Source organism: Nostoc favosum CHAB5714 (genome assembly GCF_020829495.1).
GTDB classification, from domain to species: Bacteria; Cyanobacteriota; Cyanobacteriia; order Cyanobacteriales; family Nostocaceae; genus Nostoc; species Nostoc favosum.
Map to the genome: position 1 here is coordinate 57,672 of NZ_JAIVFQ010000006.1, position 56,537 is coordinate 114,208.

Annotated in this window: 62 protein-coding genes and 1 pseudogene (1 of these 63 only partly in view); 29 read left to right on the plus strand and 34 right to left on the minus strand. The window is 42.7% G+C overall.

Annotated elements, in window-relative coordinates; genetic code table 11:
- From LC586_RS06555 to LC586_RS06580, 6 genes are all read right to left on the minus strand, one after another.
- Positions 1-1,125, minus strand: the 5' portion of a protein-coding gene (locus LC586_RS06555; RefSeq protein WP_229483787.1) for a zinc-dependent alcohol dehydrogenase. 45 nt of this gene lie to the left of the window's left edge; only the first 1,125 of its 1,170 coding nucleotides appear in the window; its start codon is at positions 1,123-1,125; its stop codon lies beyond the left edge, outside the window.
- A 180-nt stretch (positions 1,126-1,305) separates the two neighbouring features.
- Positions 1,306-1,686, minus strand: a complete 381-nt coding sequence (locus LC586_RS06560; protein WP_229483788.1) for a hypothetical protein — start codon at positions 1,684-1,686, stop codon at positions 1,306-1,308.
- Positions 1,687-1,907: 221 nt separating this feature from the next.
- Complete coding sequence (locus tag LC586_RS06565; RefSeq protein ID WP_229483789.1) at positions 1,908-3,077, minus strand: zinc-dependent alcohol dehydrogenase; 1,170 nt, start codon at positions 3,075-3,077, stop codon at positions 1,908-1,910.
- A gap of 127 nt (positions 3,078-3,204) precedes the next feature.
- Entirely contained in the window at positions 3,205-3,903 is a 699-nt protein-coding gene (locus tag LC586_RS06570) for an SRPBCC family protein (protein ID WP_229483790.1), read from the minus strand.
- Between the two features lie 106 nt (positions 3,904-4,009).
- On the minus strand, positions 4,010-5,107 hold the full coding sequence (locus LC586_RS06575; protein ID WP_229483791.1) for a DJ-1/PfpI/YhbO family deglycase/protease: 1,098 nt from the start codon (positions 5,105-5,107) through the stop codon (positions 4,010-4,012).
- Positions 5,108-5,238: 131 nt separating this feature from the next.
- Positions 5,239-5,616, minus strand: coding sequence for a DUF2267 domain-containing protein (locus tag LC586_RS06580; RefSeq protein WP_229483792.1), 378 nt, complete (start codon positions 5,614-5,616; stop codon positions 5,239-5,241).
- Between the two features lie 337 nt (positions 5,617-5,953).
- Here LC586_RS06580 and LC586_RS06585 point away from each other — a divergent pair, with 337 nt between their 5' ends.
- The 4 genes from LC586_RS06585 to LC586_RS06600 all read left to right on the plus strand — a co-directional run bounded on the left by LC586_RS06585 (position 5,954) and on the right by LC586_RS06600 (position 11,474).
- Entirely contained in the window at positions 5,954-6,352 is a 399-nt protein-coding gene (locus LC586_RS06585; protein WP_229483793.1) for a DUF6335 family protein, read from the plus strand.
- 387 nt (positions 6,353-6,739) lie between these two features.
- On the plus strand, positions 6,740-7,231 hold the full coding sequence (locus LC586_RS06590) for an orange carotenoid protein N-terminal domain-containing protein (protein ID WP_229483794.1): 492 nt from the start codon (positions 6,740-6,742) through the stop codon (positions 7,229-7,231).
- Positions 7,232-8,875: 1,644 nt separating this feature from the next.
- Positions 8,876-9,325, plus strand: coding sequence for an orange carotenoid protein N-terminal domain-containing protein (locus LC586_RS06595; protein ID WP_229483795.1), 450 nt, complete (start codon positions 8,876-8,878; stop codon positions 9,323-9,325).
- 76 nt (positions 9,326-9,401) lie between these two features.
- The gene (locus LC586_RS06600; RefSeq protein WP_229483796.1) at positions 9,402-11,474 is read left to right on the plus strand and encodes a di-heme oxidoredictase family protein; all 2,073 of its coding nucleotides are present in this window, start codon (positions 9,402-9,404) and stop codon (positions 11,472-11,474) included.
- A gap of 85 nt (positions 11,475-11,559) precedes the next feature.
- On the opposite strand, the gene shc is transcribed toward LC586_RS06600, so the two are convergent.
- Positions 11,560-13,470, minus strand: a complete 1,911-nt coding sequence (gene shc, locus LC586_RS06605) for a squalene--hopene cyclase (protein WP_229483902.1) — start codon at positions 13,468-13,470, stop codon at positions 11,560-11,562.
- A gap of 123 nt (positions 13,471-13,593) precedes the next feature.
- Here shc and LC586_RS06610 point away from each other — a divergent pair, with 123 nt between their 5' ends.
- From LC586_RS06610 to LC586_RS06620, 3 genes are all read left to right on the plus strand, one after another.
- Entirely contained in the window at positions 13,594-14,814 is a 1,221-nt protein-coding gene (locus tag LC586_RS06610) for a glycosyltransferase (protein ID WP_229483797.1), read from the plus strand.
- Positions 14,815-14,941: 127 nt separating this feature from the next.
- Complete coding sequence (locus LC586_RS06615) at positions 14,942-15,178, plus strand: hypothetical protein (RefSeq protein WP_229483798.1); 237 nt, start codon at positions 14,942-14,944, stop codon at positions 15,176-15,178.
- Positions 15,175-15,954, plus strand: coding sequence for a nucleotidyl transferase AbiEii/AbiGii toxin family protein (locus LC586_RS06620; protein ID WP_229483799.1), 780 nt, complete (start codon positions 15,175-15,177; stop codon positions 15,952-15,954). Before LC586_RS06615 ends, LC586_RS06620 begins: the two co-directional genes overlap by 4 nt.
- Before the next feature lie 22 nt (positions 15,955-15,976).
- Here the strand turns inward: LC586_RS06620 and LC586_RS06625 are convergent, their stop codons facing one another.
- Positions 15,977-16,327, minus strand: coding sequence for an ArsR/SmtB family transcription factor (locus LC586_RS06625; protein ID WP_229483800.1), 351 nt, complete (start codon positions 16,325-16,327; stop codon positions 15,977-15,979).
- 81 nt (positions 16,328-16,408) lie between these two features.
- Here LC586_RS06625 and trxA point away from each other — a divergent pair, with 81 nt between their 5' ends.
- From trxA to LC586_RS06665, 8 genes are all read left to right on the plus strand, one after another.
- Positions 16,409-16,732, plus strand: coding sequence for a thioredoxin (trxA, locus tag LC586_RS06630; RefSeq protein ID WP_012412473.1), 324 nt, complete (start codon positions 16,409-16,411; stop codon positions 16,730-16,732).
- 221 nt (positions 16,733-16,953) lie between these two features.
- The gene (locus LC586_RS06635) at positions 16,954-17,748 is read left to right on the plus strand and encodes an SDR family NAD(P)-dependent oxidoreductase (RefSeq protein ID WP_229483801.1); all 795 of its coding nucleotides are present in this window, start codon (positions 16,954-16,956) and stop codon (positions 17,746-17,748) included.
- Positions 17,749-18,037: 289 nt separating this feature from the next.
- Positions 18,038-19,150, plus strand: a complete 1,113-nt coding sequence (locus LC586_RS06640) for an alkene reductase (protein WP_229483903.1) — start codon at positions 18,038-18,040, stop codon at positions 19,148-19,150.
- A gap of 273 nt (positions 19,151-19,423) precedes the next feature.
- The gene (locus LC586_RS06645; protein WP_229483802.1) at positions 19,424-20,089 is read left to right on the plus strand and encodes a nitroreductase family protein; all 666 of its coding nucleotides are present in this window, start codon (positions 19,424-19,426) and stop codon (positions 20,087-20,089) included.
- A gap of 10 nt (positions 20,090-20,099) precedes the next feature.
- Positions 20,100-20,549, plus strand: coding sequence for a hypothetical protein (locus LC586_RS06650; RefSeq protein ID WP_229483803.1), 450 nt, complete (start codon positions 20,100-20,102; stop codon positions 20,547-20,549).
- A gap of 99 nt (positions 20,550-20,648) precedes the next feature.
- Positions 20,649-20,801: a helix-turn-helix domain-containing protein gene (locus LC586_RS06655; RefSeq protein WP_229483904.1), complete on the plus strand. Its 153-nt coding sequence runs from the start codon at positions 20,649-20,651 to the stop codon at positions 20,799-20,801.
- 221 nt (positions 20,802-21,022) lie between these two features.
- Positions 21,023-21,790 carry a class I SAM-dependent methyltransferase gene (locus LC586_RS06660; RefSeq protein WP_229483804.1) on the plus strand — a complete coding sequence of 256 codons (768 nt, stop codon included), beginning with the start codon at positions 21,023-21,025 and terminating at the stop codon, positions 21,788-21,790.
- The gene (locus LC586_RS06665) at positions 21,787-21,936 is read left to right on the plus strand and encodes a hypothetical protein (protein ID WP_229483805.1); all 150 of its coding nucleotides are present in this window, start codon (positions 21,787-21,789) and stop codon (positions 21,934-21,936) included. The genes LC586_RS06660 and LC586_RS06665 overlap by 4 nt, the downstream gene beginning before the upstream one ends.
- On the opposite strand, the gene LC586_RS06670 is transcribed toward LC586_RS06665, so the two are convergent.
- Positions 21,895-22,860: a class I SAM-dependent methyltransferase gene (locus LC586_RS06670; RefSeq protein WP_229483806.1), complete on the minus strand. Its 966-nt coding sequence runs from the start codon at positions 22,858-22,860 to the stop codon at positions 21,895-21,897. The genes LC586_RS06665 and LC586_RS06670 overlap by 42 nt on opposite strands.
- A 912-nt stretch (positions 22,861-23,772) precedes the next feature.
- On the opposite strand from LC586_RS06670, the gene LC586_RS06675 reads away from it, so the two are divergent.
- Positions 23,773-24,471, plus strand: coding sequence for a glutathione binding-like protein (locus LC586_RS06675; protein WP_229483807.1), 699 nt, complete (start codon positions 23,773-23,775; stop codon positions 24,469-24,471).
- 397 nt (positions 24,472-24,868) lie between these two features.
- Here the strand turns inward: LC586_RS06675 and LC586_RS06680 are convergent, their stop codons facing one another.
- Positions 24,869-26,242: a cytochrome P450 gene (locus tag LC586_RS06680; protein ID WP_229483808.1), complete on the minus strand. Its 1,374-nt coding sequence runs from the start codon at positions 26,240-26,242 to the stop codon at positions 24,869-24,871.
- 352 nt (positions 26,243-26,594) lie between these two features.
- A complete protein-coding gene (locus LC586_RS06685; protein WP_229483809.1) occupies positions 26,595-27,491 on the minus strand; it encodes a helix-turn-helix transcriptional regulator in 897 nt (298 codons plus the stop codon).
- A gap of 153 nt (positions 27,492-27,644) precedes the next feature.
- Between LC586_RS06685 and LC586_RS06690 the strand changes: the two genes are divergently transcribed.
- The 3 genes from LC586_RS06690 to LC586_RS06700 all read left to right on the plus strand — a co-directional run bounded on the left by LC586_RS06690 (position 27,645) and on the right by LC586_RS06700 (position 30,154).
- Positions 27,645-28,838: an MFS transporter gene (locus LC586_RS06690; RefSeq protein WP_229483810.1), complete on the plus strand. Its 1,194-nt coding sequence runs from the start codon at positions 27,645-27,647 to the stop codon at positions 28,836-28,838.
- A gap of 215 nt (positions 28,839-29,053) precedes the next feature.
- Positions 29,054-29,287 carry a hypothetical protein gene (locus tag LC586_RS06695; RefSeq protein WP_229483811.1) on the plus strand — a complete coding sequence of 78 codons (234 nt, stop codon included), beginning with the start codon at positions 29,054-29,056 and terminating at the stop codon, positions 29,285-29,287.
- Between the two features lie 9 nt (positions 29,288-29,296).
- On the plus strand, positions 29,297-30,154 hold the full coding sequence (locus LC586_RS06700; RefSeq protein WP_229483812.1) for a lysophospholipid acyltransferase family protein: 858 nt from the start codon (positions 29,297-29,299) through the stop codon (positions 30,152-30,154).
- 373 nt (positions 30,155-30,527) lie between these two features.
- On the opposite strand, the gene LC586_RS06705 is transcribed toward LC586_RS06700, so the two are convergent.
- From LC586_RS06705 to acs, 6 genes are all read right to left on the minus strand, one after another.
- Positions 30,528-30,788, minus strand: a complete 261-nt coding sequence (locus tag LC586_RS06705; protein WP_229483813.1) for a MoaD/ThiS family protein — start codon at positions 30,786-30,788, stop codon at positions 30,528-30,530.
- Positions 30,789-30,908: 120 nt separating this feature from the next.
- Positions 30,909-31,667: a Uma2 family endonuclease gene (locus LC586_RS06710; protein ID WP_229483814.1), complete on the minus strand. Its 759-nt coding sequence runs from the start codon at positions 31,665-31,667 to the stop codon at positions 30,909-30,911.
- A gap of 572 nt (positions 31,668-32,239) precedes the next feature.
- The gene (locus LC586_RS06715; RefSeq protein ID WP_229483815.1) at positions 32,240-32,920 is read right to left on the minus strand and encodes a tetratricopeptide repeat protein; all 681 of its coding nucleotides are present in this window, start codon (positions 32,918-32,920) and stop codon (positions 32,240-32,242) included.
- Positions 32,921-33,086: 166 nt separating this feature from the next.
- Entirely contained in the window at positions 33,087-33,563 is a 477-nt protein-coding gene (locus LC586_RS06720) for a DUF4365 domain-containing protein (protein WP_229483816.1), read from the minus strand.
- Positions 33,564-33,567: 4 nt separating this feature from the next.
- A complete protein-coding gene (locus LC586_RS06725; RefSeq protein ID WP_229483817.1) occupies positions 33,568-34,053 on the minus strand; it encodes a DUF4365 domain-containing protein in 486 nt (161 codons plus the stop codon).
- Positions 34,054-34,179: 126 nt separating this feature from the next.
- Positions 34,180-36,153 carry an acetate--CoA ligase gene (gene acs, locus LC586_RS06730; RefSeq protein WP_229483818.1) on the minus strand — a complete coding sequence of 658 codons (1,974 nt, stop codon included), beginning with the start codon at positions 36,151-36,153 and terminating at the stop codon, positions 34,180-34,182.
- Between the two features lie 444 nt (positions 36,154-36,597).
- Here acs and LC586_RS06735 point away from each other — a divergent pair, with 444 nt between their 5' ends.
- From LC586_RS06735 to LC586_RS06750, 4 genes are all read left to right on the plus strand, one after another.
- On the plus strand, positions 36,598-37,242 hold the full coding sequence (locus tag LC586_RS06735) for a restriction endonuclease subunit R (RefSeq protein ID WP_229483819.1): 645 nt from the start codon (positions 36,598-36,600) through the stop codon (positions 37,240-37,242).
- 30 nt (positions 37,243-37,272) lie between these two features.
- On the plus strand, positions 37,273-38,022 hold the full coding sequence (locus LC586_RS06740; protein ID WP_229483820.1) for a Uma2 family endonuclease: 750 nt from the start codon (positions 37,273-37,275) through the stop codon (positions 38,020-38,022).
- A 92-nt stretch (positions 38,023-38,114) separates the two neighbouring features.
- A complete protein-coding gene (locus LC586_RS06745) occupies positions 38,115-38,804 on the plus strand; it encodes a hypothetical protein (protein WP_229483821.1) in 690 nt (229 codons plus the stop codon).
- 68 nt (positions 38,805-38,872) lie between these two features.
- Positions 38,873-39,313, plus strand: a complete 441-nt coding sequence (locus LC586_RS06750) for a hypothetical protein (protein WP_229483822.1) — start codon at positions 38,873-38,875, stop codon at positions 39,311-39,313.
- A 103-nt stretch (positions 39,314-39,416) separates the two neighbouring features.
- Here the strand turns inward: LC586_RS06750 and LC586_RS06755 are convergent, their stop codons facing one another.
- The 5 genes and pseudogenes from LC586_RS06755 to LC586_RS06770 all read right to left on the minus strand — a co-directional run bounded on the left by LC586_RS06755 (position 39,417) and on the right by LC586_RS06770 (position 41,877).
- Positions 39,417-39,668 carry a type II toxin-antitoxin system RelE family toxin gene (locus LC586_RS06755; RefSeq protein WP_229483823.1) on the minus strand — a complete coding sequence of 84 codons (252 nt, stop codon included), beginning with the start codon at positions 39,666-39,668 and terminating at the stop codon, positions 39,417-39,419.
- Entirely contained in the window at positions 39,665-39,934 is a 270-nt protein-coding gene (locus tag LC586_RS06760) for a DUF6887 family protein (protein WP_229483824.1), read from the minus strand. The genes LC586_RS06755 and LC586_RS06760 overlap by 4 nt, the downstream gene beginning before the upstream one ends.
- Positions 39,931-40,107, minus strand: coding sequence for a DUF6888 family protein (locus LC586_RS06765; protein ID WP_229483825.1), 177 nt, complete (start codon positions 40,105-40,107; stop codon positions 39,931-39,933). The genes LC586_RS06760 and LC586_RS06765 overlap by 4 nt, the downstream gene beginning before the upstream one ends.
- A gap of 1,367 nt (positions 40,108-41,474) precedes the next feature.
- Positions 41,475-41,633, minus strand: a pseudogene (locus LC586_RS41085) (DUF433 domain-containing protein); the annotation flags it as partial.
- Positions 41,634-41,775: 142 nt separating this feature from the next.
- Positions 41,776-41,877: a DUF433 domain-containing protein gene (locus LC586_RS06770; RefSeq protein WP_229483826.1), complete on the minus strand. Its 102-nt coding sequence runs from the start codon at positions 41,875-41,877 to the stop codon at positions 41,776-41,778.
- Between the two features lie 243 nt (positions 41,878-42,120).
- Between LC586_RS06770 and LC586_RS06775 the strand changes: the two genes are divergently transcribed.
- Positions 42,121-42,420, plus strand: coding sequence for a hypothetical protein (locus LC586_RS06775; protein ID WP_229483827.1), 300 nt, complete (start codon positions 42,121-42,123; stop codon positions 42,418-42,420).
- Positions 42,421-42,737: 317 nt separating this feature from the next.
- Here LC586_RS06775 and LC586_RS06780 read toward each other — a convergent pair whose 3' ends face one another.
- Both LC586_RS06780 and LC586_RS06785 read right to left on the minus strand, forming a co-directional pair.
- Positions 42,738-43,031, minus strand: a complete 294-nt coding sequence (locus tag LC586_RS06780; protein ID WP_229483828.1) for a type II toxin-antitoxin system RelE/ParE family toxin — start codon at positions 43,029-43,031, stop codon at positions 42,738-42,740.
- Complete coding sequence (locus LC586_RS06785; RefSeq protein WP_229483829.1) at positions 43,031-43,300, minus strand: type II toxin-antitoxin system ParD family antitoxin; 270 nt, start codon at positions 43,298-43,300, stop codon at positions 43,031-43,033. The genes LC586_RS06780 and LC586_RS06785 overlap by 1 nt, the downstream gene beginning before the upstream one ends.
- 272 nt (positions 43,301-43,572) lie before the next feature.
- On the opposite strand from LC586_RS06785, the gene LC586_RS06790 reads away from it, so the two are divergent.
- A complete protein-coding gene (locus LC586_RS06790) occupies positions 43,573-44,295 on the plus strand; it encodes a TerC family protein (RefSeq protein WP_229483830.1) in 723 nt (240 codons plus the stop codon).
- Between the two features lie 127 nt (positions 44,296-44,422).
- Here LC586_RS06790 and ndk read toward each other — a convergent pair whose 3' ends face one another.
- Complete coding sequence (gene ndk / locus LC586_RS06795) at positions 44,423-44,872, minus strand: nucleoside-diphosphate kinase (RefSeq protein ID WP_229483831.1); 450 nt, start codon at positions 44,870-44,872, stop codon at positions 44,423-44,425.
- Positions 44,873-45,113: 241 nt separating this feature from the next.
- Between ndk and speA the strand changes: the two genes are divergently transcribed.
- A complete protein-coding gene (speA, locus tag LC586_RS06800; RefSeq protein ID WP_229483832.1) occupies positions 45,114-47,126 on the plus strand; it encodes a biosynthetic arginine decarboxylase in 2,013 nt (670 codons plus the stop codon).
- A 264-nt stretch (positions 47,127-47,390) separates the two neighbouring features.
- Here the strand turns inward: speA and LC586_RS06805 are convergent, their stop codons facing one another.
- The 4 genes from LC586_RS06805 to LC586_RS06820 form a co-directional block, all read right to left on the minus strand.
- The gene (locus LC586_RS06805) at positions 47,391-48,560 is read right to left on the minus strand and encodes a nucleotidyltransferase family protein (RefSeq protein WP_229483833.1); all 1,170 of its coding nucleotides are present in this window, start codon (positions 48,558-48,560) and stop codon (positions 47,391-47,393) included.
- A 230-nt stretch (positions 48,561-48,790) separates the two neighbouring features.
- Entirely contained in the window at positions 48,791-49,618 is an 828-nt protein-coding gene (locus LC586_RS06810; RefSeq protein WP_229483834.1) for a segregation/condensation protein A, read from the minus strand.
- Positions 49,619-49,636: 18 nt separating this feature from the next.
- Complete coding sequence (locus LC586_RS06815; RefSeq protein WP_229483835.1) at positions 49,637-49,822, minus strand: hypothetical protein; 186 nt, start codon at positions 49,820-49,822, stop codon at positions 49,637-49,639.
- The gene (locus tag LC586_RS06820) at positions 49,803-50,888 is read right to left on the minus strand and encodes an AI-2E family transporter (protein WP_229483836.1); all 1,086 of its coding nucleotides are present in this window, start codon (positions 50,886-50,888) and stop codon (positions 49,803-49,805) included. The genes LC586_RS06815 and LC586_RS06820 overlap by 20 nt, the downstream gene beginning before the upstream one ends.
- Before the next feature lie 130 nt (positions 50,889-51,018).
- Here LC586_RS06820 and pdxH point away from each other — a divergent pair, with 130 nt between their 5' ends.
- Positions 51,019-51,663, plus strand: coding sequence for a pyridoxamine 5'-phosphate oxidase (pdxH, locus tag LC586_RS06825; protein ID WP_100901663.1), 645 nt, complete (start codon positions 51,019-51,021; stop codon positions 51,661-51,663).
- Here the strand turns inward: pdxH and LC586_RS06830 are convergent.
- Positions 51,612-51,788: a hypothetical protein gene (locus LC586_RS06830; RefSeq protein ID WP_229483837.1), complete on the minus strand. Its 177-nt coding sequence runs from the start codon at positions 51,786-51,788 to the stop codon at positions 51,612-51,614. The two genes, pdxH and LC586_RS06830, sit on opposite strands and share 52 nt — an antisense overlap.
- Before the next feature lie 65 nt (positions 51,789-51,853).
- On the minus strand, positions 51,854-52,471 hold the full coding sequence (locus LC586_RS06835; RefSeq protein ID WP_229483838.1) for an FMN-dependent NADH-azoreductase: 618 nt from the start codon (positions 52,469-52,471) through the stop codon (positions 51,854-51,856).
- 150 nt (positions 52,472-52,621) lie between these two features.
- Between LC586_RS06835 and LC586_RS06840 the strand changes: the two genes are divergently transcribed.
- Positions 52,622-52,975: a winged helix-turn-helix transcriptional regulator gene (locus LC586_RS06840; RefSeq protein ID WP_229483839.1), complete on the plus strand. Its 354-nt coding sequence runs from the start codon at positions 52,622-52,624 to the stop codon at positions 52,973-52,975.
- On the opposite strand, the gene LC586_RS06845 is transcribed toward LC586_RS06840, so the two are convergent.
- From LC586_RS06845 to LC586_RS06855, 3 genes are all read right to left on the minus strand, one after another.
- Positions 52,972-53,379: a hypothetical protein gene (locus tag LC586_RS06845; protein WP_229483840.1), complete on the minus strand. Its 408-nt coding sequence runs from the start codon at positions 53,377-53,379 to the stop codon at positions 52,972-52,974. The two genes, LC586_RS06840 and LC586_RS06845, sit on opposite strands and share 4 nt — an antisense overlap.
- A 112-nt stretch (positions 53,380-53,491) precedes the next feature.
- Positions 53,492-54,307 carry a DUF3153 domain-containing protein gene (locus LC586_RS06850; RefSeq protein WP_229483841.1) on the minus strand — a complete coding sequence of 272 codons (816 nt, stop codon included), beginning with the start codon at positions 54,305-54,307 and terminating at the stop codon, positions 53,492-53,494.
- 536 nt (positions 54,308-54,843) lie between these two features.
- On the minus strand, positions 54,844-55,386 hold the full coding sequence (locus LC586_RS06855; protein WP_229483842.1) for a tetratricopeptide repeat protein: 543 nt from the start codon (positions 55,384-55,386) through the stop codon (positions 54,844-54,846).
- 169 nt (positions 55,387-55,555) lie between these two features.
- Between LC586_RS06855 and LC586_RS06860 the strand changes: the two genes are divergently transcribed.
- Entirely contained in the window at positions 55,556-55,963 is a 408-nt protein-coding gene (locus LC586_RS06860; RefSeq protein WP_229483843.1) for a hypothetical protein, read from the plus strand.
- The last annotated feature ends 574 nt before the right edge of the window (positions 55,964-56,537 follow it).

The window sequence follows — 56,537 nt, forward strand, 5'->3', positions numbered from 1 at the left end:
AAAAATTTCGTAGCCGTGGGGCGCTTGTTCTAAAGGTAAAGTATGGCTGATGATAAAGGTTGGATCGATTTCACCGTTTTGAATCCGCTCTAACAAGGGTCGTAAATACTTATGGACGTGCGTTTGTCCCATTTTGAAAGTTAATCCCTTGTTCATGGCAGCACCCATCGGGATTTTATCTAAAAAGCCACCGTACACACCCGCAAGTGATACGTGACCACCTTTACCAGCAGACACTATTACTTGCCGTAATGCCGTCGGACGATCTGTTTCGAGACGTACTGCTTGCTTTACCTGGTCATAGAACGCCATAAAGTCTGTGCCGTGTGCCTCCATTCCCACTGCATCTATGCAAGCATCGGGGCCACGACCGCCAGTCATTTCTTTGAGTGCTTCGCCTACATTCACTTCTTCGTAGTTGAGAACTTCTGCTTTGCCGTATTCTTTAGCCATTTGCAGACGTTCGGGAATGCGGTCAAAGGCGATTACCCGTTCCGCACCGAGCATATATGCGCTTTGAATTGCGAATTGTCCGACTGGGCCACAACCCCAAACGGCGACAATATCACCGGGTTTGATGTTGCAGTTCTCGGCTGCCATGTAGCCAGTGGGTAAAATATCTGTTAAAAATAGTACTTGCTCATCCGTTAAACCATCGGGTATTTTGAGCAAGCCGACATCGGCAAAGGGTACTCTTGCATACTCTGCTTGACCACCGGCGTAACCGCCGAATAAATGAGAGTAGCCAAATAGACCAGCCGGCGAATGCCCCATTTGCTTTTCTACTAACCAAGCATTGGGGTTAGAGTTGTCGCACAGTGACCATAAATCCCGATTGCAGAAAAAGCAGCTACCGCAAGAGATGGTGAAAGGAACAACGACGCGATCGCCTACGTTCACATTTTTAACTGCACTTCCAAGTTCTACGACTTCCCCCATGAATTCATGACCAAGGATATCACCCTTTTGCATGGTGGGAATGTAGCCGTCATAAATATGCAAATCAGAACCACAAATTGCCGTAGAAGTAATTTTAACAATGGCATCGCGTGGATTAAGAATTTTGGGGTCGGGAACTGTATCAACCCGCACATCGTTTGCTCCATGCCAGCAAACTGCTTTCATAATTATTTAGTCCTTAGTTATCATTTCTGGCTCGTTAATATCAAGAGAAATACTCGATTTAGCCTGATTTTGAGACGCGATAATTATCACGTCTCAGTAACTGCTCAAAACTTCTTCAACAATGTATGAGTCAAAAATTTAGACTCAGAAATTGCTACGAATCTAGCTTCTCTCTCTTAGTTATTTGCTAGGAGGAGTTCGGTAATAACCTTCTTTAGTTCCAGTCAATGGCTGAACTTTGTCTCCAACTGTATTTTTTGTAGACTTAAGAAACTCTTTTGTAGCTCGAGGAGTTTCTTCATCCAAGTTTAGCTTTTCGCGGATATTATCAGCAGCTTCTTTTAATGGATTTTGGCTTTTTGTTGTTTGGGTATCGTTTCTGATTTCACCTTGCCCCTCTGGGATTCCTTTATAATAAGTACCTTCTGGAGTTATAACATCAGCTTGTGCTACATTAACGTAGGTAAAAGCTTGTCCTAGTAAAAACATAAATCCTACCAGGAAAACTACAAGGATTTGGGAAATGCGAATATTTCGTAGCCAAGAACTTACTCGATTCATAAAAAACCTCAATTGCATTATGTTAGGTGTACAATTCAAAACCCTAAATCGGGTGCATCCCAGTTTTTATTTTTTAATGAGAAAATAATTGTCATTGCGAGGAGGAACGACGAAGCAATCGCATGGACTCGCTCTGAGTTGGAGGATTTTGTGATTGCTTCGCTTCGCTCGCAATGACATGCAAAAAAGTGGGATGCTCCCCCTAAATCATTATTCACTATTCAGGGTTTAAGAACAACTTTGATGCAGTTATCCTTTTTTTGTTGAAAGATGTCGTAGGCGTGGGGTGCTTGCTCTAGAGGCAATTGATGGGTGACAACGAAGGATGGATCAAGTTTTCCATCCAAAATCTTCTGCAATAACAAATGCATATATTTTTGTCCATGCATTTGTCCCATTCTAAAGGTTAAACCCTTGTTGAAGGCTGCACCCAATGGTATTTTGTCTACAAAACCGCCATAAACACCCATGATTGAAAGAGTCCCGCCTTTACGACAGGCGACCATCATTTCCCGCAGAACGTGGGGACGGTCGGTTTCCAATCTGAGCTTTTGTTTTGTCTGGTCGTAGAAGTCTTCTAAACCAACGCCGTGTGCTTCTAAACCAACGGCATCGATGCAAGCATCGGGGCCACGACCACCAGTCATCTCTTTCAACGCTTCGCCAGCATTAACTTCTTCGTAGTTAATCACTTCTGCTTTGGCAAACTTTTTCGCCATTTCCAGGCGTTCGGGAAAGCGATCTATAGCGATCACTTTTTCGGCTCCCATCATGTAGGCGCTAATCATGGCAAATTGTCCAACAGCACCGCAACCCCAAACGGCTACGGTATCACCCGGTTGAATATCGCATAATTCTGCGCCCATATAACCGGTGGGGATGGCATCGGAGATGAATAACAACATCTCATCCGGCAAGTCTGGCGGAACTTTAACTACACCCACATCAGCAAAGGGTACACGTATATATTCTGCTTGTGCGCCTGCATAACCACCTAACATGTGGGAGTAGCCATAAATTGCTGAGGTGATATTGCCAAACAATTTTTCTTGAATCCAACCTTTGGGATTGGAATTATCGCACAACGACCACATATCATGTTGGCAATAATGGCAATTACCACAGCCAATGGTGGAAGGAACAACAACGCGATCGCCTATTTTTAAATTGTTGACTCCCTTACCAACTTCCACGACTTCCCCCATAAATTCGTGACCAATAATGTCACCCTGTTGCACTGTGGGAATATAGCCGCCATAAATATGTAGATCAGAGCCACAAATCGCCGTGGAAGTAATTTTAATAATCGCATCACGCGGGTTGAGAATTGTCGGATCTGGTACCGACTGTACCCGCACATCATTAGCACCGTTCCAGCAGACTGCTTTCATAGTTATTAGTCCTTAGTCATTGGTCATTAGTCATTGGTCATTAGTCATTGGTCATTTGCTTTAGGCAAAGGACAAATGACATAGACGCGCCAGCGGCTTCCCGTAGGGTAGGACAAAGAACAAATAACTACTTGCGTCCAGAAGGTTGACCTTCGGTTGTAGCAATTTCGCCTGCTTCCATTAGCATTTTGAAGCGGCGCAATTCATCACCAATTTGCTGTTCTGGTTCTTCACCGAAAAGTTTAGCTACGGTAGCTGCCAATGCTCCACCGGGGGGGTTATACTCCAAAACAACTTTAACTTCCGTGCCGCGATCGCCTGGTGCTTTTTTGAAGCGAACAAAACCAGAATTATCTACGTCTGCACCTTCTACAGAAGCCCAAGAAATAAATTCATTTTCCCGGTCTTCGAGAATATCTGCATCCCATTCTACACTGTTACCCAAGGGTGCATTGGCAATCCAGTGAGAACGTTTTTCGTTATGCACCTTGACAGATTTGAGATGCTTCATAAATGTAGGCAGATTCTCAAAGTCGTGCCAAAAGCGATAGAGTTCTTCTGCCGATTTATTGATAGTTACCGTTTTTTCAACTTTGATGGGTTGGTTTAGACCTATTGCTTCCTGTGCTTTCTGGATTGTGCTTTGCTTGGTTGCACCTTGATAAACCAAACCGCCACCGGCTAAAGCCGTCAGCGCTCCTCGCAATGAACCTTGCCTTAAACCCATCAGCACCATCGCACCACCACCAATGAGAGATGCCCAACGCTCTACTTCACTAGCTTCAGGCTGGTTTGTACTTGATTTATCCCCTGATGTTGAAGTCACTTTTTATATCTCCATTACTGTAAATTCACCATAGAGGCGCAAATACCTCTTCTTTCTATCTGTGTGTTATTTGCGCCTCTTCGGTAGCCGTCTATGTTAAAAAACCTTACATTGACACAGCAGCCCCTGTAGTCGGCTTAGGAGGCTGAATCTGAGTGCCTATCCGCGCCCGATACAACTCTACTAATCGCTGTTCGTATTTCAATAAATCCTGGTAAATTTCTTTGAAAATAGCAGTTGCTACTGGGTCAGTGAACATTGCAGATAAATTGCCAATATCGCCGATACCAGTTTGCACATCACCTAAAGCAGAACGTAACTGATATATGTCATCGCTTCCGGTCATGGCAGTTTTCACCTTGGCATACTGATTGGCAATATTTGCGCCTAAAGAAGGTTTTTCGCCTAATAGCTGAAGATAGGTTTCCAGTTTTTGAATGTGGCGCTGTTTATTAGCAATTATTTCTTGAAAGACTGAGTTTACTTCGCTATCTGATTCTTTTTGCAAGTAATTTTCAAATGCTTCTAGTGAATAGCGTTCACCAGCAAGAGCATTATTTAAACCTTTGGTGATCTCACCTTTAGTTGAGCCACCCCAAGCATCAGCCAGTTTCCACCATTCAGCACTTGTGTCTTTCTCATTTGGTAATGCAGCATCTTTGCCACCATAACCCAAACGGCTCAAAATAGCTGTGGTAAAAATTGGCAAGTCTCCAGGTTCACGGGATGTAATCAAATTTCCGTCAACTACCACCGGCTCATCTAGATATTTTGCGCCAGCGTTAATCATATCCTTGGCAATAGCGATAAAACCAGTGGCTTGTTTACCTTTGAGCAAGTCGCCTTCAATTAAAACTTGTGGGCCATGACAAACAGCAGCAACTAATTTTCCTTGTTGTATAGCTTCTTGGACAAAACGTACTGTGTTGGTGTTCCGCCGCATTTGATCAGGAGCCATACCGCCGGGAATTATTACAGCGTCGAATTCGGCTGCGATCGCTTCTGTGGTAGTACCATCAGCTTGGATGCTAAGTTTGCCGCGTTTACCCTTATATTTTTCATTCATTCGGGAACCCAGGACTACTACCTCCATTCCCGCTTGTTTTAGTCCATTATAAGGAACTGTAAATTCTGCATCCTCTACTGCCTGTTCAATGAGAATGGCAACTTTTTTCTTACCGGAATTATTGTTATGGTCAGTCATTGATTGTATTACCTGTTTATTTCTAGTATTTAACTAGGTACAATATTTATCGATTAGGAGAGTTAAAAACCAGGATTTTTCCTGATAAATTTTGTTTGATTTGCCTACTATGCAGAAACTTCACTTGTTGCTCAAGTCCCAAACAGTTCTTCGTAATCGTGAGAAAAATGGGCGTGTAAGGCAGCAAATAATTCTGGGCTGATGGCATTTTGCAACACAGTAAATACAGCCCTAACATGAATTGCCACAGTGGTTGGTTCTATATTTTCTTTTTTACTTGCACGGGCAATAAACTCTTGTAAGTTGAAAGAGCCACCACTATCCCCTTCTTTTCCTCGCAAATAATCCCCTAGTTGTTGGGGCAAATTTGCAGCTAGTTCCTGTGCTTCATCATCTGCTATCCGTTCTTTAAGGGTTTCTAGTGTGGCACGGGTAGCACGTTCTGCCTTTTCACGAGAATCTGATTGGGTAAGGCTTTGTACATGTGTAATGAACTCATCGTATTCCACTGTCTACCTCCGCTTCTCAAAATTCTTTAGTTAAAAGCATGAATATAAAGTTAAATAGCTAAACTTAAATTTTATTTTTGCTCAATAAGAAAAAATAGTTATGAGTGAGAACCTGGCTACTGAATAATTTCGGTTTTATAGCTCTTAACTCATAACTAAAAACTTCAACTACAAGTTGCTTGACCATGAATTCATATTTACAATGGTATGACCCGATAGGTAGTTTAGCTTCGTTCCAAGGGGATAGATTATTTTATTTCTAAAGCTATACATCTCTAGTAAGACAACTGGGTGACAAGAAAACGTTATTGTGAGAATGCACAAAAGGGCTAGTATCATGGCAGAAAAAAATCATAATGACGAGATTGAAACCAATGATTTGCCACAGGAAATTACCGAATCCTACGGTACTGGTGTGAAAGACTTGCCGGGATACAATATTGGTGGTAGCTCAATGAGAGCAGAAAGACAGGAGTATACAGAAACTAGTCCTGAACTCACTGGTGGCGATGTTGACGCTTATTGGCAAGATGCAGATGCAGTTGGGGATGAAGCTGTTGGTGGTAGTACTTCCACTCCCGATCAAAATGTAACTGAGGAGCTAGAAGCAGCAGTAGGGCTAGAAATGGATGATTTTGCGTTTCTGCGTACTAACGATATTTTAGAGGAACGTGATGGCGATCGCTGGGAGTTAGATCCGAAATCTTCTGAAGATTATCAAGAGCGGCGAGAATAAGCTAAATAAAAGCAAAAGCCGTATTCCTACTCGATGTCGCCGTTAATAAATTAATATGGCTGAATTGGGCAGTGTTTAGAAAAGCACTGTCACAATAAAAATAACATCTATCTATCGAAATACCTCCTGATAATATCTCAATTTGCTAGCATTCCCATTGCTAACTCCTTTACTTTGCCAAAGGGAAGCATTGTTTCGGCTTCTGATATTTGGTTTCATCTAACTGTAATACTTCTAATGCAGGACTACAGTTTGCCAAATTTATGTTTTGTTTATAAATTGTTATTCTTTATGATTTCAATACATCTGTCTTCAGTAGGGTAAAACGCTAAATGTACATTTGGTAACCTTGCTAATGAAATTGATTAATTGCAATTGGAGTTAATAATGACATTTACACAAACTGGCGATCCAACTATTCGTGAACATGTTCAAGCTTGGCAACAGTTAGATGTGGATCAGCAACTGGCTTTGTTTTGGTTCATTTACAAAGAAATGGGTAAGTCAATTACGCCAGCCGCTCCTGGTGCTAGCACTGCTTCTCCAGAAATCGCTGAAGGTTTGTTTAATCAAGTTAAGGAATTATCTCACGAACAACAATTACAAGTTCAGCGTGACTTGATTAATAAAGTAGATACCCAAATTTCTCGTGAATATGGTTCTTTGGGTGATACCACGAAACTACTATTTTGGTATCGATTATCTCAAGGTATGGATGATGGTACTATCATTACTGTACCTTCTGACTATGAACTTCCCTCAGAATGTCAACAGTTATTTGGCAGAATTCAAGGATTAGAGTTTGAGCAACAGATTACTCTTTTCCGTGATTATGTTTCGCCAATGGGCGCCGAAGCGAAAGCAGGTGCTGAAATTTAGCACTTTTGAAGTTTTTAGCCTGCTTGAGGCTACCTTTTTAGTCCCCAAATGAGGATGGCTGTTATACCAAGTTCATTTGGTTGTAGTAGAAGGATTCAAGAATTAGAATGTCTTTACTCTCCACCAGGTTTAGACGATTGGTGTTAGCGTAGCGTTACCAACTCTAGCCTGCGATATGCAGCATCGTCCTCATGAGAAGGGCAAGGGTATTATATAGCAGTCCTATTTTATTCGTGAAAAATATAAAATTTGAAAACGAACCGCAAAGTATTGGCTTTGGGCGCAAAGGGAAGAAAGAAGAAAGAGATATATAATTTTCACAAATGATTTAGGACTGCTATAGCCCTTTTGTTAAAGCTTGCCATATCCGCCAGTCGCTTAATATCAAGCTGAATTTTGATGACTGGCGTCTTTATTTTTTCTGATAAATAAACACAGAGTAAAACTAAAACTCTTACTCTGTGTTTATCTATGTCCTTAGTCCAGTTGCACCCTACAGTCGTAACGCCCTTTGTTTTGTACTCAATATATTAAAATAATTCGTAATTCGTAATTCGTAATGGGCTTCTCTTCGAGACGCTAAACGCGAACGCCCCGCAACGCTTTCGTAAATTTTGTTTTGCATTAGCGAACGCGAGTGCGTCTCCAAGAGTTGCGTTAGCGAGTCCGCGTACTCTTACAGAGAAGCAAGCTACGCGCAGCGTCTCGTAGAGAGCGTCTGGGGATTTTAACCCCACCGCAAAACTTGTCGCTTGTTAGAAGCGAGGGACTTATACCATTTCTTTGTGAGGCTGCGCCAAATTTTCTTGGCTTCTTCTTTCTTTCTTTGTGTCCTTTGCGCTCTTTGCGGTTCGTTCCTCATATAGTTTGGCGCATCTTCATACAGAATTGGTATTAGACCCCTCAAAAATGTTAAAAGTAATTATAGTTAAAATAATCTATCTTTTGGTTGGTTTAAATATGCTTAGATTTGATTATTAAGTATATCTTTCTGTAGTGTTTTATCTAAAGTTAAATCTTTAAAATTGATAGAGATAGTAAGAAGGATAGTTGAGATTTTTACATGGGGGATTTAATTATTTTTTCATATCTAATACCAAATTACATCAATGATGAACACAAAAGGGTAGCTAATTTAGCATAGGTTATTATTGCTGATAAACATCTTGAGCGATAAAACCTATATGTCTCAGTTTTTAATGCTTTAAATAGAGGCGATGCCGACGGCGGTCTACGCCTACGCTAGACTTTCTTCAGACTTATTTAATACTTAAGCTATGATATCATGTCCGCATAATTAGTTATGATTCCCACAGTCATTGCACCCCACCCCGCCAAAGCTACGCTTTGTCTCCCCTCCCGAAGAGCGGGGAGGGGATTAAGGGATGGGGTTCTTCGGGTTTAATAAGTAATCAAGCGGACATGATATGATACAATACCCATTAATAGAATAGATACACTATTAACGTAAATTCCTGCAAATTGAAGTAATAAAAAATTAGGATTGATACCTAAAATGACAGCTATTTGCTTGGCGTGAATTGCTGACAAGCAAAGCGAGAATCAAGTTGGTTCAAGGCAGGATTACAATTTTCATTTGATATTTTTTTAGTTAATCAAGTAGTTAATTACTTTGAGGTATTTATGACTTCTACGAACGTCAATTTTTTAGAACAAAGTGTATCAAAATTTCAGAGTTTGGATACAGACGATCGCCTAACTGTGCTAGCTTTACTTTACACTGAAATTTCTGATGAAATTCCAGCGCTCTGTCTCAATGATGTGCCAAATGAAAGGACTGCGAATTTAGTTGCACAAATTCAAAACCTGCCACAGGCAGAACAGTTGTTTGCTTTGCGCCAGTTGCTAAAGCAAGATGAAGTAGGGGAAACAGCAATTCCTACTCAAGAGTATGCTTCAATGAACGCTGACGATAAATTAGCTTTTTGGTATCAATTAGCCCAAAATTTGGGAACTTCAATTATTGGTGTACCAAATGACTATATACCTTCTGAAAAAGCTACAGAAGTAATAGATTTACTTCACACACCCAATATTGAGGATTTAGTCAATTTCTTCAAGCGGGTGCTGTAACAGTTTTGAGTCAAGAATCAAAGGTGGGGTTATGCCTCACCTTTATTTTTAAGTTAATTCTTTCAAGTTAATTATTATGGTATCTTCTCCTGAACAGACGAAAAACCAAGATTATAACTTTAAAGCACAGAAGCAAAATGGACTTCAAAGCTTTTTGTGGCTACGCAGAGTGGTTATACTGCTGGCTGTGATTCTTTTTATTGGCTTTTGGGCTTACCAAATTGATATTACCTTGCCAAAAACACCAAATATTAACAATACATATACACCTTTTACACAGCCTACAGCCCAAGAAATTGGCTCCTATGATGTACTAGGTAAGGTTGTTAGTAAAGACGCAGCAGCATTGCTAACGACAGATGAAGAGAAACAGCTACTATCAGCAGATAATGGTGCTGTAGCTGTAACTGAAGACTTGATCAAACTTGGTCGTAAAAGTTTTTATACAGAAACCTTTGGCAATGAATTTTTCTTGACTGATGTTACTGGTGTTCTGGATGGGCCACTGAATATTGGAAATTTAGCGAAAGCGATCGCTTCCCTTGGTGGTAAGCATACAACAAATCTGCAAGTAACTCTAGATAGAGATATGACTGTGGGAAGTCGCACTTTCAAAAAAGGCGATATCCTCAATACCGGACTGGATATTCCCGCAGGTTCTTTATTTCCTTTGGGAATTAGCTCCCATATCAATCACGGCAAAATTCGCGTTGGTATCACTTGTGCAGCCTGTCATGCTGCTGTTGACAAAGATACCGGACGCATTTTAGAAGGCGCACCAAATAATGACCTTGATACAGGCTTAATTTTGGCATTAGCGAGTAACTCAGCAGCATGGTTTCGGCAAACAGGTGTCAATCCTCAGACAGTTCGCCGTGGTGAAACTAAGTATATAAATGCCGACGACAAGGAAGCACGTTTACCAAACACCAAAGCCTTAGAAGATGCTGTTGATCAAGAACTATTAACTTGGCCTCGCGGCAACTTTGACTCAACAGGCGACAATAAAAATAACCCATCCCAAAATCCATCTTCCTACACTTTCGCAGCATATCCTTATGGCTGGAGTGGTAACGCCTCAATTGGTTGGTTCCACGGACTGACTACACTCAACAGCAACGTTCATGCGACAAACTCAGACTTGACAACCGGTGCTGATGCAAGTCAGCAGCTACTAGGGATTGATAAAGAAACTTATCTAGGGGTAATTCTGCAAAATTCTGCTAATCCAGCCTTTAGATTCCCAACAGGTGCGAAACCATCGGAATTTTTCGAGAAAATTGACCCCACTCCTGGCACACCTGCCATGAACGAAGTGATTAAAATGCCAGGATACCCCAAAGGTTCACCGTTTATCCTAGATGGTTTGATGGCAAATTCACCAGGATTGCCAGTTGCAGCACAACTTAATGGGATGTCGGCGTTTCAAAACACTTTAGCACCACCACCTGTAAAAACGCGAGATTTAGCAACTCTAAAGCGTGGAGCAGCAATTTTCACCAAAGCGGGGTGCGTTGAATGCCATAGTGGTCGGTATTTCACTAATAATCACGTCATAGCAGAACGGGAAATCAAATCTCAGCCTTCACGGGCAAAAGCTCAAACAGCTTTCGCGCGTAACTTTGTAGCACCCCAGACTTATAAGAGCAACGTCTCTGTTCCTCTGCCAAAAAATCCTCCGGTGCTGGATGTGCCTACAGATATTACATCAGAAGAAGACTACAAACTTGCCTTTGCCATTGGTAACTCAGGCGGTTACAAAGTGCCTAGCTTGATTGGACTCGCCGTCACCGCACCTTATTTACATGATGGTGGTGTTGCTGTTAGCAAAGAAGCACTGCAACAGGATACAAACGGCTATAAATTAGCTCAACCTGAGCAGTTAGGTTTAACAGGCACATTATTAAACGGCATCTTACCAGATCCGAGTGCTAGTCTACGCGCACTTGTGGATCGCAACTTGCGTCGGCAAGTAGTTTTAGCTAACCATGCTAATTCCGACTTACAAAAGTCAAATGTAGACGGTAGCGGACACAATTACTGGGTGGATAAACAAGCTGGTTTTTCTAATCAAGAGCAAACTGACTTGATTGAATTCCTACTTTCATTGGACGACGATCCAGAAATTGTGCCAGTACAATCCCGCTAGTAGGGAAGCAGGGGAGGCGAGTATCAAAGACTCATTCACGAATCTTAAATTACAGTTACAAATCATTCTCCCCTGCCTCCTTCCACTAACGCAAAACTGCTTGATAGCGACCTAGAGCGATTAAGGGAAAGTATTGTTGATACAGATGATACTTGAGATAAAAATGGCAGGGGAAACCAGTACCTGTAAAGTCCGCCTCAAACCAAGTACCATCGAGCTGTTGAGTTGCCACTAGGTAGCCAATTCCCCGCTCGATCGCCTCAAGAGCTAATTTACCAGTTGCTTCACCTGCTGCCAAAAGGCCAATTAAAGCCCAAGCAGTTTGAGATGCAGTACTATTTCCTTTTCCTTTAAGACTGGGGTCGTCGTAGCTGCGGCAAGTCTCACCCCAACCACCATCTGGGTTTTGACATCCGATTAACCAAGCTGCTCCTCGTTCTATACTGAGTTTATGCTTTTGAGGAGTAATTAACGCTAAGGCTGATAAAACGCCACTGGTGCCGTAAATATAATTTACACCCCAACGACCAAACCAACAGCCTTCGGTTTCTTGTTCGCTGTGAAGATAACTAAGCGATCGCTCTAAATTATCACTATCAATTGACAAATCACAAGCACCCAGCATTTCTACGACTCTAGCCGTAACATCTGCGGTGTTTGGATCGATCATTGCTTTCAAGTCGCCATAAGGGATGGAGTTAAGCCAATCTTGATCGTTATCCAAATCAAAGGCAGCCCAGCCGCCTGGTTTACATTGCATAGATGCAATCCAGTTTAACGCACGAGCGATCGCAGCCTGCTTGATTTCTTCGTTGGGGAGTTTCGCCAAATGTAAAGCCATCATCACCACAGCCGAGTCGTCTACATCGGGATAAAAGCGATTCTCAAACTCAAACGCCCAAGCTCCTGGTTTTCCCTGACGATTTTTTACAGCCCAATCTCCGTAGTCTAAAATTTGTTTTTGCAACAACCATTCTCCAGCTTGCACCACGACGGGATGATCTGGTGCAAAGCCAGATTCTACTAAGGCACGCATCGCCCAAGCTGTATCCCAGACGGGTGAAATACAAGGTTGAACTCGGTAGCTATCCTCTGTTTCAATGGCAAAGTTATCAATTGCTTGCAAACCTCGTTCTACAATGGGGTCGCTTCGGTCATAATTCAGACACCGCAAAGCCAGCATTGAATTCAACATCGCCGGAATAATCCCACCCCAGTCACCTGTGGCTTCTTGGCGCTCTAAAATCCATTTTTCGGCGGCTTTGATGCCTTCTTCACGAAAGGGAACTAAATTCAGACTTTCTGCAAACTTGAACCCCTGATCAAGGGTGAGGAATAAATCTGTCCAATCACCAGTTTGGGGTAATTCCCACCGGACTTGATCAACGCCTTCAGCGTATAGTTCATCTAGGTTGATAGTTGGATCGGTGATAAAAACAGGTTTGCGATCGCACACAATCAGTAATGGTACTGTGCTGGAACGTGCCCAGCTAGACATCTCGTAGATATTAACTGGGAAAGCTTTTGGCAACAGCATTACCCAAGGTGGTAGCGAGGGAATACCGCGCCAGTTGTAGCAGCCAATCAAAGCTAAATGCAACTTGGTAAAAATCCGAGTTTTGCTGATACCACCCCGTTGGAGAATAAAGGTTCGCGCCCGAATCATCGCCGGATCGGTTGCTGGTACACCTAGCAGCCTTAACGCCATGTAGGCTTCAACCGAGGTGCTAAGTTCTCCGCCATCACCGTAGAAAAGTTCCCAACCGCCATGCTGCCGTTGCTCTTGGAGCAGGTAGGCTGCAACTTTGTGTAAAGGTCTGCCTTGGTCTGTTCCCCAAATTTTATGCAAAAGGACAACTTCAGCAGTGATGGTGACATTGGATTCTAACTCTGCCCACCAGTAACCGGCGGGATTTTGAATCGAAAGTAAATATTGTTGACTGGCTGCGATCGCCGTTGCGACTTGATTGACTTTTACCCTGTCTTGTGTTTGCATCAAATACTATTTAACCTCAACACCAACACTAGTTATGAACACGGCAATATTATGATGAAAAAATTTTTTCTCTATCAGTAGACATAGTATTCTGTCTGAGTCACTGAAAATTTGCAATAGGTCATGGGTGTAATTGTATTAGGATTGATGCTGTTATCCTTGACAATTTGGTTAGGATTACTGTGTTTTTGGGGACAGTTTTGGCGGGTAGACCAGCAATTAGAGGTTACAGAAACTCAGCTAGAATCGTTACCTATGGTTTGTGCCGTGGTTCCAGCCCGTAACGAAGCCCAATTGCTACCAACCACACTGCGATCGCTCCTACTCCAAGATTATCCTGGATCTTTCAACGTGTTTTTGGTAGACGATCGCAGCACAGACCGGACAGCAAATTTTGCCGAAGGAGTTGCACACGCTGTAGGTAAACCTCAGCAATTGCATATTATCTCTGGCGTTTCACTACCTCCCGGTTGGTCGGGCAAACTTTGGGCAGTTGAGCAAGGTATAAACAGCGCTAGTAAATTTGCACCTGACTATTTTTTACTGACCGACGCAGATATTGCACATGATCCTGGTAATCTCCGCCGACTCGTTGCTAAAGCTGTGCAGGAAGATTTAGACCTGGTTTCTGTAATGGTGCGACTCAGGTGTGAAAGCTTTTGGGAAAAACTTTTGATTCCAGCTTTCGTCTTTTTCTTCCAAAAACTTTATCCCTTTCGCTGGGTAAATAATCCCAACAATCCCACAGCCGCCGCCGCAGGGGGATCTATTCTGATCGCCCGTGAAGCTTTAGAGCGAATCGGTGGTATTCAAGTGATTCGCCAAGCTTTAATTGATGATTGCGCCCTTGCTCAGGCTGTTAAGAAAAGCAGAGGAGACAAGGAAAACACCCCATTCCCAATGCCCAATGCCCCATGCCCAATCCCCAGCCAAGGCCGTATCTGGCTAGGATTGAGTACATTGACTCGGAGTCTGCGTCCTTATGACTCGCTGGCGACAATTTGGGATATGGTTGCTCGTACTGCCTATACCCAACTGAATTATTCTCCATTACTACTATTGGGAACTTTAGTAGGAATGCCTCTGATTTATCTAGTTCCACCTGTGTGTGTAATTCTAGGTGCAGTTTGGGGCAATTGGGCGATCGCACTTACAGGTTTATTAGGATGGTTGTTAATGTCGTTGGCTTACTACCCAACGATCCGCTTTTATAAATGTTCTCCTTGGTTAGCCTTTAGTTTACCTGCGATCGCTTTTCTCTATACCCTGATGACTCTAGACTCAGCACTACGTCATTGGCAAGGACGCGGTGGCGCTTGGAAAGGAAGAGTTTATCGTAAATAAAAGGGTTTAAGACCCGCAACGTCAACTTATAGTTGCCCACTGATTTGTCCTTCTCAAATACAGTGGCGAAATATAAGGCACGAAAGCTAAAATTAAAGTAAGACTAATGTGGTTGATTAAAATAATTATGACAACCGCAACATCAACAAATAATCCTGTTATTGTCCCCAAAAAGCTGCCTTTTCTGGAGTCAATTTGTTGGCAGACCGCCGATGTCTATCGGTTTACTTCAGAACAAATGCTGAGTCGCTATGAGCGTGGTTGGCAATATCGCAACCTATTTAATAATCTTGAGGGTGAAGAACTCAATTTCCTTAAGGAAATCGCCAGACGCTATAAGTCCTGGTTGCAAGTTTGTTTATGATCTCCAGGTTTGAACACCATAATAAAATTCTCACAGTTCTAGAATGCTTAGATTCTGACATACTTAGGAAGGGTTCTGCTTACTTCGGTGGCGGAACCCTTCTTGCATTTGAGTTTGAAGAATATCGCTGGAGTAAGGACGTTGATTTTATCGCTTCTGTTGGTACAGAAGGCTACAAATACCTGCGGACAGTGGTATTTGAGGGTGGGCATGAAGCATTATTTAGTGATTTAAGTAAAATCCAAATTGGACGTAGCACAACTGACCAATATGGAATTCGGATGATCGTTTTTGTGGATGATATGCCGATTAAAATGGAAATTATTGCGGAAACTCGTTTTCAACTAGACCCACCAAGATATCTAAAGTGGTCACCCGTTCCCTGCTTGAGCCTTAATGACTGTTTTACCTCTAAGCTGCTGTCGAATTCTGACCGTTACGCAGATGACAGCGTTGAGGCAAGAGATTTAATTGATCTAGCAATTCTCAGGCTGCAATCTCCAATCCCTCAAGCATCAATTGAGAAGGCTGAAAAAGCATATCAGGTTATGCGCCCTTTGGAAAGAGCGATCGCACTATTTCAGGGAAGACCAGATTACAGGGAAAAATGCTTTCTCAGTCTGCAAGTTGATCAAGCTCAGATACCCAAAATTATCGACGGTATTGATTTACTCTCTACAGATTTAGGCTTATCTCACACTCTAAGGGCTTTTCGAGAACAACATGATATTTTTGCTGATTTAGAAACACAAATTAAAAAACGAGAAGATTCTTAAACAGGTAGCGTTGCCCCATGCCCTAATTCCTTGAAGCTATTTGTTTACTACTCGCGGCGCCAACAGGCAATGGTTGAGCCGCTTTCAATATCGCATCCAGCAACCCTGGAAACAGCACCTCTAAATCTTCACGCCGCAGGATGTTAATGTGATGTGTTCCTTCTTTACGTGTAAAGACTATCCCAGACTCCCGCAAAATCTTAAAATGATTGGACATAGTAGACTTAGCGATCGCAAAATCAAAACTGGCACAGCATTGTTCCCCCTCAGTCGCCAACCGCCGCACAATCTCTAGCCGCACTGGATCGCCCAATGCATACAGCACTCCCGGTAAAGAAATATTTTTTCTATCTGGATGATAAAGAAATCTCATAGTTGCATTATCTCATCAGGTGGCATATATTTTTATTATTCGATATTATCGAATTATAGAATTAATTAGGAAGGCAATTTTATGTCATCCATTACAAATGTCACAGAAGCCACATTCAAGCAAGAAGTCTTGGAAAGTGAGATTCCGGTATTAGTGGACTTTTGGGCGCCGTGGTGCGGCCCTTGCCGGATGGTGGGCCCAGTCGTAGATGAAGTTGCTGCTGAATACGAAGGACAGGTAAAATTTGTGAAGCTGAACACAGATCAAAATCCTACTGTCGCCAGCCATTATGGAATTCGCAGCATTCCGACACTGATGGTTTTTAAGGGAGGTCGGCAAGTCGATACTGTCGTAGGGGCAGTTCCAAAAACCACTTTGAATAAGACCTTAGCACAGCATCTTTAATCTAGTACTCGACCAACCCAAAATTGCTGGGTGAGGGTAGGGAGTGGGGAGTTGGGGGAGCAGGGGGAAATTACTCTCCTCTGCACCCTTCCCCCTGGCCCTGGAGCCTCTTCTCCATACTTCGACAAGGCTCAGTACAAGTGCCCCATACCCAATGCCCCATGCCCAATGCCCCATTCCCAACTTCTGAATTCTGTTTCAACTAACGGGGAAAGAGCGAAATGGACTTGAAATTGCATGGTAAATCCGCCTTTGTGAGTGGCTCAACCGCAGGTATTGGTTTTGCGATCGCTCTTGGGTTAGCTCAAGAGGGTGCATCAGTGATTATCAACGGTCGCTCTGAAGAACGAGTAGCCCAGGCGATCGCCAAAATTAAGCATTCTACACCCGAAGCGAAAGTCTCTGGTGTTGTTGCTGACACAGGTACTGCATCAGGGGTAGAGAAACTTTTTCAAGAGGTTCCTCACGTTGATATCCTGATAAACAATTTAGGTATTTACGAGCCAAAAACCTTCTTTGATATTACTGATAAAGACTGGTTAAACATATTTGAGGTTAACGTCCTCAGTGGAGTCCGTTTGAGTCGGCAATATCTGCAAAAGCAGCTAGAGCAAAACTGGGGGCGGATAATTTTTATCTCCAGCGAATCTGCCATTCAAATTCCCGTAGAAATGATTCACTACGGCACAACTAAGACAGCACAGCTAGCCATTGCACGAGGTCTAGCAGAAATGACTGTCGGGACTGGAGTCACTGTAAACTCCGTCCTCCCCGGGCCAACCCGTTCAGAAGGAGTTGAAGAGTTTATCACCAACCTGGCGCAGGAACGCGGTATTGATCGCGCTGAAGTCGAGGCTGAGTTTTTTCAAAATGTGCGTCCAAGTTCCCTAATCAAACGCTTTGCAACTAATGAAGAAGTAGCAGCGATCGTAGTTTACCTTTCTAGTCCTGTAGCTTCAGCAACTAATGGTGCAGCTTTGCGGGTAGATGGTGGCGTTATTCAGTCGATTGTTTAGTTTGGACGGGACTGGGGGACTGGGGACTGGGGGCTGGGCAATATCGGTTTCGATAAGGTTTTTTAATGACACGCCGCTAATCACAAAGACGCGATAAATCGCCGTCTTTACAATAATCAGTCCTTTGTCTTGACGGCGATTTATCGCGTCTCTTGCCTTAACCGAACCGTATTGGGGGAACTGGGGACTGGGAACGAGGCGACACAAGCCTTTGGGCTTTCCTTAGTGCCAATCGACCAATGACCAATGACCAATGACTAATGACCAAAATAATTTGGAGATAAAACCAATGACTAGTGATATCAACTTATTCTCTCCTTACCAATTAGGGAATCTGGAACTACCTAACCGAATAGTAATGGCACCCTTAACCCGAAACAGGGCAGGACAGGGAAATGTACCACACCAACTGAATGCTACCTACTACGCCCAACGTGCTTCCGCCGGACTGATTATTGCTGAAGCAACACAGGTAACTCCTGAAGGACAGGGTTATCCCGCTACACCAGGAATTCATTCACCAGAACAGGTGGAGGGCTGGAAGTTAGTAACCGATACCGTACATCAGCAGGGAGGGAGAATTTTTCTGCAACTATGGCATGTAGGCAGGATTTCTCATCCTGATTTACAACCGAATGGAGCTTTACCTGTTGCACCTTCTGCCATTGCTGCTAAAGGTGACGCCGCAACTTATGAGGGGCCCAAACCCTTTGTTACTCCCCGTGCTTTAGAAACTTCGGAAATACCGCAGATAGTCGAACAGTATCGTCTGGGAGCGGCAAATGCCCTAGCGGCTGGGTTTGATGGGGTAGAAATTCACTCAGCTAATGGTTATTTAATAGATCAATTTCTGCGCGATCGCACCAATCAACGTACAGATAAATATGGCGGTTCCATTGAGAATCGCGCCCGATTCCTCTTAGAAGTCACAGAGGCGGTAACTAGTGTGTGGGATTCTAACCGAGTAGGAGTACGTTTATCTCCCAGTGGGACTTTTAACGATATAGGTGACTCCAATCCCCTAGAGACATTCGGTTATGCGGCTCAAGCGTTGAACCAATTTAATTTGGCATATCTGCATATTTATGAGGCAACAGAAGCAGACATCAGACATGGCGGGATAATTGTACCCACTAGTCATATACGCGATCGCTTTACAGGTACACTCATCGTCAATGGTGGTTATACTCGTGAAAAAGGCGATGCAGTACTAGCCAACAAAGCAGCAGATTTAGTTGCCTTTGGCACATTATTTATATCAAACCCCGATTTACCCCGACGCTTGGCTTTGAATGCACCACTAAATGAAGCAGATCAGGCAACCTTTTATGGTGGCGGTGAAAAGGGATATACAGATTATCCATTTTGGTCGGCTGCTAATGAGTCGGTAGCTAAGGCATAATTCGTAATTCGTAATTCGTAATTCGTAATTCGTAATTCGTAATTCGTAATTCGTAATTATGACTTTATGACTGTACCTTGCGCGTGCCGTAGGCAAGTCGTTTGTTCTGAAACAAGGAATAATTTTTATTTTTGTTTTGTGAATAAATAGATTTGCTTGTATCCTAATTACGTTAGCTAGCGCAGTGGTAGCGAGTGTGCATTCGCTTTTAGCGTCTCATAGAGAACGTCATTACGAATTATTTGGTCATAACTCAACTATCAGGAGAATTTCATGAGTTCTATCACCCAAACCCAACCTTTAGATGTACCAAGTGCGATCGCTAAACGTCGTTCCATCAAAACTTTTAAAACAGACCCCATCGCCCCAGAACTACTCAAGCAACTGGTAGAGTTAACCGTGGCAGCGCCCAGCAGCTATAATATCCAGGACTGGCAAATTATTCTTGTGCAAGATGAAGCACAAAAGGCAGCACTATCAGCCGCATCGTGGAATCAACAGCAAATTATCCAAGCACCTGTAACCTTCGTCTTTGCCGCCGATCCTAACGCAGGCGAACAAAACTTAACCCCAATTCTAGAGCGGGGACTCGAAACTGGAGCATGGAATGAAGGCACAGTAAACTACTTTAAAACCGCCATCCCGCAGTTTCAAGCTGGGCTAGGCGACAAACGACGCGAATATGCGATCAAAGATGCGATCATTGCCGCTACCCATTTGGTGTTAGCAGCAGAAAGTTTGGGATTATCCACTTGTTTTATGAACGGTTGGATTGAGGATCAGGTAAAACAAGTGATTGGTGCTGGGGATAATCCAGATTTAGCGATCGCTGTTTTAGTTCCTGTTGGCTATGCAGCAGAACCACGCTTAAATCCCGGTCGTTTGCCATTCTCCTCCAACGTCTCTGTGGATAGAATCGGTAATCCTTATGCAGGGTAGCTTTTCCTAAATGGGGAATGGGGAATGGGGAATAGAGGATGAGTCTTTGATACTCGTGAATGAGTCTTTGATACTCGCCGACGAGTCTTTGATACTCGTGAATGAGTCTTTTATCCTCGCCAACGAGTCTTTGATACTCGTGAACGAGTCTTTTATCCTCGCCGACGAGTCTTTAATACTCGTGAACGAGTCTTTGATACTCGCCGACGAGTCTTTAATACTCGTGAATGAGTCTTTGATACTCGCCGACGAGTCTTTGATACTCGTGAATGAGTCTTTTATACTCGTGAATGAATCTTTTATACTCGTGAATGAGTCTTTGATACTCGCCAACGAGTCTTTGAAGCTGCTCCCCCTGCTCCCCCTGCCTCCCCTGCTCCCCCTGCCTCCCCTGCTCCCCCTGCCTCCCCTCCCCGCAAGCGGGGAGGGGCTAGGGGTGGGGTGTAATGGCTGTGGTTAGCATAACTATTTATGCGGACATGATATTATACCAATTTGAAAAAAGAATGCGACAGATGGGTAGGGGCACAACAATGTTGTGCCCTTACAAATAATTGATGTGTCGCAAACATTATTTGAATTGGTATTACTAGGCTTTAAAACAGAAATCAAGTTAAACAACAAACAGCGTACTTTACTAGCACAACACGCAGGTACGGCAAGACACGCATGGAATCAAGGACTGGTATTATGCAAGGAGGTCATTTCGTAATTGATGGTGCAATCCGCTCCACAATCCGCCAAAATCCAGTAGATAATCCTGATAGTACTCTTGACCCGGATGCGACGCCGAATAGCCCGTCGTAGACATCGCTCAAACTTATCTCAGCATTTTACGCCAACCCCGCAGTGCTTGGACTTATGAAGTAGAACTACGTCCGTGGGTAGAGAACTTTTAGCCAAAACAATTGTTAAAAAAATGGTTTTGCAGGTATGAATATTGATTTTGGTGCAACTGCTACTGATTATGCAAAACACCGCGCTGGCTTTCCCAGTTCATTATTTAACAAACTGTCTGAATATGGTATAGGTTTACCAGGGCAGAATATTGTTGACCTTGGTACTGGAACAGGAACACTAGCGCGGGGCTTTGCCGATAGAGGTGCTTATGTCATTGGCATAGATCCATCAGTTTCACTTTTAGAACAAGCGAGACTGTTAAGCGAATCAGTCCAACTCAAAGTAGATTATCGAGTCGCAACTGCCGAGAATACCGAGTTACCAGACGCAAGTGCGGATGTGGTGACAGCAGGACAGTGTTGGCATTGGTTTGATCGTCCCCGTGCTGTCCAGGAAATTACTCGGATATTGAGAAGAAATGGCTCAATTGCGATCGCTCATTTTGATTGGATACCCTTAAAAGGTAATGTAGTTGAAGCCACAGAACAACTGATCAAGGCTCATAATCCAGTGTGGGAAATGGGCGGACGTAATGGATTGTATCCCTTGTGCTTACAAGATATTGGAGAAGGAGGATTTCGAGAAATCCGCACATTTTCTTACGATGTCTTTGTGTCTTATACACACGAAGCTTGGCGGGGGCGAATTCGTGCTAGTGCAGGCGTGGGAGCCAGTTTGACACAAGAAAAGGTAGAAGTATTTGACCAAGAATTGGCGACATTACTCGAAGCAAGATATCCCACACCAATTCTTCAGGTTCACCATAGAGTTTGGGCAGCGATCGCCAAATCACCGTTATGAAAAGCTCTATGTTTCATCCAGAGAAAGCCATCACTAGCGGCTGGCTATGTGTTGCTAGTGATGGCTTATTTGCAGTAGATAGACGAATACTGCAATTGTTAAAGCTAGTCGTGCTTGATAGGTTTGATTCTAGCGATCGCTGGTAGTAACATTTTTGGCAGCCAAAAAAGATAACAATATAGTTGTTTTGCCTGACTATAAAGCGAGAATAACTTTCTTTCACTCAATAAAGTATATGGTCGAACTGCTCTGAGAATTTCTGCAAATTTATCTTCCGCCGCAGTTTGAACAGAACCACTTACAGAATAACCTTGTAAATGTGGAGGTAAGCGCCAGTTAATTTTAGGATCTGGCTGGTGTATTACAGGCTCAACATTTCCCCGCCATGCAACTCCCATAATTTGCATAGTTTGATAGACCATTGTGTTCCATCCTTTCTCTTTTAAGTAGTCCAAACCTTGGCCTACGTCGGGAGAAGCCAAATCATGAAATAAAATTAAAGCATCTGCTTCTGCAAGTTGTTCGCAAATAATTGTATCATTGAGCGGAGCTGGTGCTTCGTGATTACCATCTATAAATATCAATGACCATTTACGTTGAAATTTATTTGCTATTTCTTTTACTTTTTCAGGGCTACATCCTGGTATTAGATTTACAGATTCCTTAACACCTGCCGACTTTAGTGACTCTGTGACGCTTTCATTAAATAATTGTTCAGATAGCATCGGATCGATTACATCTAGCTCTACTCCTCCTAGAGCTAAATGACAAGCTGACCAACCCATCCAGCAACCTATTTCTAAAGCTTTTTTTCCCTGAAATTTTAAGGCTGTATTGTATAAAATATGAGCTTCATCTCTGCTGACAAATCCTACATTCTGCTTTCGTTTATCCACGTACCAGTTATGAGTAATATCCCGCCGCAAGTAAAGCCAAAAAGAATCATATTTATTTCCTAAAATTATATTGGGAAAATAGCAATCTGGCTGGATAGTGGAAAATCCTGACGAAACATAATCTCCTTTTGGCAATAAGTTTACTTCAATCACTTTCACTGTTTTTTCACTCATAAGTTACTCTCTAAGTATTTGAAATTCTAGATTTTGGGTTGACAATTTAACTTCAACAACTTCTCGAAAAGCGCCATCTTCTCTACAGATGAGCTTCGGACTACACCTCTATCGATAACTAAAGCAAGCTAACGTTAAACCCAACACAAATAACCTCTTAGCGCTCAAGTGCAGCAAGCGGCTGATAAATCCTTAATAGGAAATAAAATGGATGTTAACTATCTAGTAAATAGCGCAAGGCGTAAATAAACATACCATTTCAAATGGCGCAAAAGCTTGGAATACAATTATGCGTGACTTTTGACTTTTGATTTTTGACTTCTGCCTTGCGGTACGGGAGCATCCCAATGCAAGCAAATTTACCAAGATGATATATTGTCATTGCGAATGAAGCGAAGCGGAATGTTCGCCCTTGGCGTTCCCGAAGGGTAGCAATCACAAAGTCTAGATGTTGCGATTGCTTCTCTACGAGACGCTCCGCGAACGCTTCATTTCATTACGCTCGCAATGACGAAATATGTTTTTACACATTTGGGATGCTCCCTGCGGTACTAGCCTGAAGTTATCGATTTGAGATTCACTTTCAAACAACGATTTCCAGGCAAAACCTGAAAATATCAAATCCAGAAACTAAAAAGTTAATTTTTTTTAAGCATCTCGTCCTTTTTTGTAATGCAAAATCAGTAATAGCCCAGCACAATAGTCCAGTATGGGGCTTTAGCTCCATTCCTGACAGCGATTTTCCATCTTACCTCTAGGGCAATACTTTTGGGTATAAAGTGCTAAAATGCTTACGTTATATACATTTTTGCAGTTATTACCCCCATTTTTTTCAGATTTTGTGAGAAATGCGAAAGAGGTGTCCGCACCATTCACTTAAAAAACAATCGCACAATTTTAGGAAAAATAACCATGATTGATCTTTATTATTGGACAACCCCAAACGGTCATAAAATTACGATTTTCTTAGAAGAAGTCGGTTTGCAATATACCATAATTCCTGTGAATATTGGGGCTGGGGATCAATTTAAAGCAGAATTTTTAAAGATTTCTCCTAACAATCGCATCCCCGCGATCGTTGACCACGAACCAGCAGATGGAGGTGCGCCGATTTCGGTATTTGAGTCTGGTGCAATCTTGCTGTATTTAGCAGAAAAAACCGGTAAACTAATCCCCCAAGATTTACGTAATCGCACTGAAGTTTTAGAATGGTTGTTCTGGCAAATGGCAGGGCTGGGGCCAATGGCGGGACAAAATCATCACTTTAGCGCCTATGCTCCCGAAAAAATAGACTATGCCATTAACCGCTATGTGAATGAGACGGGACGCTTATATGCAGTGCTGAATAAGCAACTAGCAGATAGAGAATTTGTGGCTGGCGATTATTCTATCGCCGATATTGCTGCCTATCCCTGGATTGTGCCCTATGAGCGCCAAAGTCAGAATCTAGAGGATTTTCCTCACGTCAAACGGTGGTTTGAGGCAATTAAAGCCCGTCCGGCAACAATTCGTGCTTACGAGAAAGCAGAAGCATTCAAAACTCAAGCGCTTGATCCAGATAAGTCACGAGATTTGTTATTTAACCAGTCGGCGAAGACTATTCAAACTTGAGCCTAATGAAATTGTCTTGTCACTGTGGCGATCGCTAAGTATAGCATTTCCTTAATTCGTAGCGAATTAAATTTGGCAATACCCTGCAATGGCAATGAATGCGACAGCGGCCTTGTTAATGCGTCGGCGGCCTTGTTAATGCGACAGCGGCCTTGTTAATGCGTCGGCGGCCTTGTTAATGCGACAGCGGCCTTGTTAATGCGTCGGCTTGCATTGTTAATGCGTCGGCGGCCTTGTTAATGCGCCAGCGGCCTTGTTAATGCATCTCAATGCAATGCCAATGCGTTCCTCTACATTGGAAACGCTACGCTTTTACGCAAAACTGTACTAAGTTAACTCTAATCCCAGATCATCTGTCGCAACTATGGTTAGCAACGGATACAGGCTGATATTGAGTTTAGTTTTTTAGATTGAGGTTGCTGATTTGCGCCTGTAATTTTCCTTCTACTTGAAAGGGTAGTTGATGATAGTTGTTAAATTGATATTCTGGTGTCACTTTCCAATCATATCGTTGCAGCAACGTTGCCAAAAAAATCTTTATTTCCATCTTGGCAAACTCCATTCCAATGCATATATGTTCGCCACCACCAAAACCAATTAAAGCAAAGGAGTCTTTTTTATCTTCTTCGCGGGGAGGGGCAAAGCGTTCTGGCTCAAAACTTTCTGGGTTAGTATAAATCTCGCTCATGCGATGCGTTAATCCTTGAGCAACAATCACCACCCAACCAGGAGGAATGCGGTATCCTGCGTATTCAATTTCTTTTACAACTCCCCGAAACAGTACTACACCTGCGGGGTTGTAAAGTCGTTCTATTTCTTTCAAAAAATAAGTCATTTGATTAAGTTGCTTAAGGTGTCCCAAGTTCAAAGGTTCATCTCCTACAACTTCTGCCAGTTCTTGGCGGAGTTTCTCGCGCCATTGCGGACGCCCTGCCAGTTCAACCATTGCCCACGTTAAGGATGTAGCAGTAGTGAAATGCGCTGCATTTAATAAGTGTATCAGTTCGTCTATAATCTGCGAGTCGGCTAAAGCATTTCCCTCTTCATCTACTGCTGCCAAAAACAATCCTAATACCTCACAAGATTCTTGTAAGTTGCCTTGAAGTTTGCGTTGGCGTAGCCCGCCGTAGGCATCGCTGATAATTTTTTGTAAGAAAGCTTTAAGCTGACGACGAGCATTTTGGGAACGGCCATATTTTGTAAACGGTATATCTAACCGCAATAATGCTAATGCTCCCTGCGTCAAAGTGTTATACAACTGTTCGACTTGCTCAACTTCGCTTTGTAGTTGAACACCTAATAATAGCCGAATCCCAATTCGCAATGCTAACTGATTAAATTCATTCTTGATAGAAATTGGGCTGCTTTCCATCCAGTTTTCTAGGCAGTTGTTAACTTCAGTTTGCATGATGTCAAAATAGTTAGCAATGGCTTTTCCATGAAACGCTGGAGCCATTAAGCGACGAGTGCGGCGATGTTCTTCACCATCCTGAAGCATCATTGGTCGCCCGAAAATATGCTCCATAGCCACTTTCCATCCTAAATAAGAAGATACATGATCGGCTTGTTCTTGCAAAATTAGTCGATTTGCTTCCGTCCCTACCAAAACTGCATATTTCTTTCCTAAAATGCTGGTTTTAAAAATGGGCCCGTAGCGTTGGTAGTTCTTCGTCAGCCCCCATCCTTGAGTAGCAAATAATCGCAGAGTTTCACCTAAAATAGGTAGCCCAAAGCTACCGGGCATTTCCTCGGCTGGTTTTAATTGTGTCATTTTTTTAGACTATAGGACTCAAAGTGTGGTGATACAGCAGACAATACGCTTGGGTTAAGGCTAAAAACTAAAACTGCGTAGGTTGGGTTGAGAAACAAAACCCAACATTTTCACGGCTTTGTTGGGTAACACTTAAGTTCAACCCAACCTACTATTTTTCACAAAGCCAAGCGTATTGATACAGCAGATTGCAACAGGCGTGAGGTACAGATAATCGTAGGGGCACAACATGTTGTGCCCCTACCCGTGTACTTCATTTACCTGAAATACGCTGTAACTATTGAGTCTAGCTTTTACAAGATCATGCCGTCTCACGCAATCTTCCGAAAACTAGCGTTATCTTCCGAAAAATTCAGTGCAGTTTCTTAAATGCTTGAGGAGTGATGCCGATATATTTGCGAAAAACTTTGGTGAAATGACTTTGACTTTGAAATCCTACTAGTTGGGAGACTTGTATAACTGATAATTCTCGCTTCGCAAGTAAATACTTTGCTCTTTCAACTCGACATTTAGTGACATATTGGTGAGGTGCTATTCCCATTGATTCCTTAAATAAGCTAGCAAAATAATGCGGGCTTATCTGTGCGATCGCAGCAATTTCTGCTAAAGACAAATTTTGGTCTAAGTTATCGTTGATATAGGCGATCGCTTCTTTTAATTTATGTTTTGGTAATCCACCTGTGTATTCTCGAATAATGAATTTTTGCGTTGAGTAATGTTTTAATAAATGCACCGCTAACAGATTTACTGCTGACTCTATATACAACGAACTATCAAATCCACTAGTTTCTATTTCGTGCTTGAGTGTCAGTCCAATTTGTTGAATCAGTGGATCGTGGGTTTGCAGTTGTTGTACAATTTCAACTGCATCAGCATTTACTGACTCGTAGGCAACACGAGTAATCATCGCTGGTTCAAGACCGATGTGGATAAAACCTAATTCCTGTTCAAATTGTACTGCGGGAGAAATTTGATGAGCAGGAAAAATACCGATATCAGTTGCTGTATATGATTTACTTTGCCAGTGTCCGTTAATTTTTAATTTTGCCTGAAACTCTCTAGTATAAATGGTAATAATGTGCTGGAAAGGCGATGTTTCAGGGAGTTGATAGTTTGACTGGCGATGATAAGCAAAATAAAAACCATTCCAACCGGCGACTGGGCTAGAGATAATTAAAGGTTGGGGAAGGAATTGTTTTAGCTTGTCTGGTTGGGCGGCATTAATTCTAAAAGGCTGTTCTATTTGCATGAGGATTCGCACGCTTTTTTTCTATATATAAATTACCTAAGAACGGGAAAGAAGATTTACTGAACAGTAACTCTCTTACTTTTCCAGCCCTTCCCCTTCTGCAAAAAGTCTATTCTAGAAGTGCGAAAACTCAAACTACAGGAGAATATAGCAGTGGGTAGGTTAGCAACGGACATCGCAGGCAAAACACCTGTCTCATTAGGACTGTTGGGCGCTGCTGCTTTCATGGTGATTGCTGATGCACGAGTAATTGATCCCCTACTGCACATTATTGCCGACGAGTTTAAAGTCGGTGTTGGCAGTGCTGCGGTGATTATCTCCGCATACACGATTCCCTACGGGCTATTTCAGTTAGTATATGGCCCATTAGGCGATCGCATCGGTAAACTTAAGGTAATTACAATAGCACTGGCAGCATTTGCTGTAGGTACTGCTGTTTGTGCCTTTGTCTCAAATATCGTTTTACTTACCTTGCTGCGGTTTCTCACAGGGATGGCTGCTGCTGGGATCATCCCCGTCACCCTAGCTTATATTGGTGACAACTTTCCTTATGAAAAACGCCAAGCTGCGATCGGCAAGTATCTAAGTGCCTTCATGCTAGGTCAAATCCTGGGTGGTAGTTTGGGCGGCATCTTTGGGGAATATATCAGCTGGCGTGACATATTTCTTTTATTTGGCATCGTCTCCCTTGGTATTGCTGGACTTTTATGGCGAGGGACGCGCCATCTGGGTAATGCTCAACGTCCCCAAGATCAAAGAGGTAGGATAACATTTCGACCTTATTACCAACTATTAACGCAACCGATCGCCCGGACTGTAATTATAGGGGTGTTTGTGGAAGGCTTTTGCGTCTTTGGGGCATTTGCTTACATCGGCGCATTTTTGCGCGATCGCTATAGTCTTAGTTATGTAGCGATCGGGTTTATGCTCAGTGGTTTTGGATTGGGTGGACTGATTTACAGTCGCTCAGTTAAATGGTTCGTCAGGCGACTGGGTGAAATTGGTTTAATGGGAGTGGGAGGGGGCTTGATGTCTATCAGCTTCTTAGCGATCGCATTATTCCAGAACTGGATGCTTTTTATCCCCTTGAGTATTTTTATGGGATTGGGCTTTTATATGATGCACAGCACCCTCCAAACCCAAGCCACTGAGCTTTCCCCAGAAGCACGAGGCACTGCTGTTTCGCTGTTCGCCTTCAGCTTGTTTGTTGGCCAGGGAATCGGCGCAGCATTATTTGGTAGGATTGTGGATAGCTTTGGCTACATTTATTGCTTTATTGTGGTTGGTGTAGCGATCGCTCTGCTCTCTGTTTGGCTAGTCAATCAGAAGCAAGTCGTACCTAACTAAAACTTTTATAGATCAATCTTTGGCGCTAGTAATCAAATTTCCTTGCTTACTTTTTGATTACTGATGAGCTTTAGCATCACTTTGAAACGCCCCTGTAAAAACGTAAGCGCATTATATTGCTAGACACAGACAGAATAAAACCGATGATTTTTCTAAAATCTGCATAAATGGCTAAAAATCACCAGATAAGAGCATCTACCAAGGTAACTTAAAATATGGACGCTCCTTTAAGGAGATTCTTGGCTGCTGGGCGAAACCGAAGTTTGTTAAACTTTAGAAGATTACACTTACCAGAGAAAGTAAAAGACCGAGCAGAAGTAATTAAGTTGGAATTAGCTGCTGTTAGAGAAGAAACTGACTTAAAGTATTTAGACGAATCAGGTTTTGTGCATGGAACAAATGTGGTCATACCTAACAAAGGATTGTTTGACCTTTCCCAATCCTGTTAGAATGCATCGATGTCAAAAAAGCAACATTTCTTAAACAAAAAACCCGGTTGGTCTTTGGATGAGCGAGATCCAAAGTTCATAGAATTTCTGATGCCTCTGTTGGGCTTTTTCTATCACTACTATTTCCGAGTTCAAACTAGTGGCTGGGATAATATTCCACCCCAAGAAAAAGTCCTATTTGTCGGTTCGCATAATGGGGGACTCGCGGCACCCGATATGACAATGGTGATGTATGACTGGTTCCGAAGATTTGGTGTCGAGAAACCCGTTTATGGTTTGATGCATCCTAAGGCTTGGCAGGTTAGCCCACCACTAGCGCAACTGGTTGTTAAGGCAGGAGCAATCATGGCTCATCCGAAAATGGCTTACGCTGCCTTGCGCTCTGGAGCGAGTGTGCTAGTTTATCCAGGTGGAGCCGAAGATGTTTTCCGACCGCATTATTTACGTAACAAAATCTATTTTGCAGGGCGACAAGGATTTATCAAGTTAGCGTTGCGGGAAAATGTGCCGATTGTCCCTGTGATTTCTTGGGGCGCTCACGATACGCTGATTATACTGGCTGACTGCTACAAAATTGTGCGGCAACTCCACGAATGGGGAATGCCTTGGCTGTTGGGGATTGATCCGGAAGTTTTTCCGATCTATCTCGGACTGCCTTGGGGATTAGCAATTGGCCCGTTACCCAACATTCCATTGCCTGTGTCCATTTACACGCGGGTTTGTCCGCCAATTGTATTTCAACGCTACGGCCCTGAAGCAGCCAGCGATCGCTACTATGTCAATGAATGTTATGAATTAGTTGTTAGTCAGATGCAGCAAGAGTTAGATCACTTAGTGAAGCTAACTGCTAACACCAATTCTTTGTGAAATTGCACAAAATCAGGCTTGGTCAGATTTGGGGCTTGAGCAAATTGTTCTATGGAACCTTACCAAGCCTCGTTGGGGCGGGTGTGGGGGTGTGGGGTTGCATGGTGGTAGGGGGGGGAAGAACTAGCCCCAACCACCCGCATGAGTCTTTAGCCCTGCCTAAGAAGGGCAACCGTGTTGGACGGGGTCTCAATCCCCGTCCAACACCTTACACCCTTAAACCCTTAAACCCTTACACCCTTACACCCCTAATGAAAGGTAATCGGTATAACCAATTTGATTCCAGACGATTGAGTTAGAAGTTTTGAATCTTTAATTCATCACTCCTAACTCATAACTCATAACTCATAACTCATAACTTATAACTATTTTGCTACCCACCACTGACTGGTGGAATCAGCACGACTTCATCCCCATCTTGTAGTAGGGTATCTGGTTCGACAAATATTAGATTAATTCCAAAGCGGGTGATGTCTCGCCATTGGGAGAGTTCGGGGTGTTCAGCTATGAGGCGATCGCATACTGCTTTGACTGGCATACTATTGGGAAATTCCAGCACCAGTTCCGAAACCCTAAAGGCTTCTTGATAAGCAGCGAACAATTTGACGGTAACGGTGATTGCAGATTTAGACATACAACATGCTTTGGCAGTACCAGCAAGTAGTTTAATACTTGACAAGCACCCTGAACTCTTGGGCTTAATTATACATTAATAAGTACATGATTTCATAAGTTCATAACGAAAAAATGTTTCTTAATCCAACATTTCTGGGTCAATTCCTAAAGCGTTGAGTTGTTCAATAGAGAGCGATCGCAATTTCTCTACAATTCTCTCCCGCTTTTGTCGCTCAATCACAGCCCGTTCCTCACCCGTTAGCAGTAAATTTCCTTGTGCATCCCACCAGCGCAACCAAGGTAACTCTGCATTCTGATAAAATCCTTGCCAGATTCCTAACTCTACCCCCATAGGAGCAATTGGGTAATGTCCCCGTTCATTAGCTTTCATCAGTTGATAAGTATTATCCACCAGGTGATACACCTCAATCTGCGCTTTTGCTACTTCATAAATTCCATAATAAGGCACTCGAATTGCCTGCTCATAAACCCAAAATTTACCAACATTTCCACCTTCCCCTTGAGATGGCGGTGTGTTATCTCGTTCTTCTGAACCATCTCCAGAGACAAATTCCAGCACAATTAAGGGTGCAACATACTCCTTCCACAGCACATAAGAACGCCGCGTTTTACCGTCAAGGGTCGGTGGTACATTGGGTACATAAAACCAGTCTGGTGCTTCAGCCCCTTTCTCAGGAGGATCTGTCAATCGCCAGTAGATGCCTAAATCCTGCCCAATACAATATTGACTATCAGGATAAAGTTCCTCTAAGACAAGTTTAATCGAGTCAGTGAGTAAAATACTTTGGGGATGCTCTTGCCAGTTTTTCACGAATGTACCGTCTGAGTCTGGTAACTGGGTGTGGTCAGGTAAAGTTAATGCCGATAAGGAAGTCATAGGCTTTAACCAAAGATTTGTCTGATTCTTATTGTAGACTGCTATTTTGCTATTTTTGAATAGATGCACTACTAGGTTAGATGCTATTTATATAACAAAAGGCAATCTTTCTATATGAAAAAAGCCATTTTGATTATTGCGGATATTTTCTATATCCTCACAATCATTTGCATTCGGCTTAATTATAGACAATAGAAAACGAGAACCTATTGCCCGTAAATCGTATGGTATTACATGAGTTGGTATATCAAAAATCCATCTTCTGCCCATGCAGTATTCTCCGAACGTTCCCAGACTACCCTTGTGTATCCCCCATCCAAGTGAAAAATTACTTTTACAATTTATCTGGCTAACAGAAATATTTTATTCATTATAATTATTCTATTTCGATGCTTTTAAGAGGGCGGGCTGGAAAGCCCACCCCACAATAATTAAAAACCAGATATCTCTTATCCAGCAGCAAAATTACACAACATCTGCCGGATAATACCCGATCGCATTATTGGCAAAGCATCTTTAAAGCTAATCGTCAGCAACTCTTTTTAACTTTTATCCACGGAATAATGTGATTTTCATGAAACACTAGGATCATCAGCAGTTTTGATCTCTCGCAAAATTCGTTCGACTTGGTTAACTTTTTCACCTCTATTCTGTTCTTTGAAAATATTTAAAGCTTTTTCTAAAGAAGATAGCGCCTCGTCTTTTTTATTTGTTTGCCACAATGCCAGCGCAAAATTAGTTAGCCCTTCGCCATAATTAGGATTAATTTCTAGAGCTTTTTTATATTGAGTAATGGCTTCTTCCCAGCGACTTTGGCTTGCGTAAACCATACCCATCGCATTGTAAGCTAGAGCGTATTTTGGCTGGAGGCGAATGGCTTCTTGATAAGAGCTAATTGCTTCTTGTGGTTTCTTTTGTCGAAAAAGCACATTTCCTAGTTGAAAGTGTCCAAAGGCATCGTCTGGGAATTGTTTAACGAATTTGCGTAAATTTTCCTCTGCACCTGTTAACTCTCCCTGATTAAATAAAGCATTGGCTTGTTGCAGCATCTGCGATCGCTCTGATGGCCCTGTGTCTGAAAACTGTGCTAGTTTTTGTGGTTGTCTCTCAACCGACTGTCTAGGCGAATGCAAAGAAACTTTTGCAGGAACCGCTAACGCTAATGGTGATAAACCAATTACAGTGATAATACTCAGCGTCATGCCGCTCAAAGATTGAACAAATGCTGATTTCAGTTTGCGCTTTACCTTCATCGCCCTGAATGCCTCAATAATGTCCTATTCTTATAATAATGTGAGGATGCATTAGTAAGTCTGCAATCCACTAAAAAGTTTGTCAATATGCTGACTACACGGTGTCATTAAAATTTTAGGGACGGGCGATCGCACCTATTTGTTTTATAATAAATTGGTATGTGCATCATGTATTATTTCTCTGGTCATACCAACTATTTACACTTGAAATAATATTAGCTATTTCTTTGTCATCAAGTTTTTTCAGTTCCTCATCTTCGTTAAAGTGCAAGTTAACTTGCTTTTGTCCATCTATTTTAGGTTCTAAAATCCATTTATAATAACCTTGATCGTTCTCTAAAATAAAGAAAAATAGGCAGACTGGGAATGGGAAATCTTTGAATTTTTCTAGTCTACTCAACCTATTTTTGTCTAACTTTAAAATATCATTATGCTTGTTTAAATTCGATATAGAATCTGTTGCTTTTACTTCAATACCAAAAAGTCTTCCAGTAGAAACTCCATCTTTGGTAATTGTGATTAAAAAGTTTAATCCTTGATTTGGTGTTGGCTGAGAAACAATCAAGTCATCACGACGAGTTAAGTAAACAATGGCAAGAGATTCTGCCCGTCTTTCAATATACCAAGGTACTGTGGTTTTCATTGTTTTATCTCCAGTCTTGATCAGCAAATTTGGAAACTAACTGATTAGTATGGTATCTACTCCAAAAATCATCAACTTCCTGCCATAGCAGTTCTCTATTTTGTTTGATAATTTTAAATTGAGTAGAAAGGCTTGACAGAGACTTAAGACTTTCCCCATTTGCAGAAACCATATAACCTAACTCATGAATTTCATCGATACCTACTATATAAGTTGGTGCTGGATAAGATGCTAAACCAATTACATTTTCTTGCCGCACTTTCACCTTCAATCGGTTATATTTTTTAGTATAACCTTCTCTTGTTGTTTTCACTTGTACAAAGAAATAAGGAACAGATTTACCAGCCCCTACCAACTCTACAATAAAATCAACATATTGCCATTTGTCTCCTAAAAACTGCGGCTTGAAAATAGGGCCAGCATGAGAATGAAATTCCGTCATTAATACTGTAAAAATTGCTTCGCCTCTTTGCCCTAGTGCATCTCTCATTTATAGACCTATTTTAATTGAGCCTGTTTAGCAAAGGGCAGGCTGTTTTGCCTACCCTACATTATTAAGAATTGCTTTGTGTTAGTTTGTTGTTAACAGACTCCTATTTTGAGAAATTTGCATTACTTACGCCCCTTCCCGCAATTTATCTAACACGCTTCTATCTTCCAATGTCGAAGTATCCCCAGATACCTCTTGTCCGGCGGCTAGATTCCGCAGCAAGCGCCGCATAATCTTACCCGATCGCGTTTTCGGCAAAGCGTCTGTAAAGCGAATTTCTCCCGGACGCGCGATCGCACCAATTTCTTTGACAACGTGCAGTTTGAGTTCTTTACTTAGTTCCTCACTTCCCTGATAAGTGCCTTCTAAAGTCACAAAAGCAACTACTTCTTCACCCTTGAGTTCATCTGGCTTACCGACTACCGCCGCTTCTGCAACTGCTGGATGCGAAACTAAAGCTGATTCTACTTCCATTGTACCGAGGCGGTGTCCTGATACATTCAATACGTCATCTACACGACCCATTACCCAGAAGTAGCCGTCCTCATCTTGCCTTGCGCCATCACCAGCAAAGTAAGTATAGTTACCATCTTTAGGCGGAATGTGTTCCCAGTAGGTGCGGCGGAAGCGTTCTGGATCGCCGTAGACTGTCCGCATCATTCCTGGCCAAGGATGGCGTACTGCTAGATAACCGCCTTCGTTATTGGGTACGGTGTTTCCTTCTAAATCCACGACATCTGCAATAATTCCTGGGAAGGGAAGAGTTGCGGAACCGGGTTTGGTGGGAATCGCCCCTGGTAATGGTGTAATCATGATACCGCCGGTTTCCGTTTGCCACCAAGTATCAACAATTGGACAGCGATCGCCACCAATTACTTTGTGATACCACATCCAAGCTTCGGGGTTAATCGGTTCGCCAACGGTTCCCAGCAAACGCAATGAAGATAAGTTTCGCGCATTGGGATGTTGTTCTCCCATCTTAATAAATGCGCGAATTGCCGTCGGTGCAGTATAAAAAATATTAACGCCGTATTTTTCAATTACATCCCAGAAACAGCCAGGATTAGAAGCACGGGGCGCACCTTCATACATCACCGTGGTTGCACCGTTGGAAAGGGGGCCGTAGACAATATAGCTATGTCCGGTAATCCAACCTACATCTGCGGTACACCAATATACATCTGTATCTTGGAGGTCAAAGATCCACTTGGTGGTGATATGAGTATACAAATTATAACCAGCAGTTGTATGCACTACACCCTTCGGTTTGCCCGTGCTGCCAGAAGTGTAGAGGACAAACAGCATATCTTCGCTGTCCATTGGTTCGGCGGGACAATCGGCTGATGCACCTTTTTGCAAATCATGCCACCAATGATCGCGTCCCCCCAACTGCATATAAGTTTCCTGTCCGGTGCGCTTGACAACGAGGACATTTTCTACACTGGGAACAGCACCATCAGCTAAGGCTTTATCTACCTGTTCTTTGAGAGGAACGATCGCATCTTTGCGCCAACCACCATCAGCCGTGATTACCAGTTTAGCTGTGGCATCAATTAAGCGATCGCGCAAAGCTTCGGCACTAAAACCACCAAATACTACGCTGTGGGGTGCGCCAATTCTGGCACAGGCTAACATAGCGATCGCAGCTTCGGGAATCATCGGCATATAAATACCAACGCGATCGCCTTTTTGTACACCCAGTTGCTTCAATACATTTGCAAACTGACAAACTTCTCGGTGTAGTTGGGCATAAGTAAGAGTACGCGAATCACCTGGTTCTCCTTCCCAAATCAATGCTGCTTTATTTTTGCGCCAGGTAGTGAGATGTCTGTCAAGGCAGTTGTAAGAAATATTAATTTTACCGCCAACGAACCATTTAGCAAAAGGTGGTTGCCAATCTAATACCGTATCCCATTTTTGGAACCATTCTAATTCTGTTCCAGCCAAATCTGCCCAGAATTGCTGCGGATCGGCTTTGGCTTTGTCGTAGAGACGCTGATAGTCTTCCAGACTTTTGATATGGGCGTTCTGCGAGAATTCCGAGGCAGGATGAAATAGGCGATTCTCTTGTAGGATTGATTCTATAGTTGGTTGAGACATGGTTAGTTATGAGTGCGATCGCTATTGTGACTAAAAACTATTCTTAGCTCAGTTGTGCTAGACAATGTTTAGATTTTCGTTAAGCTAGGTAGAAATTGCCGAGTTATTTAGTTTACATTCATTTTTATCTAGCAAAAGCAAGCGATCAACAAATGTAAAGAGGTTACATTGCAACCTATCTACCAAACTGACAATTCAGGTCATGTGGAAAAGCCAACGATTAACCTAACCCCCTATCCCCCTTCCCGACCTCTCCCTAACCCTCTCCTACGAGGAGAGGGAAGCGGAAAAACTTTTGTTACTGGAAGGGGGAAAATTCAAAGTCTCTCTCCTAAAAGGAGAGAGAAATAGAAGAGAGGTTTTCCACATACTGTGAAAAGTCATATCTACCGGGAATGTTGCAAAATATAAGATAAGTAGTCTTGACAAGCAAAGCCTAACACTATGCCCCTCACCGTCGAAGCCAGCAGCTTATCTCTCAACGATGTTCATCGCTTTCTCAAATTAGAAAAGCTTTCAAATGGTTCATTCACAGACTTCTTAACTCTAGAACCACTATCTGAGTTTGAACAGCAGGATTTATTACGAATCAGAAACGACTTTGATCGTTACTTAAGCGATCGTAAAATTTCTGAAGGATTGGTTAAATTTCTAACGATCGCACCCTTGATGCGGCTAGCTGGATTTTACGATGTGCCGATTCGGTTGACAATGGAAGATAGCATTGCGATCGCAGTCGAAGATGAAGACAGAAGAATTACCGGACGGATGGATATTTTAGCAATCAACAATCCTCAAAGTAATATTGCGCCGCCATTTTGGGTTGTAGTAATTGAAACGAAAAATAGTGCGGTTGAAGTGGGTGAGGGTTTACCTCAATTACTCACTTATGCTTTTAAAAGTTTAGACCAACAACCATCTGTTTGGGGTTTAGTAACTAACGGACTGCGTTATCAATTTGTTTATTTAAGACGTGACGTGCAGCCAACTTATCAGTTAATACCATTATTAAATCTGAATGAATCTCCAGGTGCAATAAAGTTATTACAAGTTCTTAAAGCCGTCTGCAAGTTACCGAATTTTCAGTAAAATGAACGTAGAATCGCGGAGCGATCGCTGATGTCTGAACCTGCTACCCTAGAAATCATCTCTGATAATATTTCAGACGACGAAGTTATTTTTCCTCCTGGCGATATACTGAGTGACGAACCACCCTTGGAAAGTGACCTACACCGAGAACAAATCGATTTGCTGATTCGCATCCTCAAATTATGGTGGCGAGAAAGGCAAGATTTCTATGCTTCTGGAAATTTGACGATTTATTACAGTCCTAACCAGAAAAAATCAGAACATTTCCGTGGCCCAGACTTTTTTGTAGTTTTGGGAACCGAGAAAAAAGACCGTAAGAGTTGGGTAGTTTGGCAAGAAGACGGCAAATATCCCAACCTGATTGTGGAAATTTTGTCAAGTTCAACGGCAGCAGTTGATAAAGGTTTAAAAAAACAAGTTTACCAAGATACCTTCCGTACACCAGATTATTTCTGGTTTGACCCTGTAACAATGGAACTTCAGGGATTTCATTTAGTTGATGGTAAGTATCAAGAAATTCAAGTAACTACTGATGGACGTTTGTGGAGTCAGCAGTTAGAACTTTATTTGGGAGTTTATGAAGGTAAATTAAGATTCTTCACTACTGAAAATCAATTGATACTATCATCAGAAGAATTGGCCCAACAAGAACGTTTACGTGCCGAACAGGCAGAAGAACGTGTCCAACAGGCAGAAGTACGCGCCGAACAAGCAGAGCAAGAAATTGCTCGACTGCGGGAGGTTTTACGTACACAGGGCATCGACCTAGAGAATATTTAATGACATCAGGAAATTAACTAAAGACATTTTCAAGTTAAAATCTAGTTAAAAGTGTGTAAAAAAAGCGTAATCTTCTGAAAGTAGGGCATCGTTTGCAAGCAAAAGAAATTAAGGATCAGCTAAAGTCCCTTACCCTCCAAGCCTCCTCGATAGATCATAATTTAGCGAGAAGATTAGATGAAATCAATCGTTGGGTAAAAGACATAAAACCAGGTTCCCTGACTGCAAAACCCTTTGTCACTGCCTTTCTGCTAGAGGTAATTACAGATTCTACAATTTGGCTGATAATCAAATCCTTACCTTCAGAAGAAGAACAAAAAGCAAAGTTCGAGATGATGACGCCCATTGAGAGATATTGGTATGGTTATCTCTTTCCCAGATGGATCAATGCAAGTGACTCCAAGTTTTATATTTGGAAGCAAAAATTGATGGCAGGCGAATTTAATCAGGTTGATAATGATATCATTAGATCAATAGCCCAAGATATAGTTCAACGAGAAGGTAGTTTTTGGCAGCGTTATATAGCCGACCTTTCAATGGCAACAGATTTAATTGTTAGTCGTAACAATCAACCACTGTGCATTCAAATTACCAGTGTTAGTGAAGAACTTAATCACCAAAAGTACGAAGCTTGGCAAAATACACTGCGATCGTGGGAAATCGAGAGGGGGCTGTTCTTAAGTTACAATCCCAAAGATGCTAATTTTGTCAACCAGTTAGTCAACGTGGCCCTGTATAACAGTGATTACCTTTCTGGTGGCAAATATTTAAAATTTTCGTGAACTTTTCAGGAATTTGATATTTCAGATTTGTGTCTAGCCTACATACTTACGTGCTAATTAGAGCTTTTATGGCTAATAAAAGAGAAACTCACTGCAACAATCAAGTAGATACATTTGCTGAAGCTTTAGCAACAGCGCGACAAATGCAGCAGAACTGGCTAACTTATGGGGTTGATTTTGTGAATATTTACGTTGAAGATGTGGAGGGAGACTGGCTAGAAACGTGGGGACATGACGAAATATTAGGTAATTTTCAATTAGATAGTATTAAGGAATTTTTGGTAAGTAATGATAGTGTAGCTGTGAAAGTAAGACAGCATTTAGGAGAGCGATCGCTGTTTGATTTTGCAGTAAACTTAGATGAATCTTGGAGAATTTCTGAAGCAGATGACAGGCTATCTGCTGTAAAAAATCTGTTAGCTGGTGAAGGAAATAGTATTAATACAGATGATATCAGGTTATTGGATTTAGCAAATACTCTGGTGGGAAAATTGGCAGAGATTTTGTGAGATTTGGAATTGCGTAGTGGTAGATTGAAGAACTCAAGGATTTTCATGTTTTATTTTGGTTACGATTGGGTGGAATATAAGCGATCGCTTTTACAGACGAGCTTTAATAATCCTTGAGATGTGCAATCTTTATCACTGTTACTAGCAAGGGTTGCTCCTGAATCTGGTAAATAATGCGGTATTCACCCAAACGAACCTTATACAACCGTTCAGTATCCTTCAATGGGTGAGCATCTTCTGGAAGTGGATTTAATGCTAGTTCTTCTAACTTTTGTGCTAGTCGTTGCTGCACATCTGAGTCCAATTCTGCAATTTTCTGCACAGCCGAAGGTGCTAATGCTACTTGGTAGCTCATATTCCTAGCTCCCTTTTAATGTCTTCAAAGGGTGTTGTCCCCAGCCCTGCAATTTCCTCTAGTACCTTATAAGCATCTCTTGCATCAGCCTCATCTAACCTTGCTTCAATTAGCTCATGCATCTGCTCTGTTGAGGTAATTTCAATCCCTGGCTCTTCTCTAAGTTTGTCCGTTAATGCATGAAAAGCTTCTTGATCGTCTCGATGTTCCAACACATAAGCTCTTAACTCTTGTTTGGTCATCGCTTGAAAATTTGCCTTAGTCATAAATATCTTACCCTCCCATTTGGCAATATTTCTACTTCAAAGCTTTGTCCAGCCAGAATGTAAATGCGTGTTGTCCGTTCATCTAATCTCACCAAGTAAATTGGTAGGTACATCTGAGTTAAATCCTGACACACCTTAAATAATTCAATTCCTTGTTCATTAGTTGGTTTCATTCAGCATCATTAGCAAATTAAATTATAGTAAATTGCTTGCAGATCCTATTTACATTTGTCCTATTTAGGTCGTCAACGTAGATTTTGGATAAAAATCTTACACAGTTGAAGCAATTGTGACTAACGTTTAAGCAATTGTTGCAAACGTTCAAATGTTTCTTATCAATGTTGAAGCAATTGTAACTAACGTTCGAGCATTCATAAGAAAGTTTGAGCAATTGTTGCAATCGTTCAATTTTTTCTTATCAATGCTGAAGCAATTGTTACTCACGTTGAAGCATTTATAAGAAACGTTTAAGCAATTGTTGCAATATAGGACTTACGCACTGTACAAATGCATCGTGATGTGCATTACCTATCTTGAGGAAGTTTTCAGGCTTTTCTTAATTATCCTGCGATCGGAAATAGACCATGCTGTAGGGGCTAAGCTTTTGCTGTGCCCTTACGAAAGATATGGTTTTTAACCTTGCTCCATATTTGGTATTTCTTGTCAATGCGTAAGTCCTATAAACGACTCCCCGAATTCAATAAACGACTCCCCGAATTCAATAAACGACTCCCCGAATTCAATAAACGACACCCCGAATTCAATAAACGACACCCCGAATTCGATGAACGACTCCCCGAATTCAATAAACGACTCCCCGAATTCGATGAACGACACCCCGAATTCGATGAACGACACCCCGAATTCGATGAACGACTCCCCGAATTCAATAAACGACACCCCCCTTAATCCCCCCTTATAAAGGGGGGAAATTGAGCAAGTTTACCCCCTCCCCTTGGTAAGGGGCTACGGTGTACACACAAGTCTTGTCGCAGTTATATCTTTATTAATAAATCTCGCACTGCGTTTCTATCCCGCCTCGGAATGAATTCCGAGTCTCATAGCTAAAGTCCAATACAGTTCAGTTAAGCCTAAAACTCAACTCTACGTAGGTTGGGTTGAGGAATGAAACCCAACACTTCCGTGACTTTGTTGGGTTTCACTTCGTTCTACCCAACCTACAATTTTCTTAAGTGAACTGTATTGAGCTAAAGTCCACTAAGCGTGGACTAAATGATTAATTCAGTCCACGCTTAGTGGACTTCAGCTATGAGCCGCTGAACTTCAGTTCTGGGCGGGATGTCGGTAAGTGTGACAGTTTCACTCTGACAAAAATGTGGGTAGAGAATTTTTCGACTTGTGTGTACACCGTAGTTGGTAAGGGGAGGGTTGGGGTGGGGTGCAAGAGGATTCATAAGGCAATTCGATGAATAGACCTCTTGCATAAATCAAACAATTTGAACCCCACCCCGCCAAAGCTACGCTTTGTCTCCCCTCCCGAAGAGCTCTTAGGGGTTGGGGGTGGGGTGTTAGGGACTTTTGCAAGAGGTCTAATGCTTTTGACTTGGCACAGTCGAGCAGCAAATAACAAGACAGCCAAAATATCTTCAGATTCTAAATCGTCATAATCTTTCAATATTTCTTCAGTACTCATACCAGAACTAAGCAGTTCTAAAATCAACTCAACTGGATAACGAAGGGGAGCATCTCAATTTTGCAATTTTACCAAGATCGTAGATGGTCATTGCGAATGAAGCGAAGCGGAATGAAGCAATCGCAACAACCGTACTTTGCGATTGCTTCGCTCCACTACGTTCCGCTCGCAATGACAAATTATATTTTTACACATTTGGGATGCTCCCATAACGAAGTCCTCGAATACAGGGTTTACCGTGGCAGATATCTGGATTATGAGTAATGCGTTGTAGACGTGTGTCATTCATAAAGAAATATTCATAAATTATTACGATATTTTTGTTCTCATATTTTAATTCTAGATGCGAAATAACGACGGCAAAAAAATAATTCTAGCTACAAATAAATACTTTTGACTGTTAATTTATTTTTTATTTAGGGATTTGCAAGTATAAAATTATACTATATCTTACAAATAAGAAAGGCGATCGCCCTCTGCCAAGAATCTGCGATCGCCTTTCTGTAAACCCCCATTCTGGGAGACAATTACAATGATGACACAAGTACAAAAGTTTGTAAAAAATCAGAAGTTCGCCCAATCAGAATTACAACAGTACTTAGATGGCGAAAACTTAAATACACCCATCCTTAATCAATCTTCTGAAAATCAATTACCGAAAAGAGAACCGATTAAACATTTATTAATAGGTTCTCCAAAAGCAGTTACTAGCACAATTCACTATCTGCAAGTGATTGGCTACGCCAGCATCGGCGATTGGAGTCCGCTACTACCAACCGCCAACCCAGGCGAGGTAATGAGTATTTTAATCCGTCAGATTTTAATGCAATAGGACATATCTAGATGGTGCGTTGTCGTGCAGCGCAACGCACCCTACTTGAACTTCATCTGTCGTAAGGGTTTAGCAATGTGCATTGGTGTCAACTTAAGCTAAAAGTAGCTTAACTGTTAGCTGACTCGCCTGCCTCGAACTAAAGTTCTTTGGCTTTTAGCTAAAGTCTACTAAAGTAGACTAAAGATTTTTCGGATTATTTAGTCATCTTTAGATGACTTTCGCTATTAGCAAGGAACTTTAGTTCCTTGCGGGACATGGCTTTTACGTTAAGTTGACACGTATGAGCAATGTGCTAAACCCAAAAAGCAGTGATTTTAATCAGAAAATAGCGCCTCTAAATCACGATAGCCACTCACTATCCGCACAACTTCAATCCCCTCTGCAATTGGGCGATAAAATATCAAATAATCATCAACTGGAAAGCTTCGCAACGCAGGTAAAAGTTCATCCCGTCTGCGCCCCATACTGGGAAACTGTGCCAAAGTATCCAACTTTTGAGTGATGAGTGTGAGTAATCTATCTGCAACATCTGGATTTCCAGCAAATAGGTAATCGTTAATTTCTTGTAAGTCTTTTGCACCTTGGGGCGATAAAAAATATAAACTCATTATTGTGCCTGAGTCTTTCTCAAAGCTTGGTTCTTTTGACGCAGTTGCTCGATTACTTCTCTACCGTCGAGTCGTTCTTGGCGATCGAGTTGCTCAACCCCAATCATAATTTCTTTTTGTAGTTCCTCAAACCGACCCTTGTAAATACGTTCTCGTTCCTCCAAGAGCCTAATACCTGCAAGAATCACTTCTTCTGATGAGGTATACTTCCCGCTTGCAACCTGACTTTGAATAAACTGCTCAAGCTGGGTCGTTAAGGAAATATTCATAAACTATTACCATATTTTTGTTCTCATATTCTAATTCTAGATGCGAACTGACAGCAGTCCATTGCGATCGCACTAAGCTAGATGTTAAAACTTTTGGTGTATTGACTTATACGCAAATTACCCCACTCGAATTACGATCGCACACATTTAACCCTCTTCAAAATTCACCACAAGCACGTTAAGCTGAATTAGAGTGGCAATTTATTGCGATTTTTAATATATAAATCTCTGTTCTTGTCAAATTTTAATTTTTTCTGCTTGAGAAACCCGGAATGCTAGACCGAATTTTTGATTACCTCGACTTTCACTTCAGCGTTGAAGCCCCTATAGTTCTGCTGATCCTGGTGCTTTTAGAGGCGCTGTTATCTGCCGACAATGCGATCGCCCTGGCTGCGATCGCTAGGGGGCTAGAAGACAAAGAACTTGAGCGTAAAGCTTTGAACTTTGGTTTAGTCGTTGCTTATGTGCTGCGAATCACCCTGATACTCACTGCCACTTGGGTGCAACAATTCTGGCAATTTGAATTATTGGGCGCTGCTTATCTGCTGTGGTTGGTATTCCAACACTTTACCTCGGAAGAAGCCAACGACGATCACCATCACGGGCCGCGTTTTAATTCATTGTTGCAAGCAATACCCGTGATTGCATTTACAGATTTGGCATTTTCTTTGGATAGCGTGACAACTGCGATCGCAGTTTCTCAAGAAAAATGGCTAGTGCTGACGGGTGCAACAATTGGTATTATTACGCTGCGATTCATGGCGGGATTGTTTATCCGTTGGCTAGACGAATATGAAAACCTAGAAGACGCAGGCTATGTAACTGTAGCGTTGGTAGGCTTGCGCTTGTTATTGAAAGTGGTGAACGATAATTTAGTTCCACCAGAATGGATTATGATTGCTGCCATCTTCCTGATTTTAGGCTGGGGATTTTCCAAGCGTGTTGGCACTGAATTGACCCAAGTAGAACCAGAAAAGAGCGAAGTCTCTAAATAAGTGAGGAGTGAGGAGTGAGGAGTGAGGAGTTATTAATTTTCAACTCCTAAGTCCTAACTCCTAACTTTTAACTTTTAACTCCTAACTTTTAACTCCTAACTCCTCACTTTTAACTCCTAACTCTCCATTACTCGTGCAACCAAGGCGTTAAATGTGGTTGCCAATTGACTAATTCTTCATCCTTAAACCATAGGGCTATTTCCTTTTGCGCGGTTTCTGGAGCATCAGAACCGTGGATTAAGTTGCGACCAATATTTATGCCAAAATCGCCGCGAATCGTTCCTGGCTCTGATGTTAAGGGGTTGGTCGCACCAATAATCTTTCTGGCAGATGCAACAACACCATCACCTTCCCATACCATCGCCACCACTGGGCTAGAAGTGATAAATTCCACTAGACCAGCAAAAAAGGGACGTTCCCGGTGAACATCATAGTGTTGTTGGGCCAATTCCCGACTGACTTTCAGGAACTTTAAACCAACTAGGGTAAAACCTTTAGTTTCAAAGCGACGGATAATTTCCCCCACTAATCCCCGTTGTACTCCATCTGGCTTAATTGCTAAGAATGTACGTTCCAAAGCTATCTCCAAAAACTTAATGAATTTTTTATCTGGTCAATTGTCCTTTGTCCTTTGTAATCCTCTGTCTTGAGTCCAAGGGTTTTCCACTAATGACCAATGACTAATGACTAATGACTAATGACCAATGACTAATGACCAATCAGAGTTTATCTCAGAAATTATCCTTGGGTGCATATACGTTCCCAAATGAATGCGTTAAATTGTTAAATCGTGGGCGAAAAACAGAGGTTAGGAAGAAATGGGTGTTGATTCAACTGCTACATCTGACGAGGTGGTACTGCCGTCCAATGGACACAAAGAAGTGAAAAATCATAAGCAAAAAAAACTGTTACCACCTAGTCCTACCACAGGAGATTTACCTCGCTCCTGGAAAATTGAGGATAGTGAAGCCTTATACCGGATTGAAGGTTGGGGACAACCTTATTTTTCCATTAGCGCTGCTGGACACGTTACCGTGTCACCCAAGGGCGATCGCGGGGGATCTCTTGACTTGTTTGAATTAGTCAACGCCATGAAGCAGCGCAACTTGGGACTTCCCATGTTGATTCGCTTTTCCGATATTTTAGAAGATCGGATTGAGCGGTTGAATGCTTGTTTTGCCAAAGCGATCGCCCGCTATAATTACCCTGGTGTCTACCGTGGCGTGTTTCCCGTCAAGTGCAACCAAGAACGGCATTTGATTGAGGATTTAGTCAAGTTTGGCAAACCCCATCAATTTGGTTTAGAAGCCGGTTCCAAGCCAGAATTAATGATTGCTCTGGCTGTATTGGATACACCAGGAGCATTGTTAGTTTGCAACGGCTACAAAGACCGAGAATACATCGAAACGGCAATGTTAGCCCAAAGACTAGGGCAAACACCAATCATCGTCTTAGAACAGATTGAAGAGGTTGATTTGGTGATTGATGCCAATCGTCAGTTAGGTATTAAGCCGATATTAGGTGTTCGTGCTAAACTCAGTACGCAAGGTATGGGACGTTGGGGAGCCTCTAGTGGCGATCGCGCTAAATTTGGTTTGACAATGCCTGAAGTAATCGAGGCTGTTGACAAGTTACGCGAAGCTAACCTGCTCGATTCTTTGCAGTTAATGCACTTCCACATCGGCTCACAAATCTCTGCCATTAATGTGATTAAAGATGCCATCCAAGAAGCCAGCCGCATTTATGTGGAATTGTCGATGCTGGGGGCAGATATGAAATACCTTGATGTTGGTGGCGGCTTGGGCGTAGATTATGATGGCTCCCAAACCAACTTCTATGCATCGAAAAATTACAACATGCAAAACTATGCCAACGACATTGTGGCAGAGTTAAAAGATACCTGTGCAGAGCGGCAGATTGCCGTACCAACACTGATTAGTGAAAGTGGACGAGCGATCGCTTCGCATCAGTCGGTGCTGATTTTCGACGTTCTCAGTACTAGTGATGTCCCTCTCGATTCACCAGAACCTCCACAAGAGGGAGAATCCCCGATTATTAATTATCTTTGGGAAACTTACCAATCCATCAACCAAGAGAATTATCAGGAATTCTACCACGACGCTGCACAATTCAAAGAAGAAGCCATTAGCCGCTTCAACTTAGGAATATTACGCCTCAGAGAACGAGCCAAAGCCGAACGCCTCTACTGGGCTTGTTGTCAGAAAATTCTCAACATCACTAGACAGCAAGAATACGTACCCGATGAACTGGAAGACCTAGAGAAAATCATGGCTTCCATCTACTACGTCAACATGTCAGTGTTTCAATCAGCACCAGATTGCTGGGCGATCGATCAACTATTCCCAATCATGCCAATCCACCGCTTGGATGAAGAACCAACGCGGCGGGGGATTTTGGCAGACCTTACCTGCGATAGTGATGGTAAAATCGACCGCTTTATAGACCTACGCGATGTCAAATCGGTTTTAGAGTTGCACACCTACAAGCCCGGAGAACCCTATTATTTGGGAATGTTTCTGAATGGAGCTTACCAGGAAATCATGGGCAATTTGCACAACTTATTTGGGGATACTAACGCCGTTCACATCCAATTGACGCCCAAAGGCTACCAGATTGAACACATTGTCAAAGGTGACACCATGAGCGAAGTGGTAAGCTACGTTCAGTATGACTCCGAAGATATGGTGGAAAACATTCGCCAGCGTTGCGAGAAAGCATTAGAAGAAAAGCGCATCACCCTAGCAGAATCTCAGCGACTGCTACAAACCTACGAGCAGAGTCTCAGAAGATATACGTATCTAAATAGTTAGGAGTTAGGAATAAAGTTAGGAGTGAGGAGTGAAGAGTTAGGAATAAAGTTAAGAGTTAGAAGTGAAGAGGAAAACACGAAATAATAACTCCAAACTCCAAACTCCAAACTCCTAACTCCAAACTCCAAACTCCAAACTCCAAACTCCAAACTCCAAACTCCTAACTCCAAACTCCTAACTCCAAACTCCTAACTCCAAACTCCTAACTCCAAACTCCAAACTCCTAACTTCTAACTCCAAACTCCAAACTCCAAACTCCAAACTTTAAGTTGCGTTTGTTCCCAACAATTCCTCAATCGCTTGTAGCTCAAGAGGCGTATGTGATGGCGGAGTCTGACGGGCATCGGTAATCAGCCAGTCTAGAGCAGCCGCTTGAACATCTATTGCAGCGCCAGTTTTATCCACGCAATAACGTCCAAACACTAGCTTATCGACTAAACGGACTCCTGGCCCCAGGCGCGACCATTCAAAAATCACGCTGTTTTCTACTGTTGCGCCACTACATATCCAACAATTAGGGCCAATCATCGCTGGGCCGACAATTTTAGCTCCGTCTTCTATTCTCGTCATACCGCCAATGTAAACTGGGCCTGTGATATCCACTTTGTCCCAATTTACGGCGACATTTAAGCCAGTGTAGATGCCAGGGGCAACTTCATGACCAGGAATTTGCACATTCTTGATTTCACCCAGCAGTACACCGCGAATCGCCCGCCAATAATCTGGTACTTTACCAATATCTACCCATTCAAAGTCCATAGGGATGGCGTAGAAGGGAGCTTTGATTTCTACCAATTTGGGAAACAATTGGCCACCAATGTCATATTCGACACCAGAGGGGATATAGTTAAACACCTCTGGCTCAAAGATGTAAATACCTGTGTTGATGTTGGTGCTGAGGGCTTCTTCAGTTGAAGGTTTTTCTTGGAAAGCTTTAACACGCCCCTCTTCGTCAGTGACTACTACACCGTAGCTAGAAACTTCTTCCTTGGGGACAGATTTTGTAATAATAGTAGCGATCGACCCTTTAGCTCTATGCCATTTAACCGCCGCAGTTAAATCCAAATCAATTAAAGCATCACCGCACAACACCACAAAGGTATCGTCAAAAAAGGGCGAGAAGTCTTGGATGCGGCGCATCCCTCCAGCTGAACCAATTGCTTCGCCTTCCAGTTTCCCGTCGTCATCAATTTTCCCTTCAAAGGAATAGGCAATTTGCACCCCAAACCGCTGACCGTCACGAAAATAGTTTTCTATTTCCTCAGCCAAATGACTAACATTGACCATAATTTGGTCAAATCCATGTTGGCGTAACAGTTCCAGCAAGAACTCCATCACTGGCTTTTGCAGGATGGGAATCATTGGTTTGGGAATTGTATAGGTAATCGGACGCACGCGAGTACCCTTGCCAGCCGCGAGAATCATCGCTTTCATAAAATTTATTCCTCAACCACAAGCCAGTTTACTTTTATCGAGTGATACTTAATCATCAATTTTTATTTCTGCTCTAAGTTATCCCTTAAACAGGGATAACAGGAATATAGTGGTTATTGCAACCATAGGTATACTTAGATGACAAGCGATCGCTTATCTTTTCAATTTACTCGGATTTTGGGACTGAATCAAAAATCTATAAATTATCTGTAATGCTACTTATCGCTTTGTTAGTTCATCGGCTGCTCAAAAGGTTTACCAGTCTTAGCTGATGTAAGTAGCCGAACTTTAATCTCATGGTAGAACTCCTCTTGAAATAGCTCTACTTTCGATTGAGCCGAGAGTAACAGTAGCGCCCAGAAAACGCTAACTAAATGACTGTGTTTAGAATCATGTCCAGACCCATTTTGGTTGAGAAGCTTTGTCTGAGTCCATAACTCTACAAGTTGTTCTAGATTCAACCAATTTTGTTCTAAATTTAGCTCCCTTGCCGACACATTCAACACCTGCTCTAGTTCCCTAGCTACTTCCGTCAGATTTTCCTGGTGAGCTAACTCCAGCGCCTCCCGCATACTTTGGACGCTAGGCAGCCGTCTGGGACGGATAGGTTTGCTGACTTTTTCTACCTGTTTTAGCTGGTTCGCCATAATCTGCAATTGCTTGATTAACTCTTGCAGAGTCACGCGGCGCTTTGGTGGCGGCATTGCCGATGGACGACGACGCAATTGCCGTTCTAATGGTAGACGATGACCCTGATGTGATATTCCGTCTTCATCTTCCAATAGGGCATCATCTACTACACAATCCTGGACATCTTCTACTGTTGACAATTGCATCAAGGTATTGGCTTTGAATAATACCAGCATTGATGCTGACAAAAATGCCTGTCCAGATTGAGACAAGTCCGATTCATAACCTCTTCCTATTGCCTCCGGTGCCATCAGTTCTAAGTAACGGTCAATCACCTCAATCACTTGGACATCCCAAGGATCAATTTCTCCCTGTTGGGCTTGGTAAATCAGGAGTGTGATTGTTTCTAATAGCTTGGAAGCTTCCATTAACGGGTTCTAAGTTAATTAATCAGAATCAATCACCATTGTGAATTGTGAGATCAGATTGTGCAACTTTGGGCATTGGGCATTGGGCATTGGGCATTGGGCATTGGTTATTAATTCTTCTCCCTCATCTCCCCCTGCTCCCTCATCTCCCCCTGCTCCCCCTGCCCCCTGCCCCTTTGCCCTCTCAATCAGGCGGCGAGTCATGAGCAATAGTGACAGTTGATACAAAGTCACTTGGCTTGCCGCTCTTGATCGCATCGAAAGTGCCTTTGATAGTACCAGCAATGGGAACAGCAACAAGCGTCCCCAATAACCCAGCAATCTCAAATCCCATCAAAATAGCTACGAAAATCCAGATGGGATTAAGCCCAATAAAGTTGCCGAGTAACCTGGGAGCTAACAAGTTATCTTTAAGCTGCTGCATGAGAATTGCCGCGATCGCAACTTGAACTGCCAACCACCAATTTTGCAGCAGGACTAAAATCGTCACTAGACCAATGCCGAGAGATGCCCCGATAAAGGGAATGAGTTCCGAGATACCGATTAATATGGCAAACAACAGGGCAAAGGGCACTTTCATCACTAAGAAAATTGGCGTCAGGGTTAGCACCATGAACAGTCCTAGCAACAACTGGCTGAGGAAAAAGTTCTGAAAATTTAGGCGCAAGGATGCGGTGAGGGGATCTCCGATATTAGAGGGCAAAAGATTGATCAGACCATACCAGACGCGATCGCCATATAAAAGCATATAAAATGCAAGCACGATTACTAACACTACGTCAAGTAATCCTGAGAGCAGTGTTCCAGCAAATCCCACTGCACCAGAAGCTAGTTGTTGTACCAGATTCTGAATGTTGGCATTGATTTGACTGCTCACAACCCTCAAATCAATTGGCAAACGTCGTTGTTTTGCCAGCATCTCAAACTGCTTTAAGTTTGCTTGACTGGCGCCTAACCAATCAGGGATATTATTTAACAGTTGAACTGTTTGATCAATGATCAACGGCACTAGAGTAACGCCCAGAATCCCAAACAGGGTTAATGTTGCAAGTAAAACTATGATCACCGCCTGAGTGCGCGTGATCCGGGCACGTTCAAAGAACTTAACCGGGTAATTTAGTAGAAAAGCCAAAATCGCTGCAATGATCAAGACAGTAATGGGATGCTGAAAATAGCGAAAAAGCACAGACAGCAGCCAGACATTGAGAGCGATAATCGGGCCGCTTAGACCATAAATTAACAGGCGTTGAAGGGAGGCCGAACGGCGCATCTTATGCAACCTATTTTAGATATTCTTTAAGAGAATTTGTAAAATTCTTGATGGTGCTGATCATCATCATCATAGATATTTTTAACAAAGACATGTATAAGCGTATCTGATAACAAGGAAGTAAATCAAAATGGACAAAACCGTAGCTGACCTTCGCAAAGACTACACCTTGGAAGGTTTGAGCGAACTTGAAGTTGACCTCAATCCGTTTATCCAATTTAAAAAATGGTTCGATCAGGCACTAGTAGCGCAACTCCCAGAACCCAATGCCATGACCATTGCTACCGCTACACCAGACGGTAAGCCCTCAGCCAGAATGGTGTTACTCAAGGATTTTGATGAACGGGGCTTTGCCTTCTTTACCAACTACAACAGTCACAAAGGACAAGAACTGGCAGAAAATCCTCAAGGGGCTTTAGTGTTCTGGTGGGCAGAACTGGAACGTCAAGTGCGGATTTCGGGGTATGTAGAGAAAGTTTCCGAAACTGAGTCCGACCAGTATTTTCACAGTCGCCCTGCCAACAGTCGCCTGGGTGCGTGGATATCTAATCAAAGCGAAGTGATAGAAAGCCGAGAAGTCCTAGAGCGACGTTTGCAGGAGTTTAAGAGCAAATACGAAAATGAGGAGATTCCCCGACCGCCTCATTGGGGAGGCTTACGAGTGATCCCCACAGAAATTGAGTTTTGGCAAGGCCGCCCCAGCCGTCTGCACGATCGCTTACTCTATAGCCGTTTAGATAATGACACTTGGAAAATTGAGCGGTTGTCACCGTGAGGGGATGAGGGGGATGAGGAGGATGAGGGGGATGAGGGGGATGAGGGGGATGAGGGGGATGAGGGGGATGAGGGGGATGAGGGGGATGAGGGGGATGAGGAGGATGAGGAGGATGAGGGGGACAAGATAAATTTTCTTTCTCATCTCCCCCTGCTCCCTCATCTCCCCCTGCCCATTCCCCACATTCCTCTTACCACTGGGTGATCAAATCTTGAATTGCTGCCCGTGCTTCTGATAGAGATTGGGTACGGGCATCACCTTCATCCAGGCTATTGGCGTTAATAAATTGAATGTCTGTAATCCCAATAAAGCCGAAAATCGCCCGCAGGTATGGTTCTTGGAAGTCGTAGGCAGCGAAAGGAGATGTCGCGCTAAAGTCGCTGCCGCGAGCTGTGATGATAACTGCCTTTTTACCCTCGACTAAGCCTCTAAAGCCTTGAGCTTCTACAGCAAAAGTCCGGTTAGCGCGAACGATTTGGTCGATGTAAGCCTTAAAAGTGGAAGGGATATTCAGGTTATACATTGGCACTCCAAAGACGTAGCGATCAGCTGCCAAAAACTCATCAATCAGTTCGTCAGAAATCCTGATTGCCTCAGTTAATTCTGAGGTATGGGTTTCTGGTGGTGAAAATGCAGCCGCAATCCAAGCTTCATTAACGTGAGGAACTGGGTGACGCCCTAAATCTCGATAGGCGATCGCATCTTCAGGATGTGCTGCTTTCCAACTACTGACGAATTCCTTAGATAGTTCTCTGGAGTGCGATCGCTCACCACGGGGGCTGGAATCAATATGTAGAATGTTTACCACCAAATATCTCCTGATTTAGCTAAAATTTACTGCTTTTACTTTTTTTGAGTTTTTATTTCAAAGCATTACATTAGATACTAAAAGTAACTAGTTACTAAAGTAAAGTAGTTACCATAAAGTAACTATCGGACAATTTTAGCTAACTTATCGATGTCTGTCTCTAAAAATCCTGATGCTTGCCCTGTCAGTATTCTGATGTCCTTACTATCAGGGCCTTGGACAATGTATATACTGTGGGTGTTGTGTAATAGCGGGCCTACTCGCTTTGGTGCATTGAAACACCTAGTTGAGGGCATCTCTACCAAAGTTCTGACGGAAAGACTGAGGATGCTTGAGGCAGCAGAAATTATTTATCGCCAGTATGAACCAACTGTCCCACCCCAAGTAACTTACGGTCTTACAAAACGTGGTCAAGAACTCATTGAAATCCTTCATCAACTCAATGCACTTGCTGAACGTTGGTATGGCAGCCAACAACGGGAACATAGCAACAGTAATATTTAACGGATCGCTTGAATGTAATCTTTAATATAAACAAACTCACCAGGTAGATCGAAGAATCCCATAAAGATGCCGCCATCAATGCATTCCCCATGCAGTTTGCGGATGACAGCCGGTTCATAGACCAATTTCGGTCGGAAATTGCTCAATGACTTAATCGGGCAGACACCGAGGATCAGTCGATGCTTACGGCGATGGCGACCAACAACTTGAACGCGTTCGTTCATACCCCAGAATCCATTGTAGATGTACAGCAATTGACCTTCCGAAAAAGAATGCGTCGATTTTTGGAGGTTGGCAGCAACCAGAGGAATGTTGTCCATCGTCGGGTTAATGCCGAGAAATCTACTACCACAGAAGTAGCGAAGCAGAATCTCATTGATCTTCTCGATGTGTTGTTTCTGCATGAAAGGCGTGCCTTAGAATAACATTACTCATTTTTACAAAAAGCTGGGGGAAGTGTAAAAAAGCCGATGGAGAATGCATCGGCTTTGGTGACAATATAAACAGATGAATAGTCTACTGTTCCTGGATCGCTGCTGCTTTGGAAGGAAACTGAATTCTGGGATCTGGCATGAAATTGTATCTCAAGTACAATCCTCCCCAGACAAACAGGATAATTAACAATGCACCAATACCAAGGGGACTGGGAAGCCAGAAAACGGTTTCTATGTGGTTTAGCTCACCAGGTTGAAGTTTCCACACTAATCGATTGCCATTCTTTTCTGGCTCTATGGCAGTTTCAGTTAGTTGAATATTTTTGGCTCCCCAAGGAGTCTTCAAGCTAAATTCCAAGTCGAGAATTGAACCAGCATTAGCTAAGACGTTACCTTTGCTGGCAATTAGAGATAGCGATCGCAAATCCAAATCATAAATCAATCGATTTCTGACCAAAAGTAAAAAATTGTTTTGTTCCAAAAGGACGTTTGATTCAATTTTCGGCAGTTCTGAGTCAGATTGGCTCCCCACTGACTCAGAGGCTTGATTCGCACGGGAGTTAAAAAATTCGTTGAACTTCTCTTGCAATTCCCTACCGCTACTAAAAGGAATTGTGACAATGATTTCTTCTTGGGAAACTCGCTGCGTTTTCCCTTCTAGTTTACGGGCGCGGTGTTCTATGCTATTTAACCATTCATATACATAATCGCCACTAAAACTAGTTAGCCGCTCTCCCAGCTTAATATGTTGTACTAGTTCGCCACTATTTGAATTGTCAAAGTTAAGTCCCACATCGTACTTAACACAGCCAGTTAGTAGCAGGGATGTTAACAGCACTAGCCACAAAATAGGATTTCGCTTGGGAAAGACGCGGTTCATTCGATTTCGACCATTCATATCATGTCCGGATAAATAGTTATGATTCCCACAGTCATTGCACCCCACCCCCAACCCCTCCCGAAGAGCGGGGAGGGGAGACAAAGCATAGCTTTGGCGGGGTGGGGTTCTTCGGGTTTAATAAGTAATCAAGCGGACATGATATCAGTACTGAGAGAAATTTCATATTTGTCAATACAAAACTAAATGGTCTAATTAGCCAAAAGAAAATCTTTCCGAAAATTGAAGAATTGGAAACCATAAATCTCCCCAAAAGTCAAACTTTTTAACCAATCTTGACTTCTACTACTGGGCGGCGCAATACGGTTCGGTTAACTTGCTTTATCTCTCGAAGATCCCCCCAACCCCCCGATAAATTGGGGGGCTATTTTTCTTCCTCTATCCTCTTAAAAAGGGCAGGGCTGTTTTTATTCCTCACCCCCTTAAAAAGGGGGTCGCCGCAGGCGGGGGGATCTTATCCGAACTATATTGCTGAGTAAGGGACGTTTTTCAAAGGCAGAAAAGAACCCCAGCACGGAAATATCCTCTTGTTAGGATTAGCTAGGGGTTCCTGAAAAATTCAACCAAACCAAGTACGAGATGGTTAAACCAATGGCAATTAGCGCCACCCAGATAAAGCGATTATCTCTGGTATTGACCTGACTGAGGTCAACGAATTCTGGCTCGGCAGGTTTAGGCTTTTGCTGCACAGAAGATTTAGTAGACTTAGCAGGTACAGAAATTTTGAGTTCATTATCGGATAGTGCGCCCAAATCGGGGATTTGGGTCATCCACTCGCTGGGTCTTTTCAGCTTTGGTGCTTTCAAGATGTAAAGCATCCGTCGCGCTTGTTTGCTAATTTCAAAATGGACATGGCGTTTGAGTCTTTCGCAAAGAGCGATCGCATCATCCGTGCGTCCAACAGCTTCATAAGCTGTCACCAGATAGATTTCTACTTCCCCCCCAAGGCGAGAATTACGAGCTAACAGGGCGCTGGCCTTTTCTAAATTTTCTATGGCTTCGCGGTATTGCCCATTTTCAAAGGCAGCTTTCCCAGCCTGGTAGCGGGTTTTAGCAATTTCTAAACTTTCTACACTCACGGCTTATATAAAAATCAGCACTATTTTAATTTTGCCAATGCCAGCAATCTTTTGGGAATTTTTTCAAAAGCTGGCAACCTGAAACTAAATAAACTTCTAAAATTTTAACTAAGTAGCTGCGATTATTTTCTGATTAAAAATTCCGGTATCAAATACAAGTGAGCAAAATATGTTGAAAATCAAGCATTCGCAACTGAATTGGCTCTTAGCAGGTATGACTTTAGCAGTTATGGGTGTAAGCATTGCTCCAGCTTCTGCACAGTCTGTGATCGTAATTGATGGTGCTTATGGAGTCAGGCGATCGCCTGCTGTCGGTTCCTTTATTTATGGTAGTCCGATTCTCACACCTATGCCTGTAGACCCAGCAACGGGACTCATGCCACAACGCAATAATTACCCCGATTATTACTATCCCCAGTTCAGGCAGAACGTGAGAAATTCCACGCTGATTAATCCAACTTTGATTAATCCGGCAATTCGAGACTCAACCATAGTTAATCCGGTGATTATAAATAACTCATGGCGACGTACACCATTTAGCGGCGGGCGATCGCGTGTTTTCATTTATCCCCGGTAAAGTTATGCTACCGTGTACACACAAGTCTTTTAGAGTGGCTCCACAGACTTTTAATCCCCCCAACCCCAATACGCTTGGGTTAAGCAAATTTATCTGTTAAGGCAGGCTGTTCTTGAGCAGGGGAGGCTGGCGTTGCAGGGGGAGAGAAAAGCTTAACTGAACTGTATTGCCCCTAACCCCTCTCGAAAAGCAAAGCTGTTTCATTCACTCATATCATGTCCGCATAAATAGTTATGCTAACCACAGCCATTACACCCCACCCCCAGCCCCTCCTGCTTGCGGGGAGGGGAGACAAAGCTACGCTTTGGCGGGGTGGGGTTCTTCGGGTTTAATAAGCAATCAAGCGGACATGATATCATTGGCTCAAAAAAGAGTTGTGTTCTGAACGAAAAGAGTTGTGTTCTGAACGAAAAGAGTTGTGTTCTGAACGAAAAGGGTTGTGTTCTGAACGAAAAGGGTTGTGTTCTGAACGAAAAGGGTTGTGTTCTGAACGAAAAGGGTTGTGTTCTGAACGAAAAGGGTTGTGTTCTGAACGAAAAGGGTTGTGTTCTGAACGAAAAGGGTTGTGTTCTGA

Bases quoted from the DNA above. Each gene is read 5' to 3' on its own strand.
- LC586_RS06560 (WP_229483788.1), bottom strand. From the start codon at position 1,686: ATGAATCGAGTAAGTTCTTGGCTACGAAATATTCGCATTTCCCAAATC.
- LC586_RS06565 (WP_229483789.1), bottom strand. From the start codon at position 3,077: ATGAAAGCAGTCTGCTGGAACGGTGCTAATGATGTGCGGGTACAGTCG.
- LC586_RS06575 (WP_229483791.1), bottom strand. From the start codon at position 5,107: ATGACTGACCATAACAATAATTCCGGTAAGAAAAAAGTTGCCATTCTC.
- LC586_RS06585 (WP_229483793.1), top strand. From the start codon at position 5,954: ATGGCAGAAAAAAATCATAATGACGAGATTGAAACCAATGATTTGCCA.
- LC586_RS06590 (WP_229483794.1), top strand. From the start codon at position 6,740: ATGACATTTACACAAACTGGCGATCCAACTATTCGTGAACATGTTCAA.
- LC586_RS06595 (WP_229483795.1), top strand. From the start codon at position 8,876: ATGACTTCTACGAACGTCAATTTTTTAGAACAAAGTGTATCAAAATTT.
- LC586_RS06600 (WP_229483796.1), top strand. From the start codon at position 9,402: ATGGTATCTTCTCCTGAACAGACGAAAAACCAAGATTATAACTTTAAA.
- shc (WP_229483902.1), bottom strand. From the start codon at position 13,470: ATGCAAACACAAGACAGGGTAAAAGTCAATCAAGTCGCAACGGCGATC.
- LC586_RS06610 (WP_229483797.1), top strand. From the start codon at position 13,594: ATGGGTGTAATTGTATTAGGATTGATGCTGTTATCCTTGACAATTTGG.
- LC586_RS06615 (WP_229483798.1), top strand. From the start codon at position 14,942: ATGACAACCGCAACATCAACAAATAATCCTGTTATTGTCCCCAAAAAG.
- LC586_RS06620 (WP_229483799.1), top strand. From the start codon at position 15,175: ATGATCTCCAGGTTTGAACACCATAATAAAATTCTCACAGTTCTAGAA.
- LC586_RS06625 (WP_229483800.1), bottom strand. From the start codon at position 16,327: ATGAGATTTCTTTATCATCCAGATAGAAAAAATATTTCTTTACCGGGA.
- trxA (WP_012412473.1), top strand. From the start codon at position 16,409: ATGTCATCCATTACAAATGTCACAGAAGCCACATTCAAGCAAGAAGTC.
- LC586_RS06635 (WP_229483801.1), top strand. From the start codon at position 16,954: ATGGACTTGAAATTGCATGGTAAATCCGCCTTTGTGAGTGGCTCAACC.
- LC586_RS06640 (WP_229483903.1), top strand. From the start codon at position 18,038: ATGACTAGTGATATCAACTTATTCTCTCCTTACCAATTAGGGAATCTG.
- LC586_RS06645 (WP_229483802.1), top strand. From the start codon at position 19,424: ATGAGTTCTATCACCCAAACCCAACCTTTAGATGTACCAAGTGCGATC.
- LC586_RS06650 (WP_229483803.1), top strand. From the start codon at position 20,100: ATGGGGAATGGGGAATGGGGAATAGAGGATGAGTCTTTGATACTCGTG.
- LC586_RS06660 (WP_229483804.1), top strand. From the start codon at position 21,023: ATGAATATTGATTTTGGTGCAACTGCTACTGATTATGCAAAACACCGC.
- LC586_RS06665 (WP_229483805.1), top strand. From the start codon at position 21,787: ATGAAAAGCTCTATGTTTCATCCAGAGAAAGCCATCACTAGCGGCTGG.
- LC586_RS06670 (WP_229483806.1), bottom strand. From the start codon at position 22,860: ATGAGTGAAAAAACAGTGAAAGTGATTGAAGTAAACTTATTGCCAAAA.
- LC586_RS06675 (WP_229483807.1), top strand. From the start codon at position 23,773: ATGATTGATCTTTATTATTGGACAACCCCAAACGGTCATAAAATTACG.
- LC586_RS06680 (WP_229483808.1), bottom strand. From the start codon at position 26,242: ATGACACAATTAAAACCAGCCGAGGAAATGCCCGGTAGCTTTGGGCTA.
- LC586_RS06685 (WP_229483809.1), bottom strand. From the start codon at position 27,491: ATGCAAATAGAACAGCCTTTTAGAATTAATGCCGCCCAACCAGACAAG.
- LC586_RS06695 (WP_229483811.1), top strand. From the start codon at position 29,054: ATGGACGCTCCTTTAAGGAGATTCTTGGCTGCTGGGCGAAACCGAAGT.
- LC586_RS06700 (WP_229483812.1), top strand. From the start codon at position 29,297: ATGTCAAAAAAGCAACATTTCTTAAACAAAAAACCCGGTTGGTCTTTG.
- LC586_RS06705 (WP_229483813.1), bottom strand. From the start codon at position 30,788: ATGTCTAAATCTGCAATCACCGTTACCGTCAAATTGTTCGCTGCTTAT.
- LC586_RS06710 (WP_229483814.1), bottom strand. From the start codon at position 31,667: ATGACTTCCTTATCGGCATTAACTTTACCTGACCACACCCAGTTACCA.
- LC586_RS06715 (WP_229483815.1), bottom strand. From the start codon at position 32,920: ATGAAGGTAAAGCGCAAACTGAAATCAGCATTTGTTCAATCTTTGAGC.
- LC586_RS06720 (WP_229483816.1), bottom strand. From the start codon at position 33,563: ATGAAAACCACAGTACCTTGGTATATTGAAAGACGGGCAGAATCTCTT.
- LC586_RS06725 (WP_229483817.1), bottom strand. From the start codon at position 34,053: ATGAGAGATGCACTAGGGCAAAGAGGCGAAGCAATTTTTACAGTATTA.
- acs (WP_229483818.1), bottom strand. From the start codon at position 36,153: ATGTCTCAACCAACTATAGAATCAATCCTACAAGAGAATCGCCTATTT.
- LC586_RS06735 (WP_229483819.1), top strand. From the start codon at position 36,598: ATGCCCCTCACCGTCGAAGCCAGCAGCTTATCTCTCAACGATGTTCAT.
- LC586_RS06740 (WP_229483820.1), top strand. From the start codon at position 37,273: ATGTCTGAACCTGCTACCCTAGAAATCATCTCTGATAATATTTCAGAC.
- LC586_RS06750 (WP_229483822.1), top strand. From the start codon at position 38,873: ATGGCTAATAAAAGAGAAACTCACTGCAACAATCAAGTAGATACATTT.
- LC586_RS06755 (WP_229483823.1), bottom strand. From the start codon at position 39,668: ATGAGCTACCAAGTAGCATTAGCACCTTCGGCTGTGCAGAAAATTGCA.
- LC586_RS06760 (WP_229483824.1), bottom strand. From the start codon at position 39,934: ATGACTAAGGCAAATTTTCAAGCGATGACCAAACAAGAGTTAAGAGCT.
- LC586_RS06765 (WP_229483825.1), bottom strand. From the start codon at position 40,107: ATGAAACCAACTAATGAACAAGGAATTGAATTATTTAAGGTGTGTCAG.
- LC586_RS06770 (WP_229483826.1), bottom strand. From the start codon at position 41,877: ATGAATGACACACGTCTACAACGCATTACTCATAATCCAGATATCTGC.
- LC586_RS06775 (WP_229483827.1), top strand. From the start codon at position 42,121: ATGATGACACAAGTACAAAAGTTTGTAAAAAATCAGAAGTTCGCCCAA.
- LC586_RS06780 (WP_229483828.1), bottom strand. From the start codon at position 43,031: ATGAGTTTATATTTTTTATCGCCCCAAGGTGCAAAAGACTTACAAGAA.
- LC586_RS06785 (WP_229483829.1), bottom strand. From the start codon at position 43,300: ATGAATATTTCCTTAACGACCCAGCTTGAGCAGTTTATTCAAAGTCAG.
- LC586_RS06790 (WP_229483830.1), top strand. From the start codon at position 43,573: ATGCTAGACCGAATTTTTGATTACCTCGACTTTCACTTCAGCGTTGAA.
- speA (WP_229483832.1), top strand. From the start codon at position 45,114: ATGGGTGTTGATTCAACTGCTACATCTGACGAGGTGGTACTGCCGTCC.
- LC586_RS06805 (WP_229483833.1), bottom strand. From the start codon at position 48,560: ATGAAAGCGATGATTCTCGCGGCTGGCAAGGGTACTCGCGTGCGTCCG.
- LC586_RS06810 (WP_229483834.1), bottom strand. From the start codon at position 49,618: ATGGAAGCTTCCAAGCTATTAGAAACAATCACACTCCTGATTTACCAA.
- LC586_RS06815 (WP_229483835.1), bottom strand. From the start codon at position 49,822: ATGACTCGCCGCCTGATTGAGAGGGCAAAGGGGCAGGGGGCAGGGGGA.
- LC586_RS06820 (WP_229483836.1), bottom strand. From the start codon at position 50,888: ATGCGCCGTTCGGCCTCCCTTCAACGCCTGTTAATTTATGGTCTAAGC.
- pdxH (WP_100901663.1), top strand. From the start codon at position 51,019: ATGGACAAAACCGTAGCTGACCTTCGCAAAGACTACACCTTGGAAGGT.
- LC586_RS06840 (WP_229483839.1), top strand. From the start codon at position 52,622: ATGTCTGTCTCTAAAAATCCTGATGCTTGCCCTGTCAGTATTCTGATG.
- LC586_RS06845 (WP_229483840.1), bottom strand. From the start codon at position 53,379: ATGCAGAAACAACACATCGAGAAGATCAATGAGATTCTGCTTCGCTAC.
- LC586_RS06850 (WP_229483841.1), bottom strand. From the start codon at position 54,307: ATGAATGGTCGAAATCGAATGAACCGCGTCTTTCCCAAGCGAAATCCT.
- LC586_RS06860 (WP_229483843.1), top strand. From the start codon at position 55,556: ATGTTGAAAATCAAGCATTCGCAACTGAATTGGCTCTTAGCAGGTATG.